Here is a 57,671-nt window from a genome sequence, read left to right as displayed (position 1 = left end):
ATAAAAAATCGGAAAAAGCTGAAGCAGGCTATTATTCAGTCGAATTAACGGACTATCAAGTTAAGGCCGAGATGGTAGCCGCGCCTCATAGTGGTATCATGCAGTTTACTTATCCGGCCAATAAACAATCCCGCATTCAAATTGATTTAGCCCGAAGAGTTGGCGGTACTTCTACAGAACAGTATGTAAAAGTAGTAAACGATAATACTATCGAAGGTTGGATGAAATGTGATGCCACTGGCGGAGGTTGGGGCAACGGGAACGGAAAACCTGATTATGTGGTGTATTTCTATGCCCAATTCAGCAAGCCATTAAAAAAATATGGTGTGTGGGAAGTGAATATTCCATCAGATGCCAATCGTAAAAGAGAGACTATTGAAAGCGTTGCATTTCAGACGGTAGCAGCCAATGCAACTATCCATGAGCAATGCAAAGAAAAGCAAGGAAAGCATATCGGTTTTTATACCGAATTTGAAACTGGTAAAGAAGAAGCGGTATTACTCAAAGCAGGAATATCTTTTGTAAATATGGAAGGTGCCCGCAAGAATCTAGAGGCTGAAATTAAAGACTGGAATTTTAAAAACGAAAGGAAAAAGAGTTTTGATTTATGGAATAAGGCACTTGGGAAGATGAAAGTATCTGGAGGAACCGAAGACCAGAAAACAATTTTTTATACGTCACTCTATCATACCATGATTGATCCTCGTAGCTTTACCGATGTCGATGGAAACTATACTGGAGGAGATAATCAAGTACATCATTCCGATAAATTTACAAAGCGGACTATTTTCAGCGGTTGGGATGTGTTTCGAAGCCAAATGCCTTTGCAAACCATCATTAATCCAACCGTGGTAAACGATATGATTAATTCGCTGGTGGAACTGGCTGATGAAAATAAAACGCAGTACCTGGAAAGATGGGAATTTTTAAATGCCTATAGTGGATGTATGTTGGGTAATCCCGCAGTCGTGGTAATAGCCGATGCTTACCGTAAAGGTATCAGAAATTACAATATCGATAAAGCCTATACTTTTTCTAAAAATACGGTTGATAAGTTTGGTACGGCAGAATTAGGTTATGATCCCAGCATATCAAAAACATTAGAATATTCGTATTCGGCTTGGTGTATGGCGCAACTGGCTGAGCAATTAAATAAGCCAGCCAACTATAAAAAGTACACGGAGCAATCTTTTCATTATAAAAACCTTTTTGATCCTACAGTAGGATGGTTCAGGCCCAAAGATAAAAGTGGAGCCTGGTTGCCGTGGCCAGCTGAAGGAAGGCTAAAACAACTATATGGCTGTACAGAGAGTAATCCTTATCAGCAAGGCTGGTTTGTACCGCACGATATAGAAGGCTTGACACAATTGATTGGGGGCAAGGAAAAAACAGTGAATGATCTGGAGAATTTTTTTGACAAGGTGCCTGCCGATATGAAGTGGAACGATTATTACAACCATGCCAACGAACCGGTACACCATGTTCCTTTTATGTTTAATGCCTTGGGGAAACCTTGGTTAACCCAAAAATGGGCTCGGTTAATTTGCGAAAACGCTTATCACAATTCGGCCGAATTGGGATTGGTGGGCAACGAAGATGTAGGGCAAATGTCGGCTTGGTATGTATTGGCAGCTTCGGGCTTGCATCCGCTTTGTCCGGGTGATAATCGCTATCAGATTTGCACACCAATATTTAACACTATCAGCATTCAGTTGGATACTAAATATGCATCTGGGAAAAAATTCACCATCATTACCAAAAACAATTCTCTTCAAAATAAATACATTCAATCGGCTAAATTAAATGGAAAGCCATATGATAAGTGTTGGCTTAGCCACGATGTATTGGCAAAAGGAGGAACATTAGAATTGGTGTTGGGGCCTCAGCCAAATGTAAATTGGGGAATATAAGGAGGATTTTATTCATTATAAAAAATTAAATTTTAGCTAATCTTAAAAATAATCAAGTTTTAATTTTAATTCAAAACAAAAGCATAACCCAAATCAGTAATCATTGATATTAAATAAACTTAGCATGAAGAAAAACTTTTTTACTTTATTTTTATTCCTTTTGTTAACGGTAAATGCAATTGGACAAAAAAAGCACACCTTTGCCATAACAGATGGTAATTTTGTTTTGGATGGAAAAAACATTCAAATACACAGCGGGGAAATGCACTATTCTAGAATTCCGAAAGAATATTGGCGTCATCGATTGCAAATGATAAAAGCCATGGGATTAAATGCCGTGGCAACTTATGTTTTTTGGAACTACCATGAAGTAGCACCGGGAGTTTGGGATTTTAAAACCGGAAACCGAAATGTTGCCGAATACATCAAAATGGCTCAAGAAGAAGGATTGTATGTGATATTGCGTCCAGGCCCTTATGTTTGCGCCGAGTGGGAATTTGGAGGGTATCCTTGGTTTTTGAAAAATGTACCGGGAATGGTGATTCGCGAAAACAACCCACAATATTTGGCCGCAGTAAAAACATATTTTACGCAACTTTATGGTCAGGTAAAAAATTTATTGATAACCAATGGAGGTCCAATTATCATGGTTCAGGGAGAAAATGAATTTGGTTCCTTTGTTTCACAGCGTAAGGATATTTCGAATGAAGATCACAAAAAATACAGCTCCGCCGTTTTTCAACAACTAAAAGATCTTGGTTTCAATGTACCTTTCTTTACTTCGGATGGAAGTTGGTTGTTTGATGGAGGGTCACTTCCGGGAGCTTTGCCAACAGCCAACGGTGAAAATGATGTGAACAAACTCAAAGAAGTTGTTGACAAATATCATGATGGAAAAGGCCCTTATATGGTTGCCGAATTTTACCCAGGCTGGTTGATGCACTGGGCAGAACCTTTCCCAAGAAGGGGGTTCGAAAGAACAATCAACCAAACAAAAAAATACATTGATGCAGGAGTTTCCTTTAACTACTATATGGTACACGGAGGAACTAATTTCGGATTTACTTCTGGAGCCAATTACAACAAGAGTCATGACATTCAGCCCGACTTAACGTCTTATGATTATGATGCTCCTATTACTGAAGCAGGTTGGTCAACTGAAGAATACAACGCCATACGTGAATTGTTGAAAGATTCAAAAACACCCGCTGTTCCTGCTAAAATTAAGGTGATATCAATTCCTGGAATTAAATTGACCAAAGCAATCTCTCTGGAGTCATTAAAAGACAAAATAAAACCAGTAGAAAATGAAAAACCGCTGACTTTTGAGGAATTGAACCAAGGGCATGGTTATGTTTGGTACAGTAGAAAATTCAATCAGCCTATTAACGGAAAATTAGAATTAAAAGGGCTTCGTGATTATGCGCTTGTGTACGTTAATGGCAAAAAAGTAGCCGAATTGAATAGCTATTATAACAATTACGAGTGTACGATCGATATACCTTTCAATTCGACTTTGGATATTATTGTCGAAAATATGGGGCGTATCAATTACGATTCAAAAATCACCAGCAGTACCAAGGGAATTATTTCTCCAGTGATTATTAATGGTGAAACTATCACAGGTGATTGGAATATGTATGCGTTTCCTATGGACAAGATGCCAAATCTAGCGACTGCCAAAAGTAATGCCAAAGCTGGGCAGCCTGCTATTTATCAAGGAACTTTTAATGTATCGAAAAAAGGCGATACGTTCCTAGATATGCGTGATTGGGGTAAAGGAATTGTGTTTGTTAATGGAATTAATCTTGGACGTTATTGGAGTGTTGGACCACAACAAACATTATATCTTCCAGGTTGTTGGCTGAAAGAAGGCGCTAATGAAATTGTGATTTTCGAACAAAAAAATGACAAGATTCAAACCAATGTAAGTGCAATCGAAACTCCAATTTTGGATGATTTAAGACCTGAAAAAGAGAATGTTAAATAAAAGTAAGCTGTTTTTGTAAATACTGTTTTAGAGTAAGAAACTTCTTGATGTTTTTATTTTCAAGCAGTTTCTGAAATAGGTATCAGTTTTTTTACTCTTGATATTGAACAAAAATTATAGAAATGAAAAATTATTTTACAATAGGTTTGATTGTACTATTACAGTTAATAAGTATTCAATCAAGTTGGGCACAAAAAACAGATTCAGCCAACCCAATTTATAGCCAGTTGGGAGAAGCCTATAGAACGCCTGCTTTTTCCATGAAAGGGTATTGGGTGTGGTGTAGTTCTGTTGTAAAAGGGGATGACAAGAAATATCATATGTTTGCTTCCCGATGGCCAGATAGTATATTGTTTCATCCGGGTTGGATGGTGGCATCAGAGGTGGTACACGCGATATCAGATAGACCTGAAGGCCCATACACATTTTCAGATGTGGCTTTGCCTGCTCGTGGTGCACAATATTGGGATGGTCGTTCTACGCACAATCCTCGTATATTGCGATACAAAAACAAGTATATACTGTATTATATGGGATCTACGCATCCTTTCGAAGAACCTAATAAACAAGATTTCAACCTAGCTAGCAAATGGTGTATTGTAGGCCGTAGTAACAAGCGAGTGGGTGTTGCCATTGCCGATTCGCCTTACGGCCCTTGGAAACGTTTTGACAGACCTGTTTTGGAAACAAAACCAGATACTTTTTACAGTTTTCTGACTTCCAATCCCAGTCCGATTATTGAAGAAGACGGTTCTGTTTTACTAATGTTTAAAGCCCGCAGTTATGTGGGTAACGATAAGTATTCGGGCATGTGTTTTGGAATGGCTCGTGCCAAAAGTATTTATGATAAGTTTGAAGTGCTGAATAACGGACAACCCGTATTAGGTGGTCCCGGTCAGCCTGAGATTGAAGCCCCTTTCTTTTGGAAGGACAAAAAAGGGTACCATGTGGTTTTCAAAGATCACGTTGCGAAATATACTGGCGAGAAAGGTGCAGGAGTATTAGCCAATTCAAAAGATGCTATTCACTGGACTGTTGCAGATTCACCTAAAGCCTATTCGCGAACACTTCGTTACAATGATGGTAAAACAGAAACGATGGGACAACTGGAAAGACCTTTTATCTATTTTGAAAATGGAAAACCAGCCTATTTCTTTTTTGCCACAATGGATGGCCCAGGTGGTTTTGAATATGGTACGCACTCATGGAATGTTGTAGTGCCTTTTAAAAATTTATAAAATAATTAATCGGTTCTTGATCTTGATAATAATTAAAACTAATTAGAATATATATTATGCTTTTATTAGGAATAAGAAATTTGACGATGATTTTATTGCTGACATCAGTATTTATGTTTTATGGGCAGAATACTAAAGTAGAATCTACTGTCCGTGAGAAAATCAATATCAACAGAGAATGGAAATTTAAATTAGGCGATGATGCATTGGCGAAAGCCGCCAATTATAATGACGCTGATTGGAGTAATATAAGTCTGCCACATAATTTTAGTATTCCCTATTTTCAGTCGGCACAATGGTACACCGGATATGGTTGGTATCGCAAATATTTTGATATTCCGTCGAGTTGGAAAGGCAAACAAATCTTTATAGAATTTGAAGCCGCCTTCCGGGAGGCAGAAATATTCGTAAACGGTGAATTGGTTGGTACACATCAAGGAGGGTACACTGGTTTTACATTTGATATTTCCAGTAAATTGAAACCGGGGCGTAACGTATTGGCAGTAAGACTTAATAATAACTGGAATGCTAGATTGGCTCCCCGAAATGGAGACCATAATTTTACTGGTGGTATCTATCGGGATGTTTATCTGGTGGTAACCAATCCAGTTCACGTGACTTGGTACGGTTCAGCTGTTACTACACCTAGAGTTTCTAAAGAAAAAGGTGTAGTGAATATTAAGACAGAAATAAAAAATGACAGTCAACAATCCAAAAATTACACAATCAAAACAGAGATTGTTGCCCCTTCCGGTAAGATTGTGGCAAAGTCAATGTCAAACAGCAAAATAGAAACTGGTGCTACAGTGACTGTTGAACAAACCACTGGAGCAGTAAAATCTCCTTTATTATGGCACCCTGATCATCCGTTTCTTTATAAAGCCGTTACTACGATATTTGATGGTAATTTACTGTTGGATCGTTATGAAACAAAATTTGGTTTTCGTTGGATGAAATGGACGGCTGACAAAGGATTTTTTCTTAACGGAGAACATTACTATTTTAAAGGTGCAAATGTACATCAGGATCATGCTGGTTGGGCAAGTGCGGTAACTAATGCAGCCATTATAAGGGATGTGAAAATGATTAAAGACTGCGGCATGGATTTCATACGGGGTTCACATTACCCTCATGACCCCGCTTTTTCCGAAGCATGTGATAGTTTGGGAGTACTATTATGGGAAGAAAATGATTTTTGGGGATCTGGAGGCAACCAACGTGAAAGTGATAATTGGTTCGAGGGTGCTGGGGCATACCCAGTAAATGCCGACGATCAGCCTTTTTTTGAAGAAAGTGTAAAAACAAATCTTAAGGAAATGGTGCGTATACACCGCAATCATCCTTCTATTATAGCATGGAGTATGTGTAATGAGCCTTTTTTCACAGGAAAGGGTACAATAGACAAGATACGTGTTTTTCTAAAAGATTTGACCAAACTTACCCATGAACTCGACTCAACTCGCTTGGTTGGTATTGGCGGATGCCAAAGAGGAGATATTGACAAACTCGGGGATATAGCCGGTTATAACGGGGATGGCACACGACTATTTATTAATCCAGGTATTCCAAGTGTAGTCACTGAATATGGGTCGGTTATTGCCATCCGTCCCGGAAAATATGATCCTGGTTTTGGTGAGCTTCAGAAAGAGGAATTCCCTTGGAGAAGCGGACAGGCATTGTGGTGTGCTTTTGATTACGGAACCCGTGCTGGGAAATTTGGGAAAATGGGTATGATTGATTATTTCCGTATGCCCAAAAACCAATATTATTGGTATAGAAATGAGTATAAGCATATTGCACCACCCGAGGTGGCTCAATCTGGTATTCCATCAAAATTAAGTCTTACTGCTTCAAAAAAAGTCATTAACGGAACTGATGGAACCGATGATGTTCAACTTATCGTAACAGTACAAAACCAAGATGGAAAACCAATCAATAATAGTCCTGACGTTACCTTTGAGATTATATCAGGTCCCGGAGAGTTTCCTACAGGAAGGACAATCACATTTAGCAACCAATCAGATATTTATATCAGGGACGGAAAAGCGGCCATAGAGTTTCGCTCTTATGAGGGTGGCAAGACGGTTATCAAAGCATCTTCTGCTGGGTTAAAATACGATACCATCATTATCGAGACTCAGGGTTATCCGATATATTCTGAAGGGATAACTCCTAAAACACCAGACAGACCCTACGTTCGATATACAACGAATGTTTCGGGGCAACCAAATTCTAATATAAATATTGCCATCCAGAAACCCACTCGTGCCAGTAGCGAAATGGAAGGCAGAACGGCAAATAAAGCTAATGATGGCGATGAAGCCTCTTATTGGAAGGCAGTGGGCAATGAGCAGAAAAAATGGTGGCAGATTGATCTTGAAAACTTATATGTTGTTAATAAAGTTAGTATTGCTCTTCCAGTATTGGGCTCTGTGGCAATACGTATAGAGATTTCCAAAGACGGCCAGCTTTGGGAAAAAATAGCAGATTCCATCCTCAAGGGAGATGGAACTAGTAAGAAACAGTCAATAGACATAGATAGCAAATCGATAGGTAGATTTTTAAGAATCAACTTTTTGGACTCCGCCAAAGAAATTTCTATGAGCGAAGTGGAAGTTTTCGGAAAGACATCAAATTAAGGGATGAGTATTGATAGATTAAAAGGGGTGTTTTTTACGACTTTATATAAAAAAAATGAATTGCGAATTATTTGTATTTATTATCCTTATTAAATAAATGAACTAACTTATTAAATAAATGAAATCACTATTAAAGATAATTTTTCTTTTTGGAGCGGTGACAGCTGTTGCTTCGCTTTCCGCACAAGTAAAGAAAACAGCTGATAAGTCAGGCAATCCGTCTCGACAATGGATTGTATGGTCTGATAAACCAGCACTTAAGTGGGAAGACGCATTTGTAACGGGAAATGGTCGTCACGGAACTATGTTTACAGGGAACGCGGGTGAGGAGCGGATTATTTGTGTACATGAAAAACTTTTTGTTCGCGCTTGGGATCGACACAAAGTAGCGGTGGCCAACCTTGCCAACCTGCTTCCAGAGATGAGAAAGTTGAGTGATTCAGCTAAGTTTGGCGAGGCTGCACGTCTTAGCACAGGTGAAGCTCGTAAGCAGTTGGATGCTATGGGAGCCACAAATATGTGGCCTTTATTTCCGCATCCAGCATTTGATGTACAAATGAATGTAAAAAAGGTTGGAGCAGTATCTGCTTATCGACGTGAGCTGAATTTGGAAACCGGGGAAGCAAAAGCCCAATGGAAAGATGAACAGGGTACCGTAGAGGAAAGTGTATTTTCATCTAGGATTGATAATGTTAATGTAATCAGGATTAAATCATCAGCAGGAAAAAAACTGGAATTAACACTCAATCTTGCCGAAACTCCCGGCCGTACAGGAAAGGCCAGCGGTTTTGAATTGGACAAGGTTTTTCTTAATACAAGTAGTAAAGCAGAAGCATCGGGCTGGTTGAGCTATCATGCACAATATTCGCAAGATCCCGGCGGTTATGAAGGTTTGGCTCGGGTAGTTGCAAATGGTGGACAAATGCGTGTGGAGAATAATCAACTTAAGATAGAAAATACTAATGAGGTCACGATATTAGTACGTATAACACCATTAGAATTTGGTTGCACTTCACAGGAAATAGCCACTCGTAATGAGCTTTCTTTGATTTCTGCAGACTATGATAAACTGTTGTTGCCACATGCCTCGCAACATGGCGAGATGTTTCGTCGTGTAGTGTTTGATCTGGGTTGTGCAGATCTTTGGAAAAGCACGCCAACAGAGAAAATGTTGGAAGAAGCGCATGAAAAAGGGATAACACCTCTATTTCTTGAGCAGATGCATGCCATGGGGCGATACTTGCTCATATCTTCGTCTGGAGATTTTCCGCCACCACTGCAAGGCATTTGGGGAGGTGGATGGACACCTTCATGGATTGGTGGCTTTGTGATGGATACTAATGTCAACCTTGCTATTTCGGGTATCTCAACTGGTGATTTGGCCGAATGTGCCGAATCGTATTTTGGTTATGTAGAAAGATTATTACCCGCCTGGAGACTTAATGCCAGCAGTTATTTGGGTTGTCGTGGCTTCTTGGTACCTCATTACAGTGATCCAGAAAAAGGATATCTTAATCATTTTACTCCGGGGCTTCCATGGATGTATTGGCCAGGTGGTGCAGGATGGAACCTAATGCCTTTTTATGAGCACGGAATGCTTTATGGAGATATGGCTTTTCTGCGCAAGCGTGTTTTACCTTTATATCAGGAAATGGCACAGTTTTATGAAGACTATCTTACCAAAGATAAAGATGGGTACTATCATATATCCCCTGGGATTTCACCAGAAAATGGAGTTAAAGGACAAGGCAGTACGCTTTCAAAAGATGCTACTTTCGAAATAGCAGTGGCTCGTGAAGTATTTGACCATTTATTGAAATTGGGAAAAATGTTTAATCTTGATCAGTCAGATATGGCAAAATGGAAAGAATACCACGATAAGTTGGTTCCTTATCGCATTAATGCTGATGGCGCTTTGGCTGAATGGATAACTTTACCGTTTGAAGATAATTATAAACACCGACACAATTCGCATCTCTATCCTGTTTTCCCAGGTAGAGAGTTCTTTGAACCAGGTGCTGATCCAGCTCTAGTAGAGGCTGCAAGAGTGGCTTTGGGTAAGCGTTTTGAATCGGATACTGAATCGGCTCATGGTCTTATTCATTTGGCATTGATGGCTACTAGGTTGCACGAAAAGGAAAAAGTGTTGGCTAATCTTAATCGTTTTGCCCAACGTAATTATGTGTACAACGGTCTTGTTACTTCTCATAATCCAGAGCATGCTATTTACAATCTTGATTCGGTGTTGAGTTTGCAGCGATTGCTGGCCGATATGATGGTGTTTTCGCAACCCGGACGTGTTGAATTTTTGCCAGCCTGTGCAGCAACTTTCCCGCAAGGGCATTTATTGGGGACACGTATTCACGGTGGCCATAAGTTAGATATACAATGGAAAGACGGAAAATTGGTGTCAGCTACTATTCATGCAGGGGAAACCAATCATTGTACATTTGTATATAATGGAAAGCAAAAAGAGGTGGACTTGATTGCCGGAAAGAAATACAAGTTTGACAGCCAATTTAATTTGATTAGAGGGAAATAAAGAAAAAAATGAAAAGACATTTCGCAATTGTTTTGATTGTACTAATACAATTGATAAACGTTCATGAATGTGAGGGACAAAAAGCAGCTACAGCCAACCCAATTTATAGCCAGTTGGGAGAAGCCTATAGAACGCCTGCTTTTTCCATGAAAGGGTATTGGGTGTGGTGTAGTTCTGTTGTAAAAGGGGGTGACAAGAAATATCATATGTTTGCTTCCCGATGGCCAGATAGTATATTGTTTCATCCGGGTTGGATGGTAGCATCAGAAGTAGTGCACGCGATATCAGATAAACCCGAAGGCCCATACACATTTTCGGATGTGGCTTTGCCTGCTCGTGGTGCACAATACTGGGATGGTCGTTCTACGCACAATCCTCGTATATTGCGATACAAAAACAAGTATATACTGTATTATATGGGATCTACGCATCCTTTCGAAGAACCTAATAAACAAGATTTCAACCTAGCTAGCAAATGGTGTATTGTAGGCCGTAGTAACAAGCGAGTGGGTGTTGCCATTGCCGATTCGCCTTACGGCCCTTGGAAACGTTTTGACAGACCTGTTTTGGAAACAAAACCAGATACTTTTTACAGTTTTCTGACTTCCAATCCAAGTCCAATTATTGAAGAAGACGGTTCTGTTTTGTTGATGTTTAAAGCCCGTAGTTATGTGGGGAATGATAAGTATTCGGGCATGTGTTTTGGAATGGCTCGTGCCAAAAGTATCTACGATAAGTTCGAAGTATTGAATAACGGACAACCCGTATTAGGTGGTCCCGGTCAGCCGGAGATTGAAGACCCTTTCTTTTGGAAGGACAAAAAAGGGTATCATGTGGTTTTCAAAGATCACGTTGCGAAATATACTGGAGAGAAAGGTGCAGGAGTATTAGCCAATTCAAAAGATGCTATTCACTGGACTGTTGCAGATTCACCTAAAGCCTATTCGCGAACGCTCCGTTACAATGATGGCAAAACAGAAACGATGGGACAACTGGAAAGACCTTTTATCTATTTTGAAAATGGAAAGCCAGCCTATTTCTTTTTTGCCACAATGGATGGCCCAGGTGGTTTTGAATATGGTACGCACTCATGGAATGTTGTAATACCGTTTAAAAAATAGACAATTGTCTCAAAGTGTTTTTAAATAGAATTTTAATAAATAAAAAAAATGAAATTTTTATTGCCAACTACAGTATCAGCAGTTATTGTTTCTTTGCTTTTCAACGGAGCAATTATCGCGCAAACAAAATCTGATGGTAAAATTTTACCTTATAAGAACCCCGCTCTTCCAGTTGAGAAGCGGGTGAATGATTTACTGGCACGAATGACTCTCGAAGAAAAAGTATACCAAATGTGTGCTTTGCGTTTGGGAGATGGAGACGAAATATTCAAAAGTAGTGGGGTGTACTCTATCGATTATATCCGTCAGCAAATGAAATCCCACGGTACTGGTCATATTAGTTGTCCTACAACCGATATGGATGCTGCGAAAGGAGTTAAAACAGTCAATGAAATTCAAAAAGTTGCCGTAGAAGAAACGAGATTAGGTATTCCTACACTTATAAATGATGAGGCTTTGCATGGAGTAAAAGGCTTTGGTGCTACTACTTATCCTCAGTCTATTGCACTTTCTTGTACATGGGACTTACCACTTATGAAAAAAATAACAGATGCTATCGGAAAAGAAGCTTATAGTCGAGGTATCAGACAGGCATTGAGCCCAGTACTTGATTTGGCAAGGGATCCACGTCATGGGAGAATGGAAGAAACGTATGGGGAAGACCCTTATTTGGCTTCCCGTTTTGCTGTTGAATTTATCAAGAATGTACAACAAAATGGAGTTATCTGCACGCCGAAACACTTTGCTGCAAATTTTGTACCTTCCAATGGGTTGGATGCAGCTAATGTTTCTTTGAGTGAAAGAGAGCTAAGAGAAATTCATTTGGTTCCTTATAAAGCAGCGGTAACCGAAGCGCATGCAAAATCGTTAATGGCGGCCTATAATGCCATAGACGGAGTGCCTTGCCATGCCAATAAATGGCTGCTTACCGATATATTGAGGAAAGAATGGGGATTTACCGGCTATACCGTGTCGGATTGGAGTGGTGTAGTACATACCATGGGCATGCACAAAATAGCCGAATCAAAAGGAGAGGCAGCTGTGATATGTGCCAAGGCAGGTTTGGATGTTGATTTACCTAGATACAAAGCTTATGTAGAATTAGTAGATGAGGTTAAAAAAGGAAATATTGACCAATCGGTAATTGATGAAAGCGTAAAACGAATTCTGCGTGTAAAATTTGAGATGGGACTGTTCGAACATCCTTATATTGAAGATACTACTCAGGCTACCAAATTATGTAATGCTCCTGAGTTTAGAGCATTGGCAAAAAAAGCAGCAGAAGAAAGTATTGTATTGTTGAAAAATAAAAACAATGTACTGCCAATCGCAGCGACAGCTAAGAGTATAGCTGTTATCGGACCTAATGCCAATGTGGCTCAATTAGGAGGGTATTCATCTGCCGGAGTGCCTAGTGTTAGTCCTGTAGATGGAATAAAAAATATTTTTGGTTCAACAGCCACTATTCGTTATGCGAAAGGTTGTACGCTTACCGGTAAGGATACAACTGGCTTTGAAGAAGCGGTCAATATTGCAAAACAATCGGATATAATCGTATTGGTGATGGGAGGACAATATAGTGTGACTGGTGGTGAATCGCAAGACCGCATCGATTTAAACTTGATGGGTGTTCAAGAAGAACTTATAAAAACAATTAGCAGTTTGGGCAAACCTGTGATTGTTGTGTTGGATGATAGCCGACCTGTAACTATGCTAAACTGGATTGATAAAGTGGATGCCGTTTTGCAAATGTTTCCTGCTGGAGAAGAAGGAGGGAATGCTCTTGCCGAAATATTGGCAGGGAAAGTGAACCCATCGGGTAAGACTACCGTAACTATACCAAGACATACAGGGCAGATTCCTTTGACACAAATTACTCGTCCTTATGGAAGGGAAGGAAGTGTTGCAGAGTATCCAGAAACTAAAGTCAATGGAATTGTTTCTAAAGATAGATATTACTGTTTATATCCTTTCGGTTTCGGATTGTCTTATACCACGTTTCAATATGGAGCCATCAAATTTGCAAAAGATAAATTTTCGACAGACGAAAAGATAGAATTGTCTGTAAATATAACCAATACAGGCAGTAGAGATGGAGATGAAATAGTACAATTGTATTTTACGAATTTGCATACCAAGCATGTAACCCAAGCTCCTAGACAGTTGAGGGCGTTTCAACGTGTAAGTATTCCTGCCGGAGGAACGCAAACGGTAACTTTTACATTAAATTCATCTGATTTGAGCTATTTGGATGAAAATCTAAAACCAAAAGTAGATGCCGGAGATTTTGAAATATTTGTTGGAGGAAATAGTGTGGATGGTGTTACCAATAAATTTACATTGGTACAAAAAAAGTAATCTAATATCTTTATTTCAATTAATATGTCATAGATTGATTTACAAATTAAATTATGTCGCTTGATGTTCCTGCAAGGTATTTTTCGGGACCTTGTAGGTATTATATGTTAGTAATTAGATATTTATAAGGTCTAGTATCCAATACAAAATAAATTTAAGCTCAGGTGAATAATAAAGAATAAGTTTGATAAAAAGGGAGCTTAATGAAGTATAAGAACATCGGGTTCAAAAAAAGGAAATGTCAAAGTATATACCAAAATGAAAAAAATATTTTATTTACTGTTTTTTTATAGTATAAGTGTTCCAGTTTTTGCGCAATCACCAGAGACAAAACCTATTGTAGAGTCTTTTGAAAATGCTAAAACGCTACTGAAGTACCAATCTTCAGATAAAGAGGCACTATCAGTGAGTGATGAACACTATTTAATGGGAAAGCAGTCGCTAAAATGGGAATGGAAGGATGAAAAGAGTTCTTTTGGTACCGGATATTTTTCAGGCATACCGTATGATACAAAGAATGTGACCTATGCCGGTATTTTTAAATTTAGCCCTACTTTTTTCTTTTCTGTATATAATGAAAAGCCACAAAAAGGCAATTTTAAAATCAGTTTTTTGAAAAATGGAAAGGAAGAAGCATGGTTTAATGTTTCACTAAACTTCACAGGATGGAGAAGACTGATTATCCCATTTTATAAAATGGAAGGGAATAGACCATCAGAAACGGATGCTTTTGATTTTGACTATGTGCAGATGAGTTCAAATACTCACGGAGGAAAGCTCTATTTTGATGATATTATTTTTTCAAAATATTTTGACGATCGTTTTAGCTTGTCTGATGGAATAAGTCCTTTTTATGATAAAGGTATTTTGAAGGATGGTCAGCGATTGAGTAATATGCAATTGCTGAAACAGATCAAGTCAAGTCAAGTGTCAGAAAAGCAACTAAAAGATTTAGCACTTATTGAAAGCAAAATATACCAAAAGCTTCTGCCAACTGCCGTCAAATATGATATGGCCTCGTTAAAAGAAAGGTTTGCTGCAACGGGTATTTTTGAAAATGGAACAACGATTAAAGGACTTCCTTTAATACCTACTAAAGATGATACCTATTTTTATTTTTCGGGGCAAGGGTCGAAAACATATAACGAAATAAGACCTTTTGGGCAATTAATACAGGATATAGCAAAAGCGTATGCAACAACGTCTAATCAGAAGGATAAAGAGGAGCTTTTGGATATGTTCTTGTTAGCGAGTAGGTATTTTCTCGATCAAGGTTGGCAAGAAGGAGCATCAAATATATGTAGAGATGTTATATATTATGCGACACGAGAACTGACTCCGGCTTTTTATATTATGAAGCAGCCCTTGCATGAAGCTGGAATCTTACCGCAAATAGAAAGAAGTTTGCAATGGATTAACAATTTTGGACGCATAGTAAACGATGATAAAGTGGTGGATGTCGATTTTCTTAACACACAATCGTTTGGATTTTTGTTGCAGCCTTTTTTAAATAATGACAAGGCAAAACAGGTTACTCTTTTGAATGCCTATAGTAGTTATCTAAGTATTATACTTTCCCAGAAAGAAAAAGCTGAAGGTTTTCGCACTGATGGGACGGTATGGCATCACGCTGGGCATTATCCTGCTTATGGGATTGGAGCTTTTTCAACTATGGGTAATAATCTTTATCTATTATCGGGTACTGGATTTAAAATAAGTAAGGCTGGACACGAGAATTTTAAAAAGGCGTTGATGGCTACCGCCATTTATTCTCAATTATATGACACTGGTTTTGGTAATGACGGAAGACATCCTTTTGTAGGAAGTATTATAAGTTTGAAAAGTGCCTTTCTCGATATGGCCAAAGCAGGTAATCCTCAAGGGACTAGCGCCATTGACAAAGATTTAGCTGGGGCCTATATCCGATTATGGAAAGAGGATAAGGATAATGTAGCTCTGTTTACCAAAGAAGGGATTAAGTCACAACAAATGCCTGGTTATACAGTATTCCCGTATGCTGCAACGGCTGTTCATCGTCATAGCGATTGGGCTGCTTTAATAAAAGGATACAGTAAATATTTATGGGCTTCTGAAATTTATGTTGGGAACAATCGCTATGGAAGATATCCTGCCAATGGTACAATAGAGTTATTGAATAACGAAGGAGAAAAAGGAAGTGGTTTTGTTCAGGAAGGTTGGGATTGGAACCGGTATCCGGGTGCAACAGTAATTCATTTGCCATTTGAAAAGTTGGAATCCCCCAAGTCTTTATTAATGTTTCTTTCTGAACAAAGCTTTGTTGGGGCGGCTACTCTTACTAATAATGGTGTGTTTGGTTTTATATTGGATGAAAGTAAAGGTTCTAATTCAGATGGACTAACAGCAGACAGAAGCGTAGGTTTTGAAGGAAAATTGAAAGCAAAAAAATCGGTGTTCTCTTTTGGGGATAAACTCATTTGCATTGGAACTGATATTTCAGCTGTAGATAAGGAATATCCTGTGCAAACCAATCTCTTTCAGACTTTTCTAAAAGATGATGCTATTCCTGTATATACAGATGCTGGAGCTGTAAGCAGTTTTCCCATAAGTACCGAAGCTGGTAAAAGAATTGTTGATCCATTTGGTAATGGTTATTATGTTATCTCACAACAGAATATACAGATGTCTAAGAAAAAACAGCAATCCTACTTAGGTACCTATTCCGTAAACAATGGGCCAAAATCGCCAGAAACCGCCATAAAAAAGACAGAAGGTGATTTTGCTGCAGCATGGATTGATCATGGAACAGCACCTCAGGATGCTTCGTATCAGTATGTTATTTACCCATTTATGTCTTCGAATGACCAGCAGAATTTTAAAGCAAAAACGGAAGCCGATGCTGCTAATTATAAAATTATAAGAGCAGACAACAAGGCACATATCGTATTGGATAAAACGAGTAATACAATGGGTTGTGTTTTTTTTGAAGCGGGTAAATATGATGATATCTTAATAAGAGAAGTATCAGATCCTTCTATTTTAATGTTGCAACAAAAAGCTGACAATGCGCTGACACTAGGAGCTGTACAACCCGATTTGAATTTTAGTAAAGGCAATGAAACCCGTAGTGGTTTTATAGCCTATAGTGAGCCGGTAACACTTACTATCATTTTGAATGGTAAATGGAAAACGGGTAATTATGATTTTGTGAAGTCTGTAAACTATGATGAAGATACAACAATTATAATCATGCAGTGTAGGCATGGATATACTAATACGATGGAATTAAAGAAATGATATTTACATTAAATCCAACCGATTTAGATTATTTGGATGAAATCTAAAATTAAAAGTAGATGCCGGAGATTTTGAAATATTTGTTGGAGGGAATATTTTAGATGATGTTACAAACGAATTAATATTAGTATAAAAAAGGATTAACAGAATAAAATAAATTAATGTGAAAAAAATATTTTTTGTTATTAGAAATAATATCTGTGACACTCTGTGGTCATTCACAAGAAACCGAGCGTAAAGTAGCATAGACAATTATGTAAAATATTTCACTCAGCAATGTAATTGATTTTTAAGTTAAAATAATATTGTAGGAAAAAAGCAATTAGCAGAAATTCTATAAAGAGACAAGTACATACTTCTGGCTTGTCTCTTTTTTTTTGGAAAAATAGTATTGTTTTGATCAATTTTCATAAGAATATATTGTTGGTAAATTTAATGAATCCATCCTCAAAATAGGGTTTTTAGATATAGTATAGAATCTTTTGTAGTTACTATTAAAGCCCGAACTAACTAAGGAAGAGTTGTCAAAATACAACATATGTTAGAATGAGAGTAATGAGACTTTTATGTTAGAATAATACTAGAATGTACCAACACAGTAAAAGTATTAATGATGAGGTGTTTAAAATGTTGGAAACCAGTGATAAATGGAATATTTTAAACCAAAAATGGAACAATATCCGCCCTTTGAAGTCTCCTTCTAAAGTATTTTTGAAATCGATTTCGCAATCAAATATAAGCTTTTTAAACTATTAGCTAATCTAAAAACAAAAACCACAAAAAATGAAAAAAAAAATTACTCAATTATTACTCTATCTGTTTTTGATTTCTGGTGCAGCCAGAGCACAAATCACAATTGATTCAGGTCATTTTAATTGGTCAAAAATTGAAAATGGCGGCATAAGCATTTATTATACAGATGCCGACAATGGTGACGGTGCTGGAGATGGCGCAATGATTCTTAAAAATGCGGCAAACACATCTACATTACAAGGATTGCAATATCAACTGGCAGGAAGTCCTGTAAGTGGTGAACAAATCAATCTTGAAGTAAATTATTATCAAATTGGCTCGGCATCTTTAAAATTTAAAATGCAGGTTTATGACGTAACCGATAACCTTGTTTTGGCAGAATCGCCTGTGATTTCAACTCCAACGAGTGGTGTAGGTACAACCCCATTTTCCTATACGTTTACAGACTCAAATGTTGGTCACCAAATTATGGCACGATTAGTCTGTGCCGATGACGTAAGTGCAACTACTCGTCAGGCAGGTATAGATTATTTGAAGATTAATGGGCAATTAATCAGCATGCAGGCGCCACCGTCTGTCAGCTTTGATGTAACTGATTTTTCCTGGACAAAAATTGAAAATCCTACTGTAGCAGCAGCTGGAATTAAAACTGATGCCGATAATGGAGACGGTCTTAATGATGGGGCAATCGCTATTAAAGGAACTGCTACTACACCTACGTTGCAGGGAGTGCAATATTTACTGGATGGAAGTCCTTCTGCCAATGAAGTAATTAATCTTGAAGTAAAATATTGGCAATTAGCCGCATCATATTGTGCATTCAAACTCCAGGTTTATAATGTAACCGACAATGTTGTTTTGGGCGAATCTGCTGTTGTTATCACTGGATCGGGAGTTGTAAGAACGCTTGCATTTTCTTATGTTTTTGATGCTTCGAGTAATGGAGATCAAATTATGCTGCGATTTGTCCGTGCCGATGATTTTGCTACATTTCGTCAAGCTGGATTGGATTATGTAAAAGTAAATGGGCAATTCATTAATATGCTTCCGGTGTGTAAACCAGTATTTAATTTCGATTTACCGCTTACAGCAGCTACCCCTTCGGAAATAAGTGATTTAGCGGCTATCCGAGCTAGTTTATCGGATCAGCTTCTTGGGACAACACCTCCTACGTCAGCTCAATTAGACACAGCTATTAATGATTATAACGCTTTAAATATTACGGTTAATGGGAATACTATAACCGGTAATCCTTTAACAAATAGTAATCAGGTTAATTTCTTGAAGACGTTTGCCAGATATTTAAAATTTAACCCTAATGATACTAACATAAGTGATAAGGCTGTTAAAGCGGTGTGGTATTTATCTGACCTGTTTTGCAATAAGGGGACAAGTCCTTATGTGGCAATTGATTTTTATAGTTATCCTGTATTTTCACGCGCTGCCGTTTTTCTGAATAATTATCTTCCGGATAATGTGAAAAATTTATTTGGTAATTCGCTTGCTATAGAGACGTCTAATTTCCAAAATCTTTTTAATCCCAATTACGACTTCAATCATAGTGGAATATCTTCAGATCATATTTATTTACATTCAGATGTGTATATGGCGTATTCGGATTGGTTTAAAACCAATGATGAAAAAATACGTTTTTTAAAAACAGCCAAAAGATTTGTAGAACGTTTTACGATGCATACTGCAAATGGTAATGATGGTATAAAAAAAGATGGTTTAGGATATCACCACTCTAATAGTTATGATGGTTATATGTACGCCTATGGTACTGCCACTACTGTTTTAAAATCTATGATTGATACCGGATTTCAAATAGACCAATCTTCATATCTTAGGTTCAGGGATGCCATTTATGCCCAAGTAATGTATAGCAATGATGGAGGAGTAAAACCTTTTGCCATGGCTGGTAGAAATGCCCAAACTAAGACTACTACTTTATCGTCTAATACTTTGGGTAATCTTGCTATAGTAGGTGGTAAAATTTTAGGATTACCTGGTGCCGATCCTGTTTTGGCAGGTACTTATAACAGAAAATATGGTGTTAACAGCCAATTCAACTACAGTACAGTCACTCCGTTTGAAGAAGGGTTTGTTCAATTCAACTATGCCAATTTAGGAATTTACAGAAAAAACAATTGGATTGCCTCTATGAAAGGACAATCGAATGTACTATGGGGGTCTGAAATTTATGCGGGTCAAAATAGATTTGGAAGATATCAAAGTTACGGTGCCTTGGATATCATTTATCCGGGAAATGTTAGTACCGGAAACGGGTATAGCGATATAGGCTGGGACTGGAATTACAATCCTGGAGCTACAACTATTGTATTGCCATGGAGTAAATTGCATGCTGAAAAAGAGCGAATTGACGAATATAATACTTATGGTTTTGCCGGTTCATTGGCTTTAGGTCAGGCAAATAAAGGTGTTTTGTCTAAAACTACTGGACAATCCGGACTTTTTTCGATGAAATTTAAAGAGCGTACTGATTTAGGTTTCGGAACTGTGTATGGTCCAAATACTCACAATGGGACTTTCGAGTTTACTAAAACTTATTTTACTATCGATGATATGATTATTTGTTTGGCCAGTGGTATTACAAATAACGATGCTACTAATCCTACTGTAACAACCTTGTCCCAAAGATTGAATAATAATTCAAATGATGTTTTGGTAAACGGTGAGGTAAAAACCAATCAAGCTACAGATTCGTTTGAAGGTACTTCGGCTAACTGGATTATAGATAATTTCAGCACAGGATTTTACATTTTACCGAATTCGGGAACTTTAAAAATCAGAAATTCAAATCAAGTAACCCCTTATCTAACTCAGGTTAATCCATCAGATGCGACTATTGCAAGTAACAAAGGGAACAATTATCGAGTTGCTTATTTGGATCATGGAACTGCGCCAACAAACAGTTCCTACGAATTTGTTTGTATTCCTTCGGCAAATGCAGGAAGAATGACTCAATTTGCACAACAAATGCAATCGGATAAACCATATACTGTTTATCAAAACAATGCTAACCAACAAATAATTGAGCACAAAGCTTCCAAAACTTGGGCTTATGCATTGCCTGCCGCCAATACTGCAATTGTAGATGGTTTGATTAAAGCAAACGATACACCTTGTTTGGCAATGTATAAATCGCTGAATGATAATAATACAGAGATACTTCTTTCTGTGAGTAATCCAGATATGGGAGCTGCACCATCCACACCAAAAATGATTACCTTAACATTGAACCGTGAGTGGACAATTTCACAAGGAAATGCTAATGCTAATTTAGGCACAGCTACCGCAGAGGGAACAACAATTACATTCACCCTTGCTGATGGATTTCCGGTTGAAATAAAATTGAACCGTGTTTTGACTCCACAAACTATTACTTTTGATCCGATACCAACAAAAGCATTCACCGATGCAACCTTTGATTTGACAGCTACGGCTACATCTGGTTTGCCAGTTAGCTACACTAGTTCGAATACTGATGTGGCTACCATAAGCGGAAACACTGTGACTATTGTTGGGAGAGGAACCAGTACCATTGCGGCTAAACAGGATGGTAATGATACTTATGATGTTGCCACAGAGGTAGAACAAGTACTAAGGGTGAATACCGAACCAACGGTGTCCATTACTTCGCCTTTGGCAAATGCAAATTATGATGCTCTTGCAAATATTACTATAAGCGCAAATGCAACAGATGCAGACGGCAGCGTGAGCAAAGTTGAATTCTTCAATGGAGAAACTAAATTGGGAGAAGTTACTACTGCACCTTATAGTTTTGATTGGAATAACGTTACTTCTGGTTCGTATGCATTGACAGCAAAAGCTACTGATAACGATGGAGCTGTTACAACTGCTGCGGTTGTTAATGTAAATGTGGTTTGTCCTTTGGTACAGTTGTCTATTCCAGATGTCTACGCGATGAATCCAGCCATAGATGATGCAAACACCATTTATCGAGGATACGGACCTACATCACTTACTCTTAATTCATTGGTACAAGGAGACCAAGAATTTACTTATACTTGGAACACAGAGGCTCATACGCCATCGATTTCAGTTACACAAGCAGGTGAATATACAGTTACTGTTTCCTACGCGGGAGGATGTCAATCTACTGCCTCGATTACAGTGAATACACTAGATGTAAGCTGTGGAAACAATAATGACAAAGTACAGATTTGCCACAACAATACTATTATTTGCGTAGCACAATCTGCCGTTCAATCCCATTTGAATCATGGAGATAAGCTGGGTTCTTGTGACAGTACTTCAAAAGTAGTAGTAAACGAGGGATCAACAACTTCGGCTAATTTCTCTGTTTACCCAAACCCTGTTCATGATAACTTTAATGTTAGTGTTTCATCAAAACTTGATCCAAATGCAACAATTGGTATCTATAATATACTAGGAAACAAGCTTCGTCAGGTTCGTTTTACTACTGTTCCGCAAAATGTTTTCGTTGGGGATTTACCTTCCGGAAACTATATAGTAGTAATTCAAAATGGTGTTGAAACCTTTAGAAGTACGATTGTCAAACAGTAATAAAATAAAAAAAGGGCAAAGTTGAGAGCTTTAACAGAGCCTCACTTTGTCTCTTATAACACATTTATTGACCCTTAACTAAACAGTGATTTTTTTTGGGGTTTTTAATAAAAGGGTATTCTGTGTCAAAGCAGAATATCCTTTATTGCTAGAATTGAGTTAGGGAGGGTGTCTCTGATTTGTTTTTATTTTAACTTATTGAAAAAGAATGTTATGGGTGTTGTTTTGATGCAGATGATATATCTTTCTGCCAAATAACTTACTAATCTTAACTTAATAATTACTCCTCCCAATTCTGTTAATTGAAATAAAAATTGATTCCAAATAGGAACATAATTCAGGATAGTATTAAAGGATTGTAATATTTAACAAGTTATAAAGAATTAAAAAAATTAATCAGGCTCCAATACTCGCTATTGAGGCCTTTTCTTTGAGTTTATAAATACAATGATATGAGAAAATTGGCAATGACAATTAGTAACGCAAACAGGAATATTCGTTTAATAAAAATGTTAATGACGATTTTGATAATTTCATTAGCATCAAAAGCATTTTCGCAGGATAAAAATGGATTATATATTCTGGACATGGTTCACCATAATCCAGGCGAAGCATTAACACAATCTGTTTTTAATGACCCAACCGTACTTGCAAAACAAGGTTACACAGGTCAGGTTATGAATGATTTCACCTTTGCTCATGCGGCTATAACTTTTAAAAAGCTAAATCCTAATATTTTCCCCGAAGGGTCTAAAGAATTGGAGTGGGTAATGAAAGCTGCAGAGCGTGTAAAAAAGAATATTAAAGCGGCTCATGCCGCAGGGATAAAAGTATATTACTTTACCGACATCATTGTTTTGCCAAAAAAACTGGTAGAATTGTATCATGATGAAATATGTGATAGTCAAGGACGCATATCATTTGAACGTCCACGTACACTGGAAATTCACAAAATCATGTTGGACGAATTATTTGAAACCTTCCCAGATTTGGACGGATTGGTCATTCGCACCGGCGAAACCTACACAAACAATGTTCCTTATCACACAGGCAATAATCCTATTACCAACAAAGAAGAAAGTCATATCAAACTAATAAATCTTTTACGTGAAGAAGTCTGTGTAAAAAGAAACAAAACCATATTTTACCGTACTTGGTCTTTTGGCGGGATGCACGAGTCACCAGACTATTACTTAAAAGTAGTCAACAGTATTGATCCTCATCCACAGCTCATATTTTCTATCAAACATACAAAAGGCGACTATCTAAGAACTTTTGGTTTCAACCCGACCTTAACACTTGGTAAACATCCCCAAATCGTAGAAGTACAATGCCAACGTGAATACGAAGGAAAAGGATCCTACCCTAATTATGTCATGAATGGTGTGATTAATGGTTTTGAAGAGTATGAAACCAATACTCCGCAAAAGGGTTATAAGTCACTAAATGATATTAAGAACAGTCCCAATTTCAAAGGCGTTTGGAGTTGGAGTCGTGGTGGTGGCTGGGTTGGCCCTTATATCAGCAACGAATTCTGGTGCAAGCTCAATGCTTATGTAATTGCTCATTGGGCAGCCAATACTGCACAAACTGAGGAGGAGGTCTTTAATCATTTTATGGACGAAAACGGAATTAGCGGTGCTTCCCGCAAAAGTTTCCGAGAATTGTGTTTGCTTTCCGCAAAAGCTGTCATAAGAGGCCACTACAGCAATGAATTACCCTTTAATAGTGGTTCTGTTACTTGGATGCGAGATGAATTTTTGGGAGGAATAGACCCTACTCCAGAAAGCAAATTATATAGCTCTGGAGGGATGCTGTTTCGTCTATTTGACAAATACTACAAAGAAGGTTTGTTGCAAAAAGCTGTTGCAGAGAAATATGAAGCAGTAAATATCTGGCAGACAATTGAAGCATTGAGTCGCAAAATCGTCATCCGCGATAAAGCTGACCAAACTTATGTTAGGGTATCCAGTCAATACGGATTGCTGTTACACAAAATTATTGCCGAAGGTTGGAATATTATGGCACTCGGGTTTGAAGGTGACAAAACAGGTTCTTACGACAAAGCCAAAATCAAGACTTCTATTAAAAACTATGATAATTACTGGAAGCAATATGATGATTTAAAAAAGAAAAATCCTTCCTGTGCAACGCTGTACAAACCTTATGCTTTTGTGTTCAAGAGTCCAGAATATCATTTAACAAATGGTATGGGAGCTTCAGTTGACAAATACAGAAAGTTGGTCAACAGGGAGATGTCAGATGAGAAGTCTTTACCAGTAAAAAAATAAAAAAAATGAAAAAAAGACATTCAGTTTTGGGTTTTACCCGGTCAAAATTAAAATTTGCTTTGTATTTGAGTTTGGTGATTTTATTCTCGATTCAATCCTATTCTCAGGGAAAAGAAAAATCCTGGGAGGAATTAAAACAAAACTATGAATTTCCCGCATGGTACACCGAAGCTCGTTTTGGAATCTGGCTGCACTGGGGAGCACAATCTCAGCCTGATGAGGGTGGTGGCTGGTACGCCCGCCATATGTATATGCAGGATGTAGGTTCGCAAACTTTTGGAAAAGATGCGTATCCCAACCACCTTAAACAATACGGACATCCTTCAAAAGTGGGATACAAAGAAGTTCTTCAATCCTGGAAAGCCGAAAAATTGAATACAGATGCTTTGATGAAATATTTCAAAGAAATTGGAGCTAAATATTTTATGATTTTAGCAGTACATCACGATCATTTTGATGATTTCAATTCGACTTATCAAAAATGGAATTCAGTAAATATAGGTCCCAAAAGAGATATTGTTGGCGATTTTAGAGAATCGGCACGAAAATACAATATGCCTTTTGCAGTGAGCTCACACGATGATCGGTATTTAAATTGGTGGCTTCCTGCTTTTGGTTCGGATAGTTCTGGCCCATTAAAAGGCGTTCCTTATGATGGAAATCTTACCAAAGAAGATGGGAAAGGTTTATGGTGGGAAGGACTTGATCCAGCCGATTTGTACGGACTCCCTCCTGCCAAAAGAACTCCAGAATGGATTGCCGACATGAAAAAAACATGGGTGTTGCGTCACAAAGAATTGGTAACCAAATACGATGTAGATATGATTTGGTTTGACGGTTACGGTTTCCCGTATGGAGAACCAGGTAAAGAAGTTTGTCGCACATTGTTTGAAAATAGTTTAAAGAAAAACGGAAAAATAATGGCTGTTGCTGCCGGAAAAATTTCGGAAGATGATGCAATCGTGAAAGATATTGAATGTGGAACATCTAACGGAATCAACCTAAAACCTTGGCAGGGAATCATAACAACCAGCAGCGGATGGTTTTACAAAAAAGACAGAGAAATGGTTCACAACGCTCGAACTATTATAGAAATGCTTGCCGATGTAAATAGCAAAAATGGGAATTTGTTACTAAATATGGAACTTTTACCGGATGGAAGTATTTCTCCCGATGAAAAAGCGATTTTTGACGAAGTGGGTGCTTGGGTCAATCAAAATAGTGCAGCCATTTACGCCAGTAAACCCTGGAGAGTCTATGGAGACAACCTAAATTCGTCTTTAAAACGTGCCAGAAATATCGCCAATGCCGACTTGGATGCTCTAAAAAAACAAGCCGAATCTGAACAGTTTAATCAAAGAACCATCAAAAGTTTACCTTATGGAAATGACGAAGTGCGATTTACTACCAAAGGTGATATTTTATATGTTTTCGTTCTGAATCCAACCGAAGGCGAAATTGCACTTCCAACATTGGGATTGAAATCAAAACAAGCACCAAAAAAGATTAAATCAATAAAAATGTTGAATGGGAAAAAAGTTGCTTTCGAACAAACAGACGAAAAACTGACTTTAAAAATTCCTGCAAATCGTCCTTCAAAATATGCAGCAGTTTTTGAAATAAAAGGGGCTTTGTAATTAATAAAAAAAAACTATTGTTTGTTTGATCAATTTTTAAAGAAACCATATTTCACAAAACAATCCAAAGACAATCCATCAAAATCAAATAATGAAGAAATTAAGTATATAACCCAATTAATTAAAATATTGTAAATTATGGTTAGAACATTTTTATTTGCGCTGCTTTTGTGTAGCACATTATCTTTCGCTCAGGAAGTCAACATTATTCCTCAGCCAGTACAGGTTACAAGAAATGAAGGAAGCTTTGTGGTTAACTCACAAACGAGTTTGGTTGTGTCCAATAACAAGGATAAACAAACAGCAGACTACTTGAATAATTATTTGTCTGATCATTACGGTTTTAAATTGCCGATTGTAAAAAAATCAAATAAAAATTTTATTAGGTTAAAAAGCGGCAAAAAAGTTGAAGGCCTAAAAGCGGAAGCTTATACATTAAAATCAAACGAAAAAGGAGTTGAAATTAAAGGAAATTCTGGAATTGGAACTTTCTACGGAATGCAAACATTGATTCAATTGTTGCCAGTTGAAAAAAGCAGTAGCTTAACAATTGCATCAGTAGATGTAAAAGACGAACCTCGTTTTGCTTACAGAGGAGCTATGCTTGATGTAGGGCGTCATTTTTTCCCAGTTTCCTTCGTTAAGAAATATATTGATTATTTGGCTTTGCATAAAATGAATTATTTCCATTGGCACTTAACCGAAGATCAAGGGTGGAGAATCGAAATTAAAAAACACCCTAAATTGACCGAGATTGGTTCCAAGAGAAACGGAACCATTATAGGTCATGCACCAGGTACAGGAAGTGATAATACTCCCGAAGGGGGTTTTTATACACAGGAAGAAGTTAAAGACATTGTTAAGTATGCTTCGGATCGTTTTATAACGGTAATTCCCGAAATCGAAATGCCTGGACATAGTAGTGCGGCAATTGCGGCTTATCCAGAATTGAGTTGTTTTCCTCAAGAGAAAACACAACTTTCGGATAAAATGATTTCAGACAAAAGCAAAGAAGAATTGGCCAACGGAAGAACTAAAATAGTTCAGGAAACTTGGGGTGTTTTTACGGATGTGTATGCTCCAACCGAATATACATTCAAATTTTTGCAGGACGTTATCGACGAAGTGGTGACTTTATTCCCATCAAAATACATTCATATAGGTGGAGATGAATCTCCAAAAGACGCTTGGAAACGAAGTGAATTTTGCCAAAATATGATAAAAGAAAAAGGCTTGAAAGATGAACATGAATTGCAAAGTTATTTTATCCAGCGTATGGAGAAATACATTAATTCAAAAGGAAGAACATTGATAGGATGGGATGAAATTCTTGAAGGAGGTTTGGCACCAAATGCAATTGTAATGAGTTGGAGAGGAGAAAAAGGAGGAATTACTGCAGCCAAAGACAAACATCAGGTAATTATGACCCCGGGAAGTCATGTTTATTTGGATCACTCTCAGACAAAAGATGACAAAGAAGTTACCATTGGAGGTTTTACAAACTTGGAAAAAATTTACAGTTATGAACCAGTTCCAAAAGAATTAACTGCCGATGAAGCTAAATATGTTATGGGAGCTCAAGGAAACGTTTGGACAGAATACATGCAAACTCCTGCGAAAGTAGAATACATGATTTTCCCACGTTTGAGCGCTTTAAGCGAAGTATTATGGTCACCAAAAGAAAATAGAAACTGGTCACAGTTCCAGTCAAAAATAGAAACCCAGAAAAAAAGATACAGCATCTGGGGAGCTAATTATTTTGCAGAATAGGGGACTATTATGTCTGAATCTATTAGGTAATAAAAAATAGATTCAAAAGGGATTAATTCTTCTTTTGAATCTGTTAACCATTACAATGGTTTTTGCTCAACAAAAATCCAAAATTTTTGAAGATTATAAAAAAGATAAAAGTTTTCATCCATCAAAAGTAGTAATCTCTCAGGGAAAACTACAGGTATCAGCTCCAGAGGTTGCTAACCCGGTAGCTGTGAGATATGCCTTTTAAGATTTTGTTGCGGGAGATTTGTTAAACACCGAAGGATTTCCGGCGAGCAGTTTTAGAACCGATGATTGGTAGTTATGTGTATCAAGTATATACACTGAGTTATTCACCTTATAAAAAAAATAATAAATGAAAAAAAGAATTTATTGTGTGCTTTTTATTGCATTGCTATTTGGAACAATAAATGCACAAATGTCTAAAAAATCAATGATAATCCCGCAAAGTGAGTCAATTGAGAAAAAAGTAAATGACCTTCTTGCCAAGATGACACTTGAGGAAAAAGTCTATCAGCTTAATATGATGTGTTTTGGTGCGGGAAAAAATATAGCAGAAAATGCCGGCCTTAGCGGAATGGATATTTTCAAAAAAGAAGGGGCAAAGATTGCCAGTGATTTTGAGGCTAATAGTGTAGGATCGATTGCACGCCTACCGTCAGATCTGGATATGCAAATAGGTGTTGATATGATTAATATGCTTCAAAAACACGCTAAGGAAAAAACACGGTTAGGAGTTCCCTTGATGGTAACGAATGCGGGTTTACATGGGTTGGCTGTGAAAGGGATGTCTTGCTTTCCGCAGTCTATTGCGATGGCTGCAACATTTAATCCTGCTCTTATGGAGGAAATTGCAAATGCTATCGGTAAGGAGACACATAGTTATGGGGTAAGACAACTATTAACACCGGTGCTGGATCTTGGTAGGGAACCTCGCCATGGTAGGGTTGAAGAAACTTTTGGTGAAGATCCTTATTTAGCTTCGCGAATGGGTGTCGCTTTTATACGTGGTGTGCAGTCGAATGGAGTTATTTGTACCCCAAAACATTTTTTGGCTAATTATGTTGGAGATGGTGGGCGTGAAGGCGTTAATGTAACTATTTCCGAGCGAGAGCTTAGGGAAACTCACCTAGTTCCTTATGAAGCAGCAGTCAAGGAGGCTGGTGCATTGGGTATTATGACCGCATATAATGCAATCAATGGTGTGGCCTGTACTGCAAATCCGTGGTTGTTGACCGATGTTCTCAGAAAAGAGTGGGGATTCCAGGGAATTGTAGTTTCGGATGCTTCATCTGTTAATTATGTTCATCTTAGGCATAAGCATGCGGCTACAAAGGGAGAAGCGGCAGCCTTATGTTTAAAGGCAGGACTGGATGTAGATTTGCCTCGTGTTAACTACTATAAAGAGCTTATAGGTGAAGTAAAAGAAGGATGCCTTAGTACAGAAGTTTTAGATGAGAGTGTGCGTCGTATGTTACGCTTGAAATTCAGACTCGGTTTATTTGAGAATGCTTATGGAGACTTAAAAGAAACGGAACGTATTGCTGATGCTCCTGATCATAGAAAACTTGCGTTAACCGCAGCCCGTCAATCAATTGTGTTATTGAAAAATAACGAATCGGTGTTGCCTCTAAATTCAAATCTGAAAAAAATAGCCGTAATTGGTCCAAATGCAGATAAGCTTTCAGTTGGGGGATATTCTGCTGCTGACGTAAAAGGAAATACGCCTTTGACAGCTTTAAAAAATTACCTGGGAAAAGAGGTAGTTGTTAAATACGCTAAAGGATGTGGACTTGTTGGTGAAGACACAAGTGGAATAGATGAAGCTGTGAAGATAGCCAACGAATCAGATATTTGTGTACTATTCATGGGAGGGGCTTATGGAGTAACAGGGGGAGAAGGCAGTGAGCGAGCAACTTTGGAACTAATGGGGCAGCAAGAGCTTTTGATTGAGAAAGTTACAGAGACCGGAAAACCTGTTGTGGTGGTGCTCTTAGACGGAAGACCGGTGGTGATGAACCGTTGGATTAAAAAAGTGAAAGGTGTTGTAATGGCGTTCTATCCGGGAGAAGAAGGAGGAAACGCTATTGCAGAGGTATTGACAGGGAAATGTAACCCATCCGGAAAACTTCCAATAACTTTCCCTATGTTTACCGGTCAAGCTCCACTGACGTATGATTACAGACCTTATGGTCGTGAAGGGGGTTATGCCGAATTACCAGCAAATGACGATCGCTATATACCCCAATTTCCATTTGGATTTGGATTATCTTACACAACTTTCAGCTATTCTAATTTGAAATGTACACCTGAGAAAAGCAAGGACGGAGTAAGGGTAAAAGTAAAAGTTGATGTTACCAATACTGGTGCTCTTGGCGGAGATGAAGTAGTACAGCTTTATTTGTCAAATAATCTTTGTCGTATTACTCAGCCTAATCAACGTTTGAAGGGGTTTTCCCGTATTCACCTTGAATCTAAAGAAACGAAAAGCGTTGAACTTATTTTGGAAGCTAAAGATTTATCATTTTTAAATGAAGAATTAAAACCTGAAGTCGGTTCAGGGTCGTATAGTGTCAAGGTAGGAAGCGATTGTTTACACGGATTGACTGAAACTTTCAAATTAACATTTTAATAGAATTAGACAGAAACCTGCAATCCAGAACCAATATTAAAACAAATGGAACAGCATCGACTTAAATTCAGCACGCATACCTAGATGGATTGTCCAAAAGTGAATGGGAATTCGTAATAATGCAGAAATCACTGTTTAATGAATTTTTGCTGTAATTGAAAATAGCTTAAATACTTAAAAAAGAATAATACGATGCTTTTATATTTTATTAATTAATTCAAGTTGCTAGTTTGACTATAATAAAAAAGATTGCAAAGGTTTCGATAAATTTGTTTTGCGAACTAATAAATAGAACCAATACTTTGTAAAGACAAAATTGTATCAATTTTTTGTTTAATAGATGATATTTTAGTTGTAATTATTTGATTGAAGATTCTTTTAAGATATTACATTAAATAGTTTAAAACAGTTTGATGCTTTTTTTGACGATGTTTCCACTTGTTTTTAAAGCTTCATCAGGTTGGCTTCCGCCGATGCTTACATCAATTTTACCTTGGAACTGAGTGAGTTCACCATTTGAATTGATATAAGAGAGATCATTTGGCGTAAGCGGGAACGATACTATTTTGCTTTCTCCCGATTTTAGGCTTATTCTAGTAAAACCTTTTAATGCTTTTAATGGGGTTTTAATTGATTTATCGGGATTGGTGATGTAAAGTTGTACGACTTCTTCTCCGAAAGTTTTACCGGTATTTGTAACTCTTACAGAGGCCGTAATTTCTTTGCCTTTTGGAGCTGATTCGGGTACATTCATTTGGTCGTAATTGAAGGTGGTGTAACTCAATCCGTAACCAAAACCAAATAGAGGTTGTCCTTTGAAGTAACGATAGGTTCTGTTTTCCATTGTATAATCAACAAAAGGAGGGAGATCACTATCGCTTTTGTAGAAAGTGACAGGTAAACGACCAGCTGGATTATAATCGCCGAAAAGAACATCGGCTATGGCGGTTCCTGCGGCTTGTCCACCATACCAAGCGTTTAGTATCGCAGGAACATGTGCGGCTTCCCAAGGAATCGCAATGGCACTTCCAGTCATCATAACGAAAACAACTGGCTTTCCAGTAGTGTTTAATGCTTTCATAAATTCTGTTTGCACAGCTGGTAACATGATCGAAGTGCGGTCGCCTCCATTAAATCCAGGGTAATTCACTTTCATTTCTTCACCTTCAAGTTGTGGTGAAATACCACCAACAAATACGAAAGCATCAGCATCTTTATTACGGTTTAGAATTGCATTAAAATCGGAGCGAACCAAATTTCCGGTGGCCAATTTGATGTTCGCTTTTCCTTCTCCTTGCCAATATTCGACCACCAAATTGTAAACCGAATTTTTCTTGGTTTCCAATTTGTATGTTTTGCTTCCCCATCGATTTCTTCTCCAAGTATCTATGACTTGTTTTCCATTAACAAAAAAACGATAACCGTCATCGGCAGAAAGTTCAAAAGTGATAGTACCGTCAGTAGTAGCTTTAAAGTCGGTTGTGTAACGGGCAGAGAAGTTATTGGCATTAATTTGGCCAATAACTTTTTCGCCTTCTTGCCAAAAATGATCCAATTCCGTTTCGGTTCGTACGGCTTCAGGTGAGCCGCTAAGGTTTGTATTATTGAAATATTCGGCTTTAAAACCCGGTTTTCCTTCAAAAGAAAATTGGTCTTTTACGGCAGTGTAAACCAATAAGGTGTCGTTTGTAAAATTGACGGCTTTCTCATAAACGACTTCTGTGTTTTTACCTACTTTTTCTTTAATTCCATCAAGAACAGTGCTAAGTTTGCTTGGCGTACCATTGTAATTTCCTAAAATTGAAATTGGATTATCGGCATTTGGGCCAAGAACCACAATTTTTTTGATTTTTTTGTTCAAAGGCAATGTATTGTTTTCGTTTTTAAGCAATACAATTGACTGTTGCGCCATTTTTAGGGCATGAGCTTTGTGCTCATTATTTTCTAATACAGATTCTGGTGTTTGGGCATATTTTACCATTAAAACCGGGTCAAACATTCCCAATTGGAACCGAATCATAAAAAGGCGTTTAACCGAAATATCGATTTGAGATTCCGGAATTTTGCCATCTTTTACGGCTTGAACCAATGCTCTGTAAGCAACATTGCCACAATCCAAATCGGTTCCATGAAAAACAGCATCTGCAGAGGCAGATTCTGCATCCGGGTGGGTTTTGTGGGTTTTAAAGAAATCATCGATAGCCTGACAATCAGAAGTAACATAACCTTTAAAGTTCCATTGTTTGCGCAGTATATTTGTCATAAGTTCGTCATTGGCACAACAAGGTTGCGTTCTAAAAGCATTATAAGCACACATAACTCCAGCTACTTTTGAATCGACTACCAATTTTTGGAATGCCGGTAAATAGGTATCCCAAAGATCGTATGCACTTACATCGGTATTAAAAGTATGTCGTAAAGGTTCGGGGCCGCTATGAACCGCATAATGTTTGGCACAGGCTGCTGCTTTTAAATATTTTGGGTCGTCACCCTGTAGCCCTTTTACAAAAGAGTCGCCCAGCATTGCGGTTAAGTACGGATCTTCTCCGTAAGTTTCCTGCCCGCGTCCCCAACGGGGGTCCCTAAAAATGTTAATGTTGGGAGTCCAATAGGTAAGTCCCAGATACCCCTCTTTGGTACGTCCCAAGGCAACAGCTTTATTGTAAATTACTCTGCCTTCCAGTGCCGAATAATCGGCCATTTTGAAAAGTGAACTCTTATCGAATGTTGCTGCCATGGCTATTGCCTGAGGATAAACCGTCACTCTAAACGGTGTTCTTGCCACACCATGAAGGGTTTCATTCCACCAATTGTAAGCTGGAATTCCAAGTCTTGGAATGGCTGGGGCAGCATTGAGCATTTGTGCTACTTTTTCTTCAAGAGTTAATTGACTTACAAGGTCATTCACTCTTTCTTCGAAACTTAATTTGGGATTCTGAAAAAGATATTTTTTTTCTGTGTTTTGGGCATTGGAGACAATTGAAAAAAGTAAAAAAAGTGTTGCCAGACGAAAAAGGTTTCTTTTATTCATTCTATTAAGGTAATAATTTATGAAATAATTGTGGAATGACTTTTTTAGATTTTATTTTTAAATAAAATATGGATAAATTCATTTTGCATCCTATTGTGCAAAACTCTGTAAAACTCGTGAATTTGCCAACAAGAATGTTAATTTTTTTGAGACAATGCCGTTTAGACGCATAAAATAATCCTGTCTTTTCTTTCTCTAGTTGTGGAGACGGCATGGTTAAACTAAAAAACTATTTTTATATTTCTAAAAGGTGTTATTGTTTCTTTTGAAAGATTTGCTAGTGGAAATGAAGTTTATTAAATCTTTCTGATATTAACAAGGGATAATATTTTATTTATATTTGAAAACTAATTGATATGAAAGAGGACGGTTTTTGTTGAAAAATGCGATTAGTAAGATAGGAATTAATGGATTAGAAAAAAAAGTAGTTGATGATGAAAATCTAAACTCAGTTATATGAAGAAAAGAATCAAGTTAGTAAGTGTTGTTTTTTTTATGGTTTTTAGCACCGCTTGTTGGAAATCTCAAGCTCAAAATAGAGTAGACAGAAATACGCAGGTCTACCTGCTAATAGGTCAATCGAATATGGCAGGCAGGGGAGCGATAGATGCTGAAAGTAAAGTTATCGATCCTCAAATTATTATGCTCGATTCACAAAATCACTGGGTACCTGCAACCGATCCTGTTCATTTCGATAAGCCTAAAGATGCTGGTGTAGGGCCTGCCATTAGTTTTGCAAAAGCTATAAAAGGAAATAATAATAAAATTAAAATTGCACTTGTTCCTTGCGCTTGGGGAGGTTCGCCTATTAAAGTATGGGAACCCGGTGCCAGTTATTTAAATGCACATCCTTACGATGATGCCATTAAACGTGTAAAGATTGCCATGCAAACAGGTGTATTGAAAGGTATTCTCTGGCATCAGGGTGAATCAGATAATGATTCAATAAACAGCGCAGTTTATTTAGACAAACTCGTTGCATTGGTCAATCGTTTAAGAAATGATCTTAATATGCCAAACCTGCCCTTTGTTGCAGGTGAGATTGGATATTTCAACAAGCAAAATTTCATCAATAAAGAAGTCAATCGTTTACCACAGCAGGTGAATAATACATTGGTTGTTTCGGCCGATGGATTACAACATAAAGGAGATGGTCTTCATTTTAACAGTGCGTCGGCAAGAGAATTGGGAAAGCGTTATGCCGAAGCAATGCTTCAGTTACAACAAGTTCACCACTAAAGATATCTGAACATCAAAGTAGTGGTTCATTTCAGCTGTTTAACAAAACGTCAGTTTCAACCATTATAGTTGATGAGAAAGATGCTGAAGTGGTATCACTTGCAGCAGAAGCATTCACTAGAGATGTAGCATTAGTTTCAGGAAAATCAATGCAGATAGGGAACAAAACAGCTTCCTCATCTATAATTATTGCAGGAACTCTTGGGAAATCAGAAGCGGTAGACGCACTGGTAAAACAAGAAGGAACAAATGTTTCGGCCTTAAAGGGACAGTGGGAAAGTTTTCTTATCAAAGTGATCAGTCCAACCAAACTGTTGGTAGTTGGTAAATAACATAGTTGTGAATATAGTGTTTTTTAAGAATGAATAAAGCATAGTTGTATCATGTTAAATTCTTCTTTGTTTCTTTTTTCTTTTGTTTTTTAATTGATTCGGTATATAATCTTGAGAATATTCAGCATGCATAAGCATATCCAATACTTTAACTAAATCAGGAATGGAAAGTAAATTTTTTTGATCTTCAAGTTTATCAATCAAGAATTCTATAGAAGGAAGTTTTTCATACATCTGATTCCTTTTTTCTTCACCAGCAATCATAAATCCACAACGCTCTTCAATGGCTTTTGCGCTGTATTGTTTCCCCAAACTGCTCCCGTTAAAAACGTTTTTTGTTGTATAGTCGATATAGGTAATGCCGTAAAGCAGACCTTCTGAATTTCTTCTGAAAACGGTATGAATCCCTTCTTTTTCAAGCATCTTAGCCAGTTCGTTTACGGACAGAACCTGTTCTCGTAGTAGAGCCAAATCAATGGTGTTTTTTACCCTTGATTTTTCGAATGGTCTTCTAATTTCATTTTCCTTAAATTTTTCTCGCAGGAATTTTAAAGTCGGTTTAAAGTAAAAGTCACTTGCCTTTATCGGAACTCCAATTGGCTTTCCCTGTTGGTCCAATATTCTATATACTAACCCATTTGCCAAAAATACTTTTGAATTCTCACTGCCTCGGTCAGCCAAGACATTATATTGTTTTAGCACCGCATTAAGTTCTGGAAGACTGGAATATTTGTATTCATTGAGAACTTGATTTAAAACATTGGTTAAGGCTTTCTTGGATTCAATCTTTCCATAAAGGACCTTGCCCATTGAAATAGGTTTCAGATTAAATTCCTCTTTCTTTTTTCTTCCTTCCGCTTTTACCAATCCGAAGATTTCTTCAATTTCCTTTCTTGCCGGTTCTGATTTTCGCATTCCCAAATGATGGAGGTCAATCCGCTTGCCATCTTTTTCTATATTTATGGAAACCACATGGATGTGTGGGTGTCCCGCATCGTAATGTTGGTACACCAAATAAGGTTGTTTTCCGAAACCAATTTTCTCCATATAGGTGTCGGCAATAGCGATCAGTTTTTCTTTGGTATGGTTTTCTGATGGGTCGAAATTCAGGGAAATATGAACACTATTCCGTTTGGTATTTTCGTTTAATTCAAGTCGTTTTGTGAAACGACTTAGCTTCATCGCATCGCTGATTTTGTCAACATCAACAGGGTAATTACCCACACCAATACAATCAGCCACGCCAGCTTTGACTTTGTTTTCGTTATAGTTTAAAATACTGCGGATCGAATGGCTTGTTTTTATGATTGTAACCATTTGTCCGTGATTTTATGAATGTGATTTTGAATATCATCCACCTTATTAAAAAGATTTTTTTTCTCCGATTCGTAACGTACAATCCAGATTCTAAATTCATGAATTTGTTGTAAGGTGTGCATCTTTTTTACAACCTGATTTACATTATTTCCAATGGCACTAAGTTCATTACGAAGTGTAGCCATTTCTTCAATAAAATCATCCAAAGATTGATTTCTGTAATAGGTTGTAATGGGTTTATTAAATAACTGTTTGCGAACATAGTCGCTCAACTTACGGCAAGTACTGGCTTTCCATTTCTGTTCAATATTTGTGTATTCTTCGGGTGTCAGTCGCAGTGTGATTTTGCGTGTTCTGTTTGAATTTTCCCTTTCCATCATCTTTCATTTTACTCATTAAATTCAAAATTTATGTTAGTCATTTCAATGTCTTCAAACCCTATTTTCTTTTCAGTTTCTCCACCGCCGAGTTCCGAGGCATAGGGTGGCCAGATCCGGTTGTCCGACAACCGTTCATCTGGCCGATTGCAGGAACGTGGCAATCTTTTAGCTTTTAAAGTTCTTAAGACTTTCAATTTTTCAAAAAACTACCCAAAGTGAGTAGTCCACAAAAAATGCTAAATAAGTTGCGGGCGTATTTTACATTCTTCGTCCCAAACGTTTTTTTGGAGCTGTTTCAGGGTTCATAATCCAGTCATTAAAATCTTTGTGATTTTTATAGAGCGTGCTTTCATCTTGGTATTTTGGACTCATTGAAAGTGCACGCTGGGTACAATTTATACCTGTAGCATCGCGGTCAAGATAAAGCCGAATTAGATTGTGGTTTTCCATAAAAGGGCGTGCTCTTTCAAAGAAAGAAACGGAATTTAAAACAACAAAATCCTGACCCTTTTCGGGAAGGTTTTTGGTCGTTGTCTTAAAGGATAAAAAGTCTATGAATCCTTCAAAAACGATGGCCTCTTCTGAACCATTATTGATGGTGGTAATATCTTTTGGAGAACAACCTGTTTTGAAATAAGGATTGCGAATTTCATAACCACCCGAATCGTTTTTGAAACCGATTCCGAAATAGTTTTTATTATTCAATTCATAACGGACTTCACGGCAAAATTGCTCAGCAATTTCGATGGGGATTTTTCTTTCCTGAAGGTATACCAAAAGAGATGGGGAAGTAAGCGGAAAATCTCCGAGGATTTTGATTTTACTTTCCGTTTCGACGTTTTTATTTGAAGCAAAAGAGGTTAGCTGTTGAAAAGAAAAATCAGTGTCTAGCTTTTGCAAAAGTTCTCCAACGGAACAGTTATGATACAGTATTCCGAAATCAATTAGATTCCCGCCTTTGCCCAGTCCATGATCAAACCAAACATTCAATTTTTGGTTTACCTTAAAAGAAGGTTCTTGTTCGTTCCGTAAAGGGGAACGATACCAATAGTCCACATTTCTAATCTCTACCGGTTGGTGTCCCAGTGACGAAAGGTAGGTTGTCAAATCAATTTTTTTGGCTTCCTCGGTAGAGAGCCTTTTTTTTCTGAAATCCATATCCGTATATTTTCAAGTTCATTATTCAGTTAGCCGAAGTTAAACAAGAAAAAAATAGGCTTACCATCATGGCTAAATTTTGACTAGGAGCGGATTCTTTTTTGTGAAATAAAAAAGCCCCGCAAACTGCGAGGCTCTTTCACTTATTAAAATAAATTTTGTATTATTTTTCATCAATTAATTTTTCCAAATAAGATATTTTTTCTTTTTCCGCTTGTAACAAACGTTCGTAAAGTTTCTTGTTTTCATCATACGCCTCTACTAATTTTTCTAAAGGGTTGAAGTTAAAAATTGGACCAAATGCTCCTTGACCATTGCTTGCGCTGTTGTCATAAAAGTTATTGAAATAATTAATCACATTTTCTTCTGTGAAGTTTTTAATTGCATCAGCACTTACACCAAGAGCTTTTGCGACTTCTATTAATTTTTCTTCTTCAATTGTCTCACTTCCTTCAATATTAGAAACAGACTGTTGACTTACACCAATAGCATTAGCCAATGCTTCTTGTTTCATGCCTCTAAGCTCTCTGATTCGGCTAATATTTCTACCGATATGTTTTGGTTTTGTTACTGTTTCCATAACTCAAAGATATTTAAAATTCTTTAGAAAAATAGTGTTTGGTAAAAAACAAGTACGCTTTGGTACGTTACAATTTCCATTAGTTTGGTACGGTACAATCTATTGCTTACTTGCTGTGTATTAAAACAAAAATACAATTTTTCAGGCATGTATTGCTAACAAAAGTAAAATTATGAAAGACTTGTCTTTTAGAAATCAGTCAATTTCTTTCTCTATGATAGCTATATTTTGACTAGAATCGGAAAAAAAAATATTTCATATCTTTATTAGGAATAAATGATTGTTGAACAAAAAAGACCAGTGATGGTCTTTTTTTAATGAAGAGGGATTTACAAATGGGAAAAGATGACGGGAATGAAAGAGGGAGATTAACGGCTGAACAAGCTGTAAAAATCTTAAAAAAGGAGAATTTAGATGTAACACTTGACCAAGCAGGATCAATTTTGGAGTTTTTAAGAAAACTGGCAGGTTTGACGGTTTCTAATTATTTAATGAAAAGCAATGAAGGGCAGAAACCTAGATTAATATCAAAACGTAGAAAACACGAAAAAAAACAAATTAAATGAATGTAGTTATATACACAAGAGTAAGTACGGATGAACAAGCTCAATTGGGATTTAGTTTAAGACACCAAGAAGAGAGCTTGAGGAAATATTGTGAAATAAAGGGATATAAAGTGAGTAATCATTTTCAAGATGATTATTCGGCTAAAACATTTAATCGTCCAGAATGGCTGAAATTATTTGAGTATGTTAAATTGAATAAGAAAATTGTTGATTTAGTAATTTTTACCAAATGGGATAGATTCTCTAGAAATTCTGAAAATGCATTAACTGTCATTAGAAAATTAAATGATTTTGGAATCCAGGTAAATTCCATAGAACAACCATTGGATTTGACTGTACCGGACAATAAACTTGTTTTGGCAATGTATTTAGCTATCCCCGAAGTTGAAAATGATAAGAATTCGGCAAGGACTAGGGATTGTATGAGAAAGGCTCAAAAAGAGGGTTGTTTCGTTAATAGAGCTCCGTACGGATATAAAGGCTACAGGATTGATGGGAAAGCCTCTCTGATGTTTAATGAGGATGCTTTAATAGTTAAAAAAGCATTTGAAGAAGTTGCAAAAGGGATTGAATCCGTAGATGTAATTAGAAAGAGGTTGAAATTAAATTATAGCTGTAAACTTGAAAAGCAACAGTTTTATAATATGCTGCGTAATGTGGTTTATAAAGGTTGCATTTTGATTAAGGAGTATAAAAAGGAAGAAGAGCAAATTGTTGTAGGTCTTCATGAACCTATTGTAAAAGAAAAGCTTTTTAATAAAGTTCAGGATATTCTTTCTGGACGCAAACGAAATGCAAAATTACCATCCTTGATAAATGACGATTTTCCAATAAAAAAGAATCTTATTTGTCCAAAATGTGGCAAACAGATAACAGGTAGTAAATCATTGGGTAATGGAGGGTATTATTTTTATTATCACTGCAAATCAAAATGTGGAGTAAGATATAAAAGAGATGATGTGCATTCTAAGCTTTTAGAATTGATTAGGGGTATATCTTTTAATAAAGGCATGGGAAGTCTTTACAAGTCTGTTTTAAGAGATTATTTGAAAGAAGACGTGGAGAGGGTAAAAAAAGAGGCGGTAAGATTTGAACAAGAGTTAAAATCAATTGATTATTTGATTGAGAGTGCAGAGGATAAATTAATGAGTAATTTGATTGATAAAGATCAATTTGATAAGGTAGTGAGCAGGTATTTTTCTAAAAGGAAACAATGTGAAAATCAATTGTTGTCACTATCAGTTGCAAAGGATGATTCATGGAAATACATTAACAAAGCGGTAGAATTATTATGTGACTTGGAAAATGTGTTCAACCACTTGTCTGGCGAGGGAAAAGCGAGTTTTTTGAGGATAATTTATCCCGAAAATTTAATTATAGAAAAAGAGGGTTTTCGAACCAATTCTCGTAATGAGGTAGTGGATGTTTTGTCCAGTGTTTGCGGGGATTCCGAAGATATGGAAATAAAAAAAGTCACTCCGAAGAATGACTTTTCCAATTTAGCTCCCCCTCTTGGGCTCGAACCAAGGACCCTCTGATTAACAGTCAGATGCTCTAACCAACTGAGCTAAGGAGGAATCACCTTAAAGGTAAATATGTTTGCTAAAAAGTTGCTCCCCCTCTTGGGCTCGAACCAAGGACCCTCTGATTAACAGTCAGATGCTCTAACCAACTGAGCTAAGGAGGAAGTTGCTGTTCTTTTTAGCGAGTGCAAATATAGTCGAATTTTTGCTTTGACAAAAATATTTTCACTCTTTTTTACAACTATTTTTATTTACCCATAATTGCTTTGTAAATGTCGTTTCCATTAGCAAACAAAAGCAATGAGATAAGGAGTACAAAACCAACCATTTGGGCGTTTTCAAGGAATTTATCGCTTGGTTTTTTTCCACTTACGATTTCATACAATAAAAACATTACATGACCGCCATCGAGTGCCGGAATAGGCAATAAGTTCATAACTCCAAGCATGATTGACAATATTGCCGTAATGCTCCAGAAAACTTCCCAGCTCCAAGAACTAGGGAAAATATTGTAAATAGCGTGAAAACCGCCTACTTGTTTGTATGCTTTGGTCTCTGGATTGAAAATCATTTTTAATTGTTTTCCATATCCAACCAATTGATCTTTTCCTTTTTCTATCCCAAAAGGAATCGACTCTATGAAACTGTAATTTTGATGTGTGATTTTATAATAACCTAATTTTTCAAGTGTTTCAAGACTTAAACCACCTATAGAAACTCCCATTTTTCCAACATTAGAAACAATTACATTAACAGGGATTTCTTTTTGGTCACGTAAAACAATAGCAGGAATGGTTTTGTTTTTATTTTTTTCTAATACAGATTTTACTTCGTCCAGATATCTTGTTTTTTGCCCGTTCAAGGATACAATGATATCTTTTGCTTTAAGTTCTTTGTTCAAAGATTCTGCGGGAACTTCCGTAATTGCAAACGGAATTCTTATTGCTGCCAATGGTACTTTTTCAAATTTTGATAATTGATCCACAAAATCATTTGGCATTTTGATGGTTTGTTGACTACCGTTTCTTTCGATAACCACTTCTTTTGCCAAAATAATTTTGGAGTTTATTTCGTTGTCGAAACGGATTATTTTTTCTCCGTCAACAGCTACGATTTTGTCACCCGATTTAAATCCGGCATTTATCATCGCCTGATTTTCTATCAAAATACCATCTTTCAAATCAGTGTTTGAGATATAAGAGTCTCCGTAAGCATATGCCATACCAATATATATGATGAAAGCAAGAATAAAGTTTACTGTAACACCACCCAACATGATAATCAAGCGTTGCCAAGCTGGTTTCGATCTAAATTCCCAAGGCTGTGGAGGTAAAGCCATTTGTTCTTTGTCCATACTCTCGTCAATCATTCCGGATATTTTCACATAACCGCCTAGAGGTAACCAACCAATTCCGTATTCGGTTTCACCAATTTTCTTTTTTAGAAGGGAATATTTTACGTCAAAAAACAAATAAAATTTTTCGACTCTGGTTTTGAATGCTTTGGCAGGAAGAAAATGTCCTAATTCGTGAAGTATAATAAGTAATGATAAGCTCAATAAAAATTGAGAAAGCTTGATAACTATTTCCATTTTTTAATTTCGGTTCTTTAATGACGGACAAAAGTACTATTTTCTATTTTATTATTTACGCTATATTTTTTAGTATCCTTCTAAATGTTTGTTAATTAATTCAATGTGTTAGTTTTATATACTGAGAAACGAAATCAAAGATTCTCGAGTTTTGTTTAAACCATTCTTTTTAATAGAATTTTATGCAACAAAAGTGTTTAGTAAAATTAGTACTACTTTTTTTAAGGAGATTACACTACATTATTATAACTATTTAAGCTGTATTATTGTGAGATTCATAATTCTTTGCGTTGGGTTGTGATCTTAAAATCAGTTAATTAAAGTTGAATCTATGAAATACTACTACTTGTTATTATTTGTAATTGCATCAGGAATAGTGTTTGGTCAAAGACAGCCGTCTTTTTATGAAAAATCAAATAATTTAGAACTGACAATTGTTCCCAAAATGGGGTTTGCTACTTTTAAAGAATCAGGAAATGTACCTCTTAATGGATTTGTAAACGGGGGAGATGTTCTACTTTCTTTCAAAATGAATAGAAAATTTAATCTGTCAACAGGATTAGGTTTTTTGGAGTTTGATGGTAATAAAACTATTGAAGGAAATACAACAAGTTTAAAAAATTCGTACTTACATATTCCACTGCATTTAAAGACGGATTTTGTAATCACCAAAGACGACACACAAAATAGAACTACTTTTTTGGAATTAGGCGTAGGACTTTATAGTAATTATTTGTTTAAACAGGAAATGGTAACTGTTGACAATGTTTTTGTTGATAAAAACGGCAATTGGAATTTTGGAATATCTGGTCATCTTGGTATTAAATTCATTTTGGCAGAAGATTTTAATCTTGGAATCGGTTTTGAGACTGAAAGTGATTTTACCAAAATAAACAGTAATAATAAAGAGATGGAAAATCAAAATATGATTTGTTCTTTGTTATCACTCGGAATCGGTCTTTGATAAAAAATGGAAAAGGTGTTTATTACCTGATTTGTGATGTATTTAATAATCAATTTAAATTTTAAATAATGATTGAACAAAAGAAAAGGATAGGAGTTTATAGTGGGGGAAAAGATGAATCATTGATTTTAAAAAATTTATTGGAAAGTTTCTCTATTCAGGTTTTTGAAGACGCCTCATTAATGTCTGTATTTAACCCATGGGGAGTTTTAATTGGTGATGTAAATGCTGTAAAATTGAAAGTTAAAGAAGATGACTGCGAAAAAGCAAAAAAGATAATAGATGATTATTATGCTGGTATATATAAACTGTAAATTATAGAATGAATAAATCAATTTTTGAACTTTAGTATCACTTTTGGATGTAGGAATCATTCAGATTTGCTAAAACAAAAAGGGAAGTACTTTGACTTGTGGAATAAACAGAATTTGGTTTAAACTTTTTAGAGTTAACAAAATTATTATGGTCATAAAATTCGAAAGATTTGTTTGATAAGCTGAAATTTTGAAAGGGCAGGCACTTTTGTGAGCGGTAAATAATCCGGATTAATCATCAATTAATTCATTGAAATTCTTGAAATTTGTGCCTCCTTTTAAATATAAATGCAAATGCAAAAAATAAAAACAGCACTATTATCATACGGGATGTCTGGAAAAGTTTTTCATGCTCCATTTCTCGAACTTCATCCTGGTTTTGAACTTCTGGGTTCTTGGGAAAGAAGCAAAAAATTGATCCAGGAAGACTTTCCAAACGTTATAAGTTATCCTAGTTTAGAATCTATTTTAGAAGATGAATCTGTTGATTTGGTTATTGTAAACACACCGATAGATTCTCATTTTGAATATGCCAAAAAAGTGTTGCTTGCCGGAAAACATGCTATTGTAGAAAAAGCGTTTACTGCAAATGTAGCAGAGGCCGAAGAATTAGCTTATTTGGCAAAAGAAAAAGGATTGAAATTGGCTGTTTTTCAAAATAGAAGATGGGACAGTGATCTCAAAACGGTAAAAAAAATACTGGACGAAAAAGCTTTGGGCGAAATTGTAGAAGCCGAGTTTCATTTTGATCGATACAATCCAGTTTTGAGCCCAAAAGTGCATAAGGAAACAGTTAATTCGGGATCAGGAATAGTGAAAGATTTAGGACCGCATTTAATAGACCAAGCTTTGTATTTGTTTGGTTTACCAAATGCTGTCTCTGCCGACATCCGCATCACGAGAGAACATTCATTAGTGAATGATTATATGGATCTTTTGTTGTATTATCCAGATTTTAGAGTGCGTTTGAAAGCGGGTTATTTTGTTAGGGAATCAAATCCTTCTTATGTAGTGCATGGCAAAAAAGGTTCTTTTTTGAAATCCAGAGGTGATGTGCAGGAAGACGAACTGAAATTGGGCAAAAAACCAAATTTAAAGACTTGGGGAACTGAACAGGAAGGAAATGAAGGACTTTTGCATACCGAAATAAATGGTAAAGTCATAAAAGATAAAGTACTTACGCTTCAAGGGAATTATTACGATTATTTTGATGGAGTATATCAGTCAATAATCAACAATTTGCCTGAGCCAGTAACGGCACAAGACGGTGTAAATGTGATGCGTATCATCGAGTCAGCTTTTCAGAGTAGTCAAGAAAAGAAAGTAATCGACTTATAAACAATAACGTTGTATTTGCGCTGTTTTAAAAAAACACCAAAGCAGAAACATATTGATTTTGTAGTTTTGCAGATTCAATTTTAAAAAACAGGGCTTTGCAGTATTTTAATTTTATTGGTAGATATAAGGCAAAAGGCAAATACAAAAAAACGTATCGGGATGTCAAGGAATCCTATTTGTATAGGATTCGTTGGGCGGTTTCGGCATTTTATTTTGGCATGGGATTGTGCTTTTCCAGTTGGGCAAGCCGTATACCTACTATTAAGTCTGCATTGCATTTAACCGATGGTCAGCTGGGAACAATATTATTTGCTTTGCCGGTGGGTCAGTTGACGATGATGTTTTTTTCAGGAAAATTAGTGACCCGTTTTGGGAGTCATCGAACCCTTCCTTTTGCTATTTTGATGTATGCTTTTAGTTTGACCAATATGGGATTGGCACAAAATGCATGGCAGTTAGCTCTTGGATTGGTTTCTTTTGGAATTTCTGGTAACTTAACCAATATATCGGTAAATACTCAAGGTGTTTATACCGAAGGCCTTTTTAGAAGAAACATCATGACTTCGTTTCACGGAATGTGGAGTTTGGCCGGATTTACAGGAGCTTTGGTAGGTCTTGGAATGTTGGCTTTAAAAATTGGGACGTACTCGCATTTTGTGATTGTTGCTTCTGTAGTGGCATTATTAATTTTAATCAATTTTAAATATTTGATTAAAGCCAAAGAAGTTGTTCGACCAGGAAAGAAAAAAAGATTTAGAAAACCCGATAAATCATTGATTTTATTGGGAGTTATTGGTTTTTGCAGCATGGCCAGCGAAGGAATTATGTTCGATTGGAGTGGCGTGTATTTTAAAGATATTGTCAAAGCCCCTGGCTCTTTAATTGTTGTGGGATATACATCTTTTATGATAATGATGGCCAGCGGACGATTTTTAGGAGATCGACTAATCAATAATTTTGGACGGAAAAAAGTTATGCAAATCAGCGGTATTATGATTTCATGCGGCTTGTTTATGGCAGTAATTTTTCCGTATATCATTCCGTGCACAATTGCTTTTATGATTGTGGGATTAGGCGTTTCTACCGTTATACCAACTCTTTACAGTATTGCCGGTAAGCATCCAACGATTCCAACGGGCGAAGCACTGACAGCTGTTTCCAGTGTTAGTTTCCTTGGTTTTTTGATGGGACCGCCTGTTATTGGTCATATTGCCGAACTTTTTAGCTTACGATTTTCGTTTGCGTTTATTGGCATTTTTGGCTTTTTTATTGCTTTTATGGTTACCCGAATAAAAGCTATCGAATAAAAAAATAAGAAAATATTTCTTTTTTATAAAAATATAGTAGTTTTTTTCCTAACTTTGTATTGAGGATTTCAATTCAATGCCAGAAAATATTGAATTGAAATTCTTAATACCACATTTGATTTAGGTGTTCTCATCTTTTTCCTAAAAAATATTTTAATCCTTTTTTAAAACGAATCTAATTTTTTTGGATGAGTTGTGTTTGTATGCAACTTATTCATTTGTTTATAAACGGGTATGGGGAAATTTTGGTTAGGAACATTTTTTTTATTGACAATATCTTTTGGTTTCGCTCAAAAACCTACAGGATTTAAGGGGAAAATTATTGATGCTAAAACGCAAAAACCATTAGAAAATGTCGTGGTTACGATTGCAAATACTCAGTCGATGCAATTCACGACCAATGATGGTGTTTTTAGCTTTTATGCCGTTCCGCCCGGTAAACAATTATTGCTTTTAAAAAGTCAGGGGTTTAAGGATGTGATACTTCCGGTTGTTGTTGCCCAAGATAAAATGTTGGATTTGAGTACAATTCCAATGGAAGACAATCAAATTTCGGAGCAGCAAACAGGTGTAATCACTTTGCTTGAAAGTGATTTGAGTGATGATAACAGTGGTTCCGAAAGTACTTCTGGACTTTTGCAATCCTCACGCGATGCTTTTCAGCAGGCATCCGCCTTTAATTGGGGGCAAGCACGATTTAGGATTCGTGGGTTGGACAGCCAATATGCAACGACAATGATTAATGGAGTTACAATGAACAAACTCTATGACGGAAGGCCACAATGGGGCGATTGGGGCGGATTGAATAATGTGGTTCGTAATCAGGAATTTACTGTAGGGTCTTTTCCTTCGGATTATGCGTTTGGAGGCATTTTGGGAACGCAGGAAATCAATACACGTGCATCAATTTACAGGCCTGGTTCGACTTTGTCTTTTTCGGGAACCAATACTAATTATGATTGGCGCATGGTGGGAACCTATGCTTCTGGAATGAACAATAATGGTTGGGCATTTGTTATTTCGGCGGGAACGCGTTGGGCAACCGAAGCCTATTTTGAAGGGACAAACTATAAAGCTTTGGCGGGTTTTATTAGTATAGAAAAGAAAATAAATGATCAAAACTTCCTGAATTTTTCCGGATTCTACACGCCCAATTCCAGAGCCAAAAATTCTCCAAATACTGCCGAAGTTACTGAATTGACAAATGAAAGATACAATTCATATTGGGGTTGGCAGGATGGTAAAAAGCGAAATGCCAGAATAAAAACAATTGAAGAGCCCATCCTGATGTTGAATCATTTTTGGACTAATGGCGATGATTCAACACTGAATTCAAGTTTGACTTATCAATTTGGAAAAATCACCAACAGTAATATTGATTACCAAAATGCCAATAGTCCAGATCCAACCTATTACAAGAAAATGCCGAGTTACTACAGTTCGATGTATGCAAAGGACAATGGAGAATTTTCGGGAGAATTTACTCCTGATTATGAGAATGCAGAAAAAAATAAGGAGTCATTTTTGGCCAATAATCAAATCGATTGGAATTCCTTGTATTACGCGAATCAATCTCCGGTTTTGGATTCCAACGGAAGAATTACGGTTTATGCTCCCGACAAAAGTAGTTATGTTTTGTATGAAGACCACACAGATGATAAGACAATAACGGCAACTTCAACTTTTAATACACAAATTAATGATAATCTTTTCCTGACTGCTGGAGGTTTTTATAGACAGCTAAAATCTCATAATTACCAACAATTAAAAGATTTATTGGGCGGTTTGTATTTTGAGGATATTGATGTTTTTTACGATGGTAACCAGGCACAATCAGATTTGAATCATCCTGACAGACGGGTTGTTGAGGGGGATATCTATGGTTATAATTTTAATTATGTGGCAAATGAGTTAAACTTCTTCACCAATTTTAAATTCACGTATGATAAAGTCGATTTTTATCTGGGTCAAAATTTTGTGAGCACTAATTATCAAAGGGAAGGATTATATCAAAACGGAATTTATCCAACCAATTCTTTTGGGAAAAGTGAGAAAGTACGGTTCGAGAATTTTGGTTTTAAAGGTGGAATTCTTTTCAAAATTTCGGGCAGGCAACAAGTTAATTTTAATGGTGCTTATCTTTCGAAAGCCCCTACAATCAGGAATACTTTTCCTAATGCTAGATTAAACAATTCGGTTGTTTCAGGTTTGCAAAGTGAAAACATTAGCAGTTTGGATGCGAGTTATTTTTACAGGACTCCAAAATGGCAAACGCGCTTGACACTTTTTTATGCCAAAATAGAAAATGTCACACAAACATCTTTCTTTTATGCCGAAGGAATTTTTGATGATGGAGCGGGATATGCAAATACTGATGCATTTGTGAGCCAGACATTAACGCATTTGGATAAGAAAAATTTGGGTACAGAGTTCAGTTTTCAATACCAATTGAGTCCAACTTGGATGACTAATTTTTCGGCTTTTTACGGTGAGTTTACGTTCGACAGCAACCCCAATGTCATCATAACCAATGATGCCCAAGCGACCCCGGAAAACCCCAATCCAGTATTTGATTTTGGAACATCGTCTTTAAAAAATTATCACCAGGCAGGAATGCCACAACAGGCATTGGCTTTGGGAATTGAATATAGAGACCCCAAATATTGGTGGATCGGTGCCAATATTAATTATTTGGCTAAAACTTTTATAGATGTTTCCCCTATTTCTAGGACGGCCACATTTTATAAAAATCCTGCCAGCGGCTTTAATTTTCCCGAAGTTACAGAGGAAAGAGCCAAAGAATTATTGAAACAAGAAGAATTTGAACCGATTATTTTGTTAAACATTTCGGGAGGAAAGTCGTGGAAAATAAGGGGAAAGAATGTTGGGCTTTTTGCAACAGTAAACAATGTTCTGGATTTAATGTATAAAACAGGTGGCTATGAGCAGGCCAGAAATGCCAATTTCAGACAGCTTAATCAGGATGTTTCCAGCGGAACGCCCAATTTTGGTAACAAATATTTTTACGGATACGGGAGGACTTATTTTGTAAACCTGTACCTCAATTTATAAACTTTAAACACAAGAATATGAGTGTGAAATTCTACATTGTTTTTTTGGGAATCGCGGTTGTTTTTGGGAGTTGTGCCAAAGAAGAATTTATTGTGCCAAAATTATCCTGCAATCAACCCGATTTGACGGTAAATCGTACGGTTCAAGAAGTTCAGGCCAGTGCAAACTCTGTTGTAACGCAGTATAAGTATGATGATATCATCGAAGCCTATGTTGTCTCCAGTGATGAGGGAGGGAATTTTTTTAAGACTATTTCGTTTCAAACATTGTCAACTCCCACAAGTCCGGCTGTAGGTTTTAGTGTTCCTGTCGATGCGTCAAATTCATATATTGATTTTAGATTGGGCAATAAAGTGTATATCAAAATGAAAAACCTTTACACGGATATTTATTTTGGCGGAATGCGTATTGGTGATATTTATGCCAATGCAAAAAACGAAGCAGGCGTTGGGCGTATTTCTCAGAACGATTATAAAAAAGTTTTGAATGCTTCTTGTACCGTGATTGATGAGAGCAAATTGGTCGAGTATGTGACAATCGAAGAAGCTTTGAATGACTCTAAGCTTAACACTTTGATTGAACTGAAAGATGTAGAGTTTACTGAAGCTGCATTAGGTTTTCATTATTTTGAAGAAACCAATAATGTTGGTGGCGCTACAAACTGGAATTTACGGGACAAAACAGGGAATCAGATTGTTTTTAGAACAAGCAGTTATGCCGACTTTTCTTATCATCTGGTGCCGGAGGGAAGCGGTAATATTCGCGGGATTTTGTCAAAATTTGGTTCCGATTATCAATTGATGGTTCGATCCGAAAAAGATATTGTCATGACCGGAAATAGGAATGTTCCCTTTTTTGCAGAAGATTTTCAAGCGGTAAAAAACAATGTAAATTTTGCATTGCCCGGTTGGAGCAATATTGTTGAAAAAGCGACTAAGTTATGGAAAAGCATTGTCTACGGAGGTAATGGTTACGCCGAGTTTAACACGACCAGTACCACTGCGGCTGAAAACGTAGCTTGGCTGGTTTCTCCAAAAATTAATTTGAAAGATTATAAAAATGCTATATTATCTTTTAGATGCGCACAGCATGACCTGAAAATTGATTCTCCACTCAATACATTGGAAGTATATGTCTCCACCAATTTTGACGGTTCAAATATTTCTAAGGCAAAATGGACAAAATTAAAAGCAAAAGTTCCGTCCCTGTCCACGCCTGCACGTGAGTTTATTAGTTCAGGTGGAATTGATTTGTCCCCTTATTCAGGAAATATTAACATTGCCTTCAAATACATTGGTTCCGGAAAAGACAAAACTTTAAATGGCGCTTTTATGGTTGATGACATTAAGATTTTTGCAGAAAAATAAATGTAAAACACAGATTCCACAGATTTTCATAAATCTTAATTTATGAAAATCTGTGGAATTTGTGTTTAAAAACGAATCTTGATTTATGAGGGTTCTTATTTTTTATTTTCAATAATACTTATCGCATAACCTCCTCCCGGAACGCTCAATTGGGAAAATTTGGAGGTGTTGGTTACCTGTATTTTTCTGATGACATAAGCCTGCGGATTTGTTTTGTAATCAGCATCTTTTGCATCGGCATAAATGGTAGCGGTGTATTTTTTTCCTTTTTCCAGGAAAGAAAAATTAATGTTCGAAGTACGCGGTTCATATCCATTCACATTACCAACAAACCAGTTATTTGTACCTTTTGCTTTTCTTGCAACAGTAATATATTGACCAGGTTCCGCTTCCAGATAGTTGCTTTCGCTCCAATCTACCGCTACGTCTTTGATAAATTGGAAAGCATCTGGGAACTTGTTGTAGTGTTCCGGGAAATCGGCAGCCATTTGTAGTGGACTGTAAAGCGTCACATACAATGCTAATTGATTTGCAATGGTACTGTTAACGTGCGATTTATTGCTTGGACTGAATTTGCTTAAATCCATTTCAAAAATTCCGGGAGTATAATCCATTGGACCACCTATTAATCGGGTGAAAGGTAACAATGTAACATGGTTTGGTTTTGATCCGCCAAAAGCCTGATATTCCGTCCCTCTGGCCGATTCGTTTCCGATTAAATTTGGATAGGTTCTGCAAATACCTGTTGGACGAACCGCTTCATGGGCATTGACCATAATTTTATAATCGGCTGCTTTTTCTATTGCATATTGATAATGATTAATCATATATTGATTGTAATGATTATCACCATTAGATATTATATCACCAACATAACCACTTTTTACGGCGTCATATCCATTGTCTTTCATGAACTGGTAAGCTTTGTCCATGTGACGTTCATAATTGCGTACACCACCAGAAGTTTCGTGATGCATAATCATTTTTATACCTTTGGATTTTGCATATTCGTGAATCGCTTTTACATCAAAATCAGGGTAAGGAGTCACAAAATCGAAAACGTAATCTTTGTAATGCCCAAACCAGTCCTCCCAACCTTCATTCCAACCTTCAACCAATACGGCGTCAAAACCATTTGCGGCAGCAAAATCAATATATCTTTTTACGTTGTCATTATTGGCGCCATGCGTGCTGTTGGGTTTTGCTTTGGAATAATCGGTTACGCCAAGCTGCACCGCAGGGAATTCATCGGTATAAGACCAAGTACTTTTTCCGGAAATCATTTCCCACCAAACTCCGACATATTTTACAGGTTTAATCCAAGAAGTATCTTCAATTTTACAGGGATCATTTAAGTTTAAAGTTAACTTTGAAGCCAAAATTTCTCTGGCATCATCACTTACAATAATCGTTCTCCAAGGAGATTGTGTAGGAGCCTGAATGTACCCTTTAACTCCTTTTTCGTCAGGTGTCAACCAAGATTCGAATACCATGTTTTTGTCATCCAAATTCAGATGCATACAGGAATAATTAATCAATGCCGCTTCGTGCAAGTTGATGTAAATCCCCTCATTTGTTTTCAGCATAAGGGACGTTTGTACTCCGGTTGGAGAAAAAGAAGTTTGCGATAAGTTGGCCGTTTTTGCTTTTTCTGTTAATCCTCTTATCTCTGATAATTTTGAAATGGTATAATCGTATTCTTGCGTGTCATAATCGCCAGGAATCCAATAAGCGGTGTGGTCGCCTGTCATTGCAAATTGGGTTCTTTCTTCTTTTATAACAAAATAAACCAAGTTTTTCTGTGCAGGGAATTCGTATCGAAAACCAAGACCGTCATTAAACAATCGGAAGCGAATGATGATCTGTCTGTTTGTTTCTTTTTGGTTTAATGTAACAGCTAGTTCGTTGTATTGGTTTCTGATGCTTTCTACTTCACCCCAAACTGGTTTCCATGTTTCGTCAAAAGAAGTCATTTTGCTGTCAATTATGGCAAAATCATTCAACAATGATTTTTTGTCGTTTTTGAGTTCAAGTCCCAACTTACTTGGTTTTATAACTGTTTTGCCCTTGTAGTTTAAGGTGTAGCTTGGAGTTCCGTCGTTTTGCAACGCAAATTCCATTGCAAGTTTTCCGTTGGGAGATTTTAGTTGTTGTGAATTGGCATATTGCATAACTCCAAAAAAGAACAGTGCTGTATAAAGTAAGTGCTTCATTTTTTATATAAAAATTAGAGTTTTGTTTTTCGGATTGTTTTGACGAAATCTATTTTTTGATTTAAAAAAAATCCCTTTTTAACGAATGTAAAAAGGTATTTTGTACGGTTTGAAAAAAATAAATCTTGGGCTGTATTTTCAAAAATACAACTTAAAACTTTTTAAATCAACAGGTTGTGTTTGTTTTTGGTAAAAAAATATTGCTAGTAGAAACAAAAAACCGTCTCGAATCTATGATGAGAAGCAAGACGGTGTTATATTTTGATGGACTAAAAGTTTAGTCTATTTCAGAAACTCTTAGTGTATTTACCATTCCTTTGTCAATAATTGGCATTGCGGCTAGGTTAATCAAGAAATCACCTTTTTTAACGAATCCTTTTTCTTTTACAATATTGTTCACATCGGTAACAGTTTCGTCTGTGCTAACTGATTTTTCATAAAAGAATGATTTTACACCCCACAATAAGTTTAGTTGAGTCAAAATTCTTTTATTTGAAGTGAAAACCAAAATATGAGCTGAAGGTCTCCATGCCGAAATTTGGAATGCAGTATAACCACTGTTTGTCAAAGTACAAATTGCTTTTGCTTTAATGGCATTGGCCATAATCGCAGCGTGTTGACATACGGTTTTAGTGATAAAACGACTTGTTCTTACTTGAGGAGAGTTTTGAGGTACCTGGATAAGTGGTGAATCTTCAACAGCTTCTAGGATTTGAGTCATTTTTTGAATTACCTGCACTGGATAATTTCCAGTAGCTGTTTCTCCAGAAAGCATTACTGCATCAGCACCATCCATTACCGAGTTGGCAACGTCATTTACTTCTGCACGGGTTGGAGTCAAACTTGTAATCATTGTTTCCATCATTTGTGTAGCAACAATTACTGGTATTCTTGCCGTTTTGGCTCTGCGGATCAATTCTTTTTGAACCAATGGTACTTCGTGGGCAGGAAGTTCAACTCCCAAATCTCCTCTGGCAACCATCAAAGCGTCACAATAAGCAACAATTCTGTCCATGTTTTCTAGTGCCTCAGGCATTTCGATTTTGGCTATAATTGGAATTTTATGCTCAGAATGTTTGGCAATTAATTCCTGTAAATCCTGTAAGTCTCTTGGGGTTTTTACAAACGAAAGAGCAATCCAGTCCAGTTTTTGTTCAATTGCAAAAATGGCATCTGCAACGTCTTTTTCTGTCATTGCAGGCAGGGAAATTTTGGTGTTTGGTAAATTTACCCCTTTTTTAGATTTTAATTCTCCACCCTGAATTACACGAGCCACAACTTCAGAGTTTTTATCGGTTTCAACGATTTCAAAAATTAGTTTACCGTCGTCCAATAAGATTCTTTCACCGGGATTAACATCATTCGGGAAGTTTTGGTATTTCATGAATACTTTTTTAGAAGTACCAATTATATCTTCAGCAGTTGTGAAAGTGATCAAATCACCGTCATTTACAACAACTCCGTCTTCCATTACTCCAACACGTAGTTTAGGTCCTTGTAAATCTCCAAGTATTCCAGTAGTGTATCCAAATTCTTCGTTTATACTGCGTATAATGTTGATTTTATTTTTTACGTCTTCGTAATCAGCATGCGAAAAATTTACTCTAAATACATTTACACCTGCCTCGATCATATCTTTGATGATTTCTCTCGTACTACATGCAGGCCCAAGTGTGGCTACAATTTTGGTTTTTTTGTTTGTAAGCATTTCTTTTAAAAAATTAAATTGTTTTTAGATCTTATATTATCTGTGTCAACAATATAGGCGGTTGCTACATTGTCTATTGTATTCAATAAATTGGTTATCTCCAAAAGATTAAGACTTCCTTCACTATTTTCTATTTTTAGAAAATAATCAGCTTTTTTAAATTCAGGAAGCATGAAGACCTTCTTTACAACTTCCATGCCAATATTTGAAAATAAGCCCTGATTTTCATCTTTTTGTTGATTGATGACCTCATTTTTATTTTGAATCAAATCCCAGGAAATCTCTTTTTTCTTTTCATAATAATGGAATCGTGAAAAATGAGCTTCTCCTTCTTTAATTGTAATTTGAATTTCTTTTATAGATTTATTCAGATTTACATGAAGTTTTTGATTTATAAAATAAGCCAATCTATAATCTTCTAATGAAGTGTGAATAGCAATAAGGCTGTAATCAATTTCGTCAAAATCGTCAAAAACCAGTTTATGAATTGCCATTTCATTAAAAAAATAAGATGTAAATATAGTATTTCTATTTTAGCAAAAGAACGCTTATAGACTAAGAATATGATATTTTATTAACGAAAACGATGTAGCATTGATAATTGGAATAGTTATTTTCTTTCAATTTTTTCTTGGAAAGCAAAATAGGCACGCTGGGAAGCTTTTTCTTCTGCTTTCTTTTTTGAGGTAGCCCTCGCTTTTGCAACTACTTTATCGTCAATGCTGAGTTTTACTCCAAATAAGCGTTGGCCATCAAAAGCATTGTCTTCAAAAATGTCATAGTGAAATTGTTTTTTTTCTTTTTGACACCATTCTATAACAAGGCTTTTGTAACTAATCACTTTTCCTTCCAGTCGGGCAATGTCAACATAAGGAATTATTACTCTTTTTCGAATGAATTTTTCGCAATATTCGTACCCTTTGTCCAGATAGATAGCTCCTATCAAAGACTCGAATATGTTACCGTGGATGTTTTCGCCAAAATGGTGAACGGGTACTTTGCTCTCAACAAATTGTATCAGATTCAAATCTTTACCCAATTCATTTAAATGTTCCCTACTTACTATTTTGGAACGCATTTTGGTCAAATAACCTTCGTCACCAAGAGGAGCTTCATTAAACAAATAGGCGGCAATTACCGAGCTGAGCATAGCATCACCCAAAAACTCAAGCCTTTCGTAATTGATGGGATTTCCTTTTAAGTCGATACGATTGGACGAGCGATGTGTAAACGCTTTTTTGTAAAATTCCAATGTAGCAGGTTCAAAACCAAGAATTGGCTGAATAGTATCAAAAAAAATCCCGTCTTCTAGAGAACGGGATTTTGAGAATATTTTTCTAAGAAAACGCATTTATGCTTTATAATCTAATTTTTTTACTAAAACGCAAGCATTATGACCGCCAAAACCAAAAGTATTACTCATGACAACGTTCATTTCTCTTTTTTGAGCTACGTTGAAAGTAAAGTTTAATTTTGGGTCAATGTTTTCATCATCTGTAAAATGATTGATTGTAGGAGGAACGATGCCATGTTTTATCGAAAGAATACAAGATATAGCTTCAATAGCTCCTGTGGCTCCCAATAAATGACCTGTCATCGATTTTGTTGAATTCAGGTTCATGGTGTAGGCATGTTCACCAAAAACTTGCAGGATTGCTTTTGATTCTCCAATATCACCTAAAGGAGTTGAAGTTCCGTGCATATTTACGCCATCAACATCTGTTGGTTCCAAACCTGCATCTCTTAAGCAATTTATCATTACATTTTTGGCTCCTAATCCTTCAGGATGTGGTGCAGTGATGTGATAAGCATCAGCAGACATTCCGCCTCCACCAATTTCGCAGTATATTTTTGCGCCACGGGCTACAGCATGTTCATATTCTTCTAGAATCAACGCTCCGGCTCCTTCACCAAGTACAAATCCATCTCTGTCTTTGTCCATAGGTCTTGAAGCTGTTTTTGGGTCGTCATTTCTGGTTGATAAGGCATGCATGGCATTAAAACCACCCATTCCTGCAATTGTTACAGCAGCTTCTGAACCGCCTGTTACAATCGCATCGGCATGACCTAATCGAATGTAATTGAAAGCATCAATAATAGCATTAGTTGATGATGCACAGGCAGAAACGGTCGTGAAATTTGGACCTCTAAGTCCATATTTCATTGAGATATGACCACCTGCAATATCTGCAATCATTTTTGGTATAAAGAAAGGGTTGAATTTTGGAGTACCGTCACCGGCTGCATAATTAAGAACCTCAATCTGGAAAGTTTCTAATCCGCCAATACCAGACCCCCAAATAACACCTACTCTGTCTTTGTCTAATGAGTCAAAATCGAAACCGGCATCCTTTATAGCTTCATCAGATGCAACTATAGCGTATTGTGCATAACGGTCCATTTTTCTCGCCTCTTTTCTGTCTATAAATTCTTCAACATTGAAGTTTTTTACTTCACAGGCAAATTGAGTTCTGAATTTTGAAGCGTCATAATAAGTTATAGGAGCAGCTCCACTAACACCATTGATTAGACCATTCCAAAATTCCTCAATATTATTACCAATAGGAGTGAGAGCACCAAGGCCTGTTACAACAACTCTTCTTAAAGCCATAACGTTTTTATTTTTGTTATCTTTTAACAAATAAAGCCCATGCTTTCAATACTATTAAAGAGACATGGGTATTATTATATAAATATAATTTGATTGAATTTCAATCGAATAGTTAATTTAATCAAATAATAACACCCGATTCATGAAAATTATAAATTTTAGAAATCGGGTGTGTTATTATTATTTTTTAGCTTCCTCGATATAAGAGATAGCCTGCCCTACAGTAGCGATGTTTTCTGCTTGATCGTCTGGAATTTGGATATCAAATTCTTTTTCGAATTCCATAATAAGCTCAACAGTGTCTAATGAGTCAGCTCCCAAATCA

The 57,671-nt window shown here is 36.7% G+C and carries 35 protein-coding genes and 2 tRNA genes (2 of these 37 only partly in view); 23 read left to right on the top strand and 14 right to left on the bottom strand.

Features of this window, described 5'->3' with window-relative positions:
- The 13 genes from EM308_RS03170 to EM308_RS03110 all read left to right on the top strand — a co-directional run.
- Window positions 1–1,910, top strand: the 3' portion of a protein-coding gene (locus EM308_RS03170; protein ID WP_081907338.1) for a GH92 family glycosyl hydrolase. Its footprint begins 418 nt before the window's first position; 1,910 of the gene's 2,328 nt are visible here — the last part of the coding sequence; the start codon falls outside the window, past its left edge; it ends in the stop codon at window positions 1,908–1,910.
- A gap of 124 nt (window positions 1,911–2,034) precedes the next feature.
- The gene (locus EM308_RS03165) at window positions 2,035–3,900 is read left to right on the top strand and encodes a glycoside hydrolase family 35 protein (protein WP_035639321.1); all 1,866 of its coding nucleotides are present in this window, start codon (window positions 2,035–2,037) and stop codon (window positions 3,898–3,900) included.
- A 122-nt stretch (window positions 3,901–4,022) separates the two neighbouring features.
- Window positions 4,023–5,138 carry a glycoside hydrolase family protein gene (locus EM308_RS03160; protein ID WP_070261777.1) on the top strand — a complete coding sequence of 372 codons (1,116 nt, stop codon included), beginning with the start codon at window positions 4,023–4,025 and terminating at the stop codon, window positions 5,136–5,138.
- 56 nt (window positions 5,139–5,194) lie between these two features.
- The gene (locus EM308_RS03155) at window positions 5,195–7,777 is read left to right on the top strand and encodes a glycoside hydrolase family 2 protein (protein WP_081907369.1); all 2,583 of its coding nucleotides are present in this window, start codon (window positions 5,195–5,197) and stop codon (window positions 7,775–7,777) included.
- Window positions 7,778–7,895: 118 nt separating this feature from the next.
- Window positions 7,896–10,319, top strand: coding sequence for a glycosyl hydrolase family 95 catalytic domain-containing protein (locus EM308_RS03150; protein ID WP_051877905.1), 2,424 nt, complete (start codon window positions 7,896–7,898; stop codon window positions 10,317–10,319).
- A gap of 8 nt (window positions 10,320–10,327) precedes the next feature.
- Window positions 10,328–11,440: a glycoside hydrolase family protein gene (locus EM308_RS03145; protein ID WP_070261775.1), complete on the top strand. Its 1,113-nt coding sequence runs from the start codon at window positions 10,328–10,330 to the stop codon at window positions 11,438–11,440.
- A gap of 48 nt (window positions 11,441–11,488) precedes the next feature.
- Window positions 11,489–13,798, top strand: coding sequence for a glycoside hydrolase family 3 N-terminal domain-containing protein (locus EM308_RS03140; protein ID WP_051877828.1), 2,310 nt, complete (start codon window positions 11,489–11,491; stop codon window positions 13,796–13,798).
- A 258-nt stretch (window positions 13,799–14,056) separates the two neighbouring features.
- Window positions 14,057–17,074 (top strand): chondroitinase family polysaccharide lyase, encoded by a 3,018-nt coding sequence (locus tag EM308_RS03135; RefSeq protein ID WP_035638298.1) that lies wholly within the window; start codon window positions 14,057–14,059, stop codon window positions 17,072–17,074.
- 783 nt (window positions 17,075–17,857) lie between these two features.
- Window positions 17,858–22,399, top strand: a complete 4,542-nt coding sequence (locus tag EM308_RS03130) for a polysaccharide lyase family 8 super-sandwich domain-containing protein (protein WP_035638300.1) — start codon at window positions 17,858–17,860, stop codon at window positions 22,397–22,399.
- 452 nt (window positions 22,400–22,851) lie between these two features.
- Window positions 22,852–24,690 (top strand): hypothetical protein, encoded by a 1,839-nt coding sequence (locus tag EM308_RS03125; RefSeq protein ID WP_197056140.1) that lies wholly within the window; start codon window positions 22,852–22,854, stop codon window positions 24,688–24,690.
- A gap of 5 nt (window positions 24,691–24,695) precedes the next feature.
- Window positions 24,696–26,327: an alpha-L-fucosidase gene (locus tag EM308_RS03120; RefSeq protein WP_070261774.1), complete on the top strand. Its 1,632-nt coding sequence runs from the start codon at window positions 24,696–24,698 to the stop codon at window positions 26,325–26,327.
- Window positions 26,328–26,465: 138 nt separating this feature from the next.
- Entirely contained in the window at window positions 26,466–28,097 is a 1,632-nt protein-coding gene (locus EM308_RS03115) for a beta-N-acetylhexosaminidase (protein ID WP_035638302.1), read from the top strand.
- A gap of 361 nt (window positions 28,098–28,458) precedes the next feature.
- Window positions 28,459–30,735 carry a glycoside hydrolase family 3 N-terminal domain-containing protein gene (locus EM308_RS03110; RefSeq protein ID WP_051877830.1) on the top strand — a complete coding sequence of 759 codons (2,277 nt, stop codon included), beginning with the start codon at window positions 28,459–28,461 and terminating at the stop codon, window positions 30,733–30,735.
- Between the two features lie 400 nt (window positions 30,736–31,135).
- On the opposite strand, the gene EM308_RS03105 is transcribed toward EM308_RS03110, so the two are convergent.
- Window positions 31,136–33,766, bottom strand: coding sequence for a glycoside hydrolase family 3 C-terminal domain-containing protein (locus EM308_RS03105; RefSeq protein ID WP_035638307.1), 2,631 nt, complete (start codon window positions 33,764–33,766; stop codon window positions 31,136–31,138).
- A gap of 456 nt (window positions 33,767–34,222) precedes the next feature.
- Between EM308_RS03105 and EM308_RS03100 the strand changes: the two genes are divergently transcribed.
- Together EM308_RS03100 and EM308_RS03095 are read left to right on the top strand one after the other, a co-directional pair.
- Entirely contained in the window at window positions 34,223–35,005 is a 783-nt protein-coding gene (locus EM308_RS03100) for a sialate O-acetylesterase (RefSeq protein WP_035638308.1), read from the top strand.
- An 89-nt stretch (window positions 35,006–35,094) separates the two neighbouring features.
- Window positions 35,095–35,337, top strand: a complete 243-nt coding sequence (locus EM308_RS03095; protein ID WP_035638310.1) for a hypothetical protein — start codon at window positions 35,095–35,097, stop codon at window positions 35,335–35,337.
- 54 nt (window positions 35,338–35,391) lie between these two features.
- Here the strand turns inward: EM308_RS03095 and EM308_RS03090 are convergent, their stop codons facing one another.
- From EM308_RS03090 to EM308_RS03070, 4 genes are all read right to left on the bottom strand, one after another.
- Window positions 35,392–36,654: a relaxase/mobilization nuclease domain-containing protein gene (locus tag EM308_RS03090; RefSeq protein ID WP_035638312.1), complete on the bottom strand. Its 1,263-nt coding sequence runs from the start codon at window positions 36,652–36,654 to the stop codon at window positions 35,392–35,394.
- Complete coding sequence (locus tag EM308_RS03085) at window positions 36,639–37,034, bottom strand: plasmid mobilization protein (protein ID WP_081907313.1); 396 nt, start codon at window positions 37,032–37,034, stop codon at window positions 36,639–36,641. The genes EM308_RS03090 and EM308_RS03085 overlap by 16 nt, the downstream gene beginning before the upstream one ends.
- A gap of 258 nt (window positions 37,035–37,292) precedes the next feature.
- On the bottom strand, window positions 37,293–38,192 hold the full coding sequence (locus EM308_RS03075; protein ID WP_035638316.1) for a toprim domain-containing protein: 900 nt from the start codon (window positions 38,190–38,192) through the stop codon (window positions 37,293–37,295).
- A 163-nt stretch (window positions 38,193–38,355) separates the two neighbouring features.
- On the bottom strand, window positions 38,356–38,772 hold the full coding sequence (locus EM308_RS03070) for a helix-turn-helix domain-containing protein (RefSeq protein ID WP_035638317.1): 417 nt from the start codon (window positions 38,770–38,772) through the stop codon (window positions 38,356–38,358).
- Between the two features lie 335 nt (window positions 38,773–39,107).
- Between EM308_RS03070 and EM308_RS03065 the strand changes: the two genes are divergently transcribed.
- Together EM308_RS03065 and EM308_RS17860 are read left to right on the top strand one after the other, a co-directional pair.
- Window positions 39,108–39,338, top strand: coding sequence for a hypothetical protein (locus tag EM308_RS03065; protein ID WP_035638320.1), 231 nt, complete (start codon window positions 39,108–39,110; stop codon window positions 39,336–39,338).
- Entirely contained in the window at window positions 39,335–40,876 is a 1,542-nt protein-coding gene (locus EM308_RS17860) for a recombinase family protein (protein WP_081907315.1), read from the top strand. Before EM308_RS03065 ends, EM308_RS17860 begins: the two co-directional genes overlap by 4 nt.
- Here EM308_RS17860 and EM308_RS03060 read toward each other — a convergent pair.
- The 3 genes from EM308_RS03060 to rseP form a co-directional block, all read right to left on the bottom strand.
- Window positions 40,842–40,915: transfer RNA gene (locus EM308_RS03060), tRNA-Asn, on the bottom strand. The two genes, EM308_RS17860 and EM308_RS03060, sit on opposite strands and share 35 nt — an antisense overlap.
- Before the next feature lie 36 nt (window positions 40,916–40,951).
- Window positions 40,952–41,025, bottom strand: a tRNA-Asn gene (locus EM308_RS03055).
- 83 nt (window positions 41,026–41,108) lie between these two features.
- Window positions 41,109–42,452 (bottom strand): RIP metalloprotease RseP, encoded by a 1,344-nt coding sequence (gene rseP, locus EM308_RS03050; protein WP_035638323.1) that lies wholly within the window; start codon window positions 42,450–42,452, stop codon window positions 41,109–41,111.
- A 331-nt stretch (window positions 42,453–42,783) separates the two neighbouring features.
- Here rseP and EM308_RS03045 point away from each other — a divergent pair, with 331 nt between their 5' ends.
- The 6 genes from EM308_RS03045 to EM308_RS03020 all read left to right on the top strand — a co-directional run bounded on the left by EM308_RS03045 (window position 42,784) and on the right by EM308_RS03020 (window position 50,814).
- Window positions 42,784–43,416 carry a hypothetical protein gene (locus tag EM308_RS03045; protein WP_035638327.1) on the top strand — a complete coding sequence of 211 codons (633 nt, stop codon included), beginning with the start codon at window positions 42,784–42,786 and terminating at the stop codon, window positions 43,414–43,416.
- Between the two features lie 68 nt (window positions 43,417–43,484).
- Complete coding sequence (locus EM308_RS03040) at window positions 43,485–43,730, top strand: hypothetical protein (RefSeq protein WP_035638329.1); 246 nt, start codon at window positions 43,485–43,487, stop codon at window positions 43,728–43,730.
- Between the two features lie 294 nt (window positions 43,731–44,024).
- Complete coding sequence (locus tag EM308_RS03035; RefSeq protein ID WP_035638387.1) at window positions 44,025–45,068, top strand: Gfo/Idh/MocA family oxidoreductase; 1,044 nt, start codon at window positions 44,025–44,027, stop codon at window positions 45,066–45,068.
- A gap of 95 nt (window positions 45,069–45,163) precedes the next feature.
- Window positions 45,164–46,375 (top strand): MFS transporter, encoded by a 1,212-nt coding sequence (locus tag EM308_RS03030; protein ID WP_035638331.1) that lies wholly within the window; start codon window positions 45,164–45,166, stop codon window positions 46,373–46,375.
- 234 nt (window positions 46,376–46,609) lie between these two features.
- A complete protein-coding gene (locus tag EM308_RS03025; RefSeq protein ID WP_035638334.1) occupies window positions 46,610–49,447 on the top strand; it encodes a carboxypeptidase-like regulatory domain-containing protein in 2,838 nt (945 codons plus the stop codon).
- A 17-nt stretch (window positions 49,448–49,464) separates the two neighbouring features.
- Complete coding sequence (locus tag EM308_RS03020; protein ID WP_035638337.1) at window positions 49,465–50,814, top strand: DUF5689 domain-containing protein; 1,350 nt, start codon at window positions 49,465–49,467, stop codon at window positions 50,812–50,814.
- Window positions 50,815–50,909: 95 nt separating this feature from the next.
- Here EM308_RS03020 and EM308_RS03015 read toward each other — a convergent pair whose 3' ends face one another.
- The 6 genes from EM308_RS03015 to EM308_RS02990 form a co-directional block, all read right to left on the bottom strand.
- Window positions 50,910–53,027, bottom strand: coding sequence for a glycoside hydrolase family 97 protein (locus EM308_RS03015; RefSeq protein WP_035638339.1), 2,118 nt, complete (start codon window positions 53,025–53,027; stop codon window positions 50,910–50,912).
- Window positions 53,028–53,304: 277 nt separating this feature from the next.
- The gene (gene pyk, locus EM308_RS03010) at window positions 53,305–54,735 is read right to left on the bottom strand and encodes a pyruvate kinase (RefSeq protein ID WP_035638341.1); all 1,431 of its coding nucleotides are present in this window, start codon (window positions 54,733–54,735) and stop codon (window positions 53,305–53,307) included.
- Window positions 54,736–54,740: 5 nt separating this feature from the next.
- Window positions 54,741–55,229, bottom strand: coding sequence for an IPExxxVDY family protein (locus EM308_RS03005; RefSeq protein ID WP_035638343.1), 489 nt, complete (start codon window positions 55,227–55,229; stop codon window positions 54,741–54,743).
- Window positions 55,230–55,345: 116 nt separating this feature from the next.
- A complete protein-coding gene (rnc, locus tag EM308_RS03000) occupies window positions 55,346–56,086 on the bottom strand; it encodes a ribonuclease III (RefSeq protein WP_035638345.1) in 741 nt (246 codons plus the stop codon).
- Window positions 56,087–57,346: a beta-ketoacyl-ACP synthase II gene (gene fabF / locus EM308_RS02995; RefSeq protein WP_035638347.1), complete on the bottom strand. Its 1,260-nt coding sequence runs from the start codon at window positions 57,344–57,346 to the stop codon at window positions 56,087–56,089.
- A gap of 180 nt (window positions 57,347–57,526) precedes the next feature.
- Window positions 57,527–57,671 carry the 3' portion of an acyl carrier protein gene (locus tag EM308_RS02990; RefSeq protein ID WP_007137004.1) on the bottom strand. It continues 92 nt past the right edge of the window, so the window shows 145 of its 237 coding nt (coding positions 93–237); the start codon falls outside the window, past its right edge; its stop codon occupies window positions 57,527–57,529.

This window comes from Flavobacterium gilvum (assembly GCF_001761465.1).
Taxonomy (GTDB): domain Bacteria; phylum Bacteroidota; class Bacteroidia; order Flavobacteriales; family Flavobacteriaceae; genus Flavobacterium; species Flavobacterium gilvum.
The sequence above is the reverse complement of the archived record's forward strand: the minus strand, read 5'-3'. Positions and strand labels throughout refer to the sequence as shown.

Bases quoted from the DNA above. Each gene is read 5' to 3' on its own strand.
- EM308_RS03165 (WP_035639321.1), top strand. From the start codon at position 2,035: ATGAAGAAAAACTTTTTTACTTTATTTTTATTCCTTTTGTTAACGGTA.
- EM308_RS03160 (WP_070261777.1), top strand. From the start codon at position 4,023: ATGAAAAATTATTTTACAATAGGTTTGATTGTACTATTACAGTTAATA.
- EM308_RS03155 (WP_081907369.1), top strand. From the start codon at position 5,195: ATGCTTTTATTAGGAATAAGAAATTTGACGATGATTTTATTGCTGACA.
- EM308_RS03150 (WP_051877905.1), top strand. From the start codon at position 7,896: ATGAAATCACTATTAAAGATAATTTTTCTTTTTGGAGCGGTGACAGCT.
- EM308_RS03145 (WP_070261775.1), top strand. From the start codon at position 10,328: ATGAAAAGACATTTCGCAATTGTTTTGATTGTACTAATACAATTGATA.
- EM308_RS03140 (WP_051877828.1), top strand. From the start codon at position 11,489: ATGAAATTTTTATTGCCAACTACAGTATCAGCAGTTATTGTTTCTTTG.
- EM308_RS03135 (WP_035638298.1), top strand. From the start codon at position 14,057: ATGAAAAAAATATTTTATTTACTGTTTTTTTATAGTATAAGTGTTCCA.
- EM308_RS03130 (WP_035638300.1), top strand. From the start codon at position 17,858: ATGAAAAAAAAAATTACTCAATTATTACTCTATCTGTTTTTGATTTCT.
- EM308_RS03125 (WP_197056140.1), top strand. From the start codon at position 22,852: ATGAGAAAATTGGCAATGACAATTAGTAACGCAAACAGGAATATTCGT.
- EM308_RS03120 (WP_070261774.1), top strand. From the start codon at position 24,696: ATGAAAAAAAGACATTCAGTTTTGGGTTTTACCCGGTCAAAATTAAAA.
- EM308_RS03115 (WP_035638302.1), top strand. From the start codon at position 26,466: ATGGTTAGAACATTTTTATTTGCGCTGCTTTTGTGTAGCACATTATCT.
- EM308_RS03110 (WP_051877830.1), top strand. From the start codon at position 28,459: ATGAAAAAAAGAATTTATTGTGTGCTTTTTATTGCATTGCTATTTGGA.
- EM308_RS03105 (WP_035638307.1), bottom strand. From the start codon at position 33,766: ATGAATAAAAGAAACCTTTTTCGTCTGGCAACACTTTTTTTACTTTTT.
- EM308_RS03100 (WP_035638308.1), top strand. From the start codon at position 34,223: ATGAAGAAAAGAATCAAGTTAGTAAGTGTTGTTTTTTTTATGGTTTTT.
- EM308_RS03090 (WP_035638312.1), bottom strand. From the start codon at position 36,654: ATGGTTACAATCATAAAAACAAGCCATTCGATCCGCAGTATTTTAAAC.
- EM308_RS03085 (WP_081907313.1), bottom strand. From the start codon at position 37,034: ATGATGGAAAGGGAAAATTCAAACAGAACACGCAAAATCACACTGCGA.
- EM308_RS03075 (WP_035638316.1), bottom strand. From the start codon at position 38,192: ATGGATTTCAGAAAAAAAAGGCTCTCTACCGAGGAAGCCAAAAAAATT.
- EM308_RS03070 (WP_035638317.1), bottom strand. From the start codon at position 38,772: ATGGAAACAGTAACAAAACCAAAACATATCGGTAGAAATATTAGCCGA.
- EM308_RS03065 (WP_035638320.1), top strand. From the start codon at position 39,108: ATGGGAAAAGATGACGGGAATGAAAGAGGGAGATTAACGGCTGAACAA.
- EM308_RS17860 (WP_081907315.1), top strand. From the start codon at position 39,335: ATGAATGTAGTTATATACACAAGAGTAAGTACGGATGAACAAGCTCAA.
- rseP (WP_035638323.1), bottom strand. From the start codon at position 42,452: ATGGAAATAGTTATCAAGCTTTCTCAATTTTTATTGAGCTTATCATTA.
- EM308_RS03045 (WP_035638327.1), top strand. From the start codon at position 42,784: ATGAAATACTACTACTTGTTATTATTTGTAATTGCATCAGGAATAGTG.
- EM308_RS03040 (WP_035638329.1), top strand. From the start codon at position 43,485: ATGATTGAACAAAAGAAAAGGATAGGAGTTTATAGTGGGGGAAAAGAT.
- EM308_RS03035 (WP_035638387.1), top strand. From the start codon at position 44,025: ATGCAAAAAATAAAAACAGCACTATTATCATACGGGATGTCTGGAAAA.
- EM308_RS03025 (WP_035638334.1), top strand. From the start codon at position 46,610: ATGGGGAAATTTTGGTTAGGAACATTTTTTTTATTGACAATATCTTTT.
- EM308_RS03020 (WP_035638337.1), top strand. From the start codon at position 49,465: ATGAGTGTGAAATTCTACATTGTTTTTTTGGGAATCGCGGTTGTTTTT.
- EM308_RS03015 (WP_035638339.1), bottom strand. From the start codon at position 53,027: ATGAAGCACTTACTTTATACAGCACTGTTCTTTTTTGGAGTTATGCAA.
- pyk (WP_035638341.1), bottom strand. From the start codon at position 54,735: ATGCTTACAAACAAAAAAACCAAAATTGTAGCCACACTTGGGCCTGCA.
- EM308_RS03005 (WP_035638343.1), bottom strand. From the start codon at position 55,229: ATGGCAATTCATAAACTGGTTTTTGACGATTTTGACGAAATTGATTAC.
- rnc (WP_035638345.1), bottom strand. From the start codon at position 56,086: ATGCGTTTTCTTAGAAAAATATTCTCAAAATCCCGTTCTCTAGAAGAC.
- fabF (WP_035638347.1), bottom strand. From the start codon at position 57,346: ATGGCTTTAAGAAGAGTTGTTGTAACAGGCCTTGGTGCTCTCACTCCT.